Source organism: Kitasatospora sp. NPDC043950 (assembly GCF_056435345.1).
The window spans coordinates 1-52988 of record NZ_JBWKER010000053.1 but is presented as its reverse complement, the minus strand read 5'-3'; the positions used below and the strand labels follow the sequence as shown (position 1 = coordinate 52988).

The 52988-nt window shown below is 74.7% G+C and carries 49 protein-coding genes; 33 read left to right on the top strand and 16 right to left on the bottom strand.

Features of this window, described 5'->3' with window-relative positions:
- Positions 1 to 151: 151 nt before the first annotated feature.
- Positions 152 to 508: a hypothetical protein gene (locus tag AC07BF_RS29765; protein ID WP_478334161.1), complete on the bottom strand. Its 357-nt coding sequence runs from the start codon at positions 506 to 508 to the stop codon at positions 152 to 154.
- A gap of 95 nt (positions 509 to 603) precedes the next feature.
- On the opposite strand from AC07BF_RS29765, the gene AC07BF_RS29760 reads away from it, so the two are divergent.
- The 4 genes from AC07BF_RS29760 (at position 604) to AC07BF_RS29745 (ending at position 3578) form a co-directional block, all read left to right on the top strand.
- Entirely contained in the window at positions 604 to 1200 is a 597-nt protein-coding gene (locus AC07BF_RS29760; protein ID WP_063350727.1) for a helix-turn-helix domain-containing protein, read from the top strand.
- 68 nt (positions 1201 to 1268) lie between these two features.
- Positions 1269 to 2273, top strand: coding sequence for a signal peptidase I (gene lepB / locus AC07BF_RS29755; protein WP_478334160.1), 1005 nt, complete (start codon positions 1269 to 1271; stop codon positions 2271 to 2273).
- Between the two features lie 138 nt (positions 2274 to 2411).
- Complete coding sequence (locus AC07BF_RS29750) at positions 2412 to 2660, top strand: hypothetical protein (RefSeq protein ID WP_363617070.1); 249 nt, start codon at positions 2412 to 2414, stop codon at positions 2658 to 2660.
- 258 nt (positions 2661 to 2918) lie between these two features.
- Positions 2919 to 3578: a double zinc ribbon domain-containing protein gene (locus AC07BF_RS29745; RefSeq protein ID WP_363582685.1), complete on the top strand. Its 660-nt coding sequence runs from the start codon at positions 2919 to 2921 to the stop codon at positions 3576 to 3578.
- A gap of 116 nt (positions 3579 to 3694) precedes the next feature.
- On the opposite strand, the gene AC07BF_RS29740 is transcribed toward AC07BF_RS29745, so the two are convergent.
- On the bottom strand, positions 3695 to 5455 hold the full coding sequence (locus tag AC07BF_RS29740) for an LCP family protein (RefSeq protein ID WP_478334159.1): 1761 nt from the start codon (positions 5453 to 5455) through the stop codon (positions 3695 to 3697).
- 219 nt (positions 5456 to 5674) lie between these two features.
- Here AC07BF_RS29740 and AC07BF_RS29735 point away from each other — a divergent pair, with 219 nt between their 5' ends.
- The 4 genes from AC07BF_RS29735 (at position 5675) to AC07BF_RS29720 (ending at position 9872) form a co-directional block, all read left to right on the top strand.
- The gene (locus AC07BF_RS29735; protein ID WP_363582687.1) at positions 5675 to 6052 is read left to right on the top strand and encodes a hypothetical protein; all 378 of its coding nucleotides are present in this window, start codon (positions 5675 to 5677) and stop codon (positions 6050 to 6052) included.
- A 100-nt stretch (positions 6053 to 6152) separates the two neighbouring features.
- The gene (locus tag AC07BF_RS29730; protein WP_478334158.1) at positions 6153 to 7433 is read left to right on the top strand and encodes a trans-sulfuration enzyme family protein; all 1281 of its coding nucleotides are present in this window, start codon (positions 6153 to 6155) and stop codon (positions 7431 to 7433) included.
- Positions 7434 to 7557: 124 nt separating this feature from the next.
- Positions 7558 to 8409, top strand: a complete 852-nt coding sequence (locus AC07BF_RS29725; RefSeq protein WP_363582689.1) for an SDR family NAD(P)-dependent oxidoreductase — start codon at positions 7558 to 7560, stop codon at positions 8407 to 8409.
- 254 nt (positions 8410 to 8663) lie between these two features.
- Positions 8664 to 9872: an ROK family transcriptional regulator gene (locus AC07BF_RS29720; RefSeq protein ID WP_478334157.1), complete on the top strand. Its 1209-nt coding sequence runs from the start codon at positions 8664 to 8666 to the stop codon at positions 9870 to 9872.
- Positions 9873 to 9958: 86 nt separating this feature from the next.
- On the opposite strand, the gene AC07BF_RS29715 is transcribed toward AC07BF_RS29720, so the two are convergent.
- Positions 9959 to 11134 carry a S1 family peptidase gene (locus AC07BF_RS29715; RefSeq protein WP_363631313.1) on the bottom strand — a complete coding sequence of 392 codons (1176 nt, stop codon included), beginning with the start codon at positions 11132 to 11134 and terminating at the stop codon, positions 9959 to 9961.
- A gap of 272 nt (positions 11135 to 11406) precedes the next feature.
- Between AC07BF_RS29715 and AC07BF_RS29710 the strand changes: the two genes are divergently transcribed.
- The 3 genes from AC07BF_RS29710 to AC07BF_RS29700 all read left to right on the top strand — a co-directional run bounded on the left by AC07BF_RS29710 (position 11407) and on the right by AC07BF_RS29700 (position 13660).
- The gene (locus AC07BF_RS29710; protein WP_478334156.1) at positions 11407 to 11940 is read left to right on the top strand and encodes a hypothetical protein; all 534 of its coding nucleotides are present in this window, start codon (positions 11407 to 11409) and stop codon (positions 11938 to 11940) included.
- A gap of 119 nt (positions 11941 to 12059) precedes the next feature.
- Positions 12060 to 12197 (top strand): hypothetical protein, encoded by a 138-nt coding sequence (locus AC07BF_RS29705; protein WP_363582697.1) that lies wholly within the window; start codon positions 12060 to 12062, stop codon positions 12195 to 12197.
- Positions 12194 to 13660 (top strand): hypothetical protein, encoded by a 1467-nt coding sequence (locus tag AC07BF_RS29700; RefSeq protein ID WP_478334155.1) that lies wholly within the window; start codon positions 12194 to 12196, stop codon positions 13658 to 13660. Before AC07BF_RS29705 ends, AC07BF_RS29700 begins: the two co-directional genes overlap by 4 nt.
- Positions 13661 to 13792: 132 nt before the next feature.
- Here the strand turns inward: AC07BF_RS29700 and AC07BF_RS29695 are convergent, their stop codons facing one another.
- Together AC07BF_RS29695 and AC07BF_RS29690 are read right to left on the bottom strand one after the other, a co-directional pair.
- Positions 13793 to 14368: an HD domain-containing protein gene (locus tag AC07BF_RS29695; protein ID WP_363617052.1), complete on the bottom strand. Its 576-nt coding sequence runs from the start codon at positions 14366 to 14368 to the stop codon at positions 13793 to 13795.
- The gene (locus AC07BF_RS29690) at positions 14365 to 15477 is read right to left on the bottom strand and encodes a helix-turn-helix domain-containing protein (RefSeq protein ID WP_478334154.1); all 1113 of its coding nucleotides are present in this window, start codon (positions 15475 to 15477) and stop codon (positions 14365 to 14367) included. Before AC07BF_RS29690 ends, AC07BF_RS29695 begins: the two co-directional genes overlap by 4 nt.
- Positions 15478 to 15757: 280 nt before the next feature.
- Here AC07BF_RS29690 and AC07BF_RS29685 point away from each other — a divergent pair, with 280 nt between their 5' ends.
- Entirely contained in the window at positions 15758 to 16324 is a 567-nt protein-coding gene (locus AC07BF_RS29685) for a hypothetical protein (protein ID WP_478334153.1), read from the top strand.
- Here the strand turns inward: AC07BF_RS29685 and AC07BF_RS29680 are convergent.
- Positions 16321 to 16563 carry a hypothetical protein gene (locus AC07BF_RS29680; RefSeq protein WP_478334152.1) on the bottom strand — a complete coding sequence of 81 codons (243 nt, stop codon included), beginning with the start codon at positions 16561 to 16563 and terminating at the stop codon, positions 16321 to 16323. The genes AC07BF_RS29685 and AC07BF_RS29680 overlap by 4 nt on opposite strands.
- 108 nt (positions 16564 to 16671) lie before the next feature.
- Here AC07BF_RS29680 and AC07BF_RS29675 point away from each other — a divergent pair, with 108 nt between their 5' ends.
- The 6 genes from AC07BF_RS29675 to AC07BF_RS29650 all read left to right on the top strand — a co-directional run bounded on the left by AC07BF_RS29675 (position 16672) and on the right by AC07BF_RS29650 (position 19565).
- Entirely contained in the window at positions 16672 to 16929 is a 258-nt protein-coding gene (locus AC07BF_RS29675) for a hypothetical protein (protein ID WP_478334151.1), read from the top strand.
- 211 nt (positions 16930 to 17140) lie between these two features.
- On the top strand, positions 17141 to 17524 hold the full coding sequence (locus AC07BF_RS29670) for a DUF7848 domain-containing protein (protein ID WP_363631296.1): 384 nt from the start codon (positions 17141 to 17143) through the stop codon (positions 17522 to 17524).
- The gene (locus AC07BF_RS29665) at positions 17524 to 17703 is read left to right on the top strand and encodes a hypothetical protein (RefSeq protein ID WP_478334150.1); all 180 of its coding nucleotides are present in this window, start codon (positions 17524 to 17526) and stop codon (positions 17701 to 17703) included. The genes AC07BF_RS29670 and AC07BF_RS29665 overlap by 1 nt, the downstream gene beginning before the upstream one ends.
- Before the next feature lie 151 nt (positions 17704 to 17854).
- On the top strand, positions 17855 to 18016 hold the full coding sequence (locus AC07BF_RS29660) for a hypothetical protein (RefSeq protein WP_380484151.1): 162 nt from the start codon (positions 17855 to 17857) through the stop codon (positions 18014 to 18016).
- A gap of 3 nt (positions 18017 to 18019) precedes the next feature.
- Complete coding sequence (locus tag AC07BF_RS29655) at positions 18020 to 19192, top strand: methyltransferase domain-containing protein (protein ID WP_478334149.1); 1173 nt, start codon at positions 18020 to 18022, stop codon at positions 19190 to 19192.
- Between the two features lie 109 nt (positions 19193 to 19301).
- Positions 19302 to 19565, top strand: a complete 264-nt coding sequence (locus AC07BF_RS29650; RefSeq protein ID WP_363582719.1) for a hypothetical protein — start codon at positions 19302 to 19304, stop codon at positions 19563 to 19565.
- Between the two features lie 164 nt (positions 19566 to 19729).
- On the opposite strand, the gene AC07BF_RS29645 is transcribed toward AC07BF_RS29650, so the two are convergent.
- From AC07BF_RS29645 to AC07BF_RS29625, 5 genes are all read right to left on the bottom strand, one after another.
- A complete protein-coding gene (locus AC07BF_RS29645; protein WP_478334148.1) occupies positions 19730 to 20113 on the bottom strand; it encodes a hypothetical protein in 384 nt (127 codons plus the stop codon).
- A gap of 143 nt (positions 20114 to 20256) precedes the next feature.
- The gene (locus tag AC07BF_RS29640) at positions 20257 to 20658 is read right to left on the bottom strand and encodes a hypothetical protein (RefSeq protein WP_478334147.1); all 402 of its coding nucleotides are present in this window, start codon (positions 20656 to 20658) and stop codon (positions 20257 to 20259) included.
- Between the two features lie 186 nt (positions 20659 to 20844).
- On the bottom strand, positions 20845 to 21756 hold the full coding sequence (locus AC07BF_RS29635; RefSeq protein ID WP_363582725.1) for a ketopantoate reductase family protein: 912 nt from the start codon (positions 21754 to 21756) through the stop codon (positions 20845 to 20847).
- A complete protein-coding gene (locus tag AC07BF_RS29630) occupies positions 21753 to 22298 on the bottom strand; it encodes a hypothetical protein (RefSeq protein ID WP_478334146.1) in 546 nt (181 codons plus the stop codon). Before AC07BF_RS29630 ends, AC07BF_RS29635 begins: the two co-directional genes overlap by 4 nt.
- Positions 22299 to 22478: 180 nt before the next feature.
- Positions 22479 to 24614: a serine/threonine-protein kinase gene (locus AC07BF_RS29625; protein ID WP_400812176.1), complete on the bottom strand. Its 2136-nt coding sequence runs from the start codon at positions 24612 to 24614 to the stop codon at positions 22479 to 22481.
- A 336-nt stretch (positions 24615 to 24950) separates the two neighbouring features.
- Between AC07BF_RS29625 and AC07BF_RS29620 the strand changes: the two genes are divergently transcribed.
- The 3 genes from AC07BF_RS29620 to AC07BF_RS29610 all read left to right on the top strand — a co-directional run bounded on the left by AC07BF_RS29620 (position 24951) and on the right by AC07BF_RS29610 (position 28562).
- Positions 24951 to 25721, top strand: a complete 771-nt coding sequence (locus tag AC07BF_RS29620; protein ID WP_478334164.1) for an ABC transporter ATP-binding protein — start codon at positions 24951 to 24953, stop codon at positions 25719 to 25721.
- Positions 25718 to 27106 carry an FtsX-like permease family protein gene (locus AC07BF_RS29615; RefSeq protein ID WP_478334145.1) on the top strand — a complete coding sequence of 463 codons (1389 nt, stop codon included), beginning with the start codon at positions 25718 to 25720 and terminating at the stop codon, positions 27104 to 27106. Before AC07BF_RS29620 ends, AC07BF_RS29615 begins: the two co-directional genes overlap by 4 nt.
- A gap of 139 nt (positions 27107 to 27245) precedes the next feature.
- On the top strand, positions 27246 to 28562 hold the full coding sequence (locus tag AC07BF_RS29610; RefSeq protein WP_363633683.1) for a sensor histidine kinase: 1317 nt from the start codon (positions 27246 to 27248) through the stop codon (positions 28560 to 28562).
- 44 nt (positions 28563 to 28606) lie between these two features.
- On the opposite strand, the gene AC07BF_RS29605 is transcribed toward AC07BF_RS29610, so the two are convergent.
- The 3 genes from AC07BF_RS29605 to AC07BF_RS29595 all read right to left on the bottom strand — a co-directional run bounded on the left by AC07BF_RS29605 (position 28607) and on the right by AC07BF_RS29595 (position 31308).
- Complete coding sequence (locus AC07BF_RS29605; RefSeq protein WP_363633685.1) at positions 28607 to 29272, bottom strand: response regulator transcription factor; 666 nt, start codon at positions 29270 to 29272, stop codon at positions 28607 to 28609.
- Positions 29273 to 29487: 215 nt separating this feature from the next.
- Positions 29488 to 30018, bottom strand: a complete 531-nt coding sequence (locus tag AC07BF_RS29600; RefSeq protein ID WP_363582737.1) for a DUF5959 family protein — start codon at positions 30016 to 30018, stop codon at positions 29488 to 29490.
- 285 nt (positions 30019 to 30303) lie between these two features.
- Positions 30304 to 31308: a ScbA/BarX family gamma-butyrolactone biosynthesis protein gene (locus tag AC07BF_RS29595; protein ID WP_363582739.1), complete on the bottom strand. Its 1005-nt coding sequence runs from the start codon at positions 31306 to 31308 to the stop codon at positions 30304 to 30306.
- Between the two features lie 461 nt (positions 31309 to 31769).
- On the opposite strand from AC07BF_RS29595, the gene AC07BF_RS29590 reads away from it, so the two are divergent.
- Both AC07BF_RS29590 and AC07BF_RS29585 read left to right on the top strand, forming a co-directional pair.
- On the top strand, positions 31770 to 32423 hold the full coding sequence (locus AC07BF_RS29590) for a ScbR family autoregulator-binding transcription factor (RefSeq protein WP_363582741.1): 654 nt from the start codon (positions 31770 to 31772) through the stop codon (positions 32421 to 32423).
- 236 nt (positions 32424 to 32659) lie between these two features.
- Entirely contained in the window at positions 32660 to 33523 is an 864-nt protein-coding gene (locus AC07BF_RS29585; protein WP_363582743.1) for an AfsR/SARP family transcriptional regulator, read from the top strand.
- 33 nt (positions 33524 to 33556) lie between these two features.
- On the opposite strand, the gene AC07BF_RS29580 is transcribed toward AC07BF_RS29585, so the two are convergent.
- Entirely contained in the window at positions 33557 to 34354 is a 798-nt protein-coding gene (locus AC07BF_RS29580; protein ID WP_363582782.1) for a TioE family transcriptional regulator, read from the bottom strand.
- Between the two features lie 90 nt (positions 34355 to 34444).
- Between AC07BF_RS29580 and AC07BF_RS29575 the strand changes: the two genes are divergently transcribed.
- On the top strand, positions 34445 to 35590 hold the full coding sequence (locus AC07BF_RS29575; RefSeq protein ID WP_363582745.1) for an erythromycin esterase family protein: 1146 nt from the start codon (positions 34445 to 34447) through the stop codon (positions 35588 to 35590).
- A gap of 33 nt (positions 35591 to 35623) precedes the next feature.
- Here the strand turns inward: AC07BF_RS29575 and AC07BF_RS29570 are convergent, their stop codons facing one another.
- Positions 35624 to 36586, bottom strand: a complete 963-nt coding sequence (locus tag AC07BF_RS29570; protein WP_363582747.1) for a LysR family transcriptional regulator — start codon at positions 36584 to 36586, stop codon at positions 35624 to 35626.
- Between the two features lie 71 nt (positions 36587 to 36657).
- Between AC07BF_RS29570 and AC07BF_RS29565 the strand changes: the two genes are divergently transcribed.
- The 9 genes from AC07BF_RS29565 (at position 36658) to AC07BF_RS29525 (ending at position 52877) form a co-directional block, all read left to right on the top strand.
- On the top strand, positions 36658 to 37311 hold the full coding sequence (locus tag AC07BF_RS29565) for a maleylpyruvate isomerase family mycothiol-dependent enzyme (protein ID WP_363582749.1): 654 nt from the start codon (positions 36658 to 36660) through the stop codon (positions 37309 to 37311).
- Positions 37312 to 37539: 228 nt separating this feature from the next.
- On the top strand, positions 37540 to 38628 hold the full coding sequence (locus AC07BF_RS29560; RefSeq protein ID WP_478334144.1) for a PP2C family protein-serine/threonine phosphatase: 1089 nt from the start codon (positions 37540 to 37542) through the stop codon (positions 38626 to 38628).
- 389 nt (positions 38629 to 39017) lie between these two features.
- Positions 39018 to 40310, top strand: a complete 1293-nt coding sequence (locus tag AC07BF_RS29555) for an MFS transporter (protein ID WP_363582753.1) — start codon at positions 39018 to 39020, stop codon at positions 40308 to 40310.
- 74 nt (positions 40311 to 40384) lie between these two features.
- Positions 40385 to 41659: a non-ribosomal peptide synthetase gene (locus AC07BF_RS29550; protein WP_363633539.1), complete on the top strand. Its 1275-nt coding sequence runs from the start codon at positions 40385 to 40387 to the stop codon at positions 41657 to 41659.
- Between the two features lie 320 nt (positions 41660 to 41979).
- Entirely contained in the window at positions 41980 to 45090 is a 3111-nt protein-coding gene (locus AC07BF_RS29545; protein ID WP_478334143.1) for a non-ribosomal peptide synthetase, read from the top strand.
- A complete protein-coding gene (locus AC07BF_RS29540; RefSeq protein WP_363582759.1) occupies positions 45087 to 46262 on the top strand; it encodes an acyl-CoA dehydrogenase family protein in 1176 nt (391 codons plus the stop codon). Before AC07BF_RS29545 ends, AC07BF_RS29540 begins: the two co-directional genes overlap by 4 nt.
- Positions 46263 to 46309: 47 nt before the next feature.
- Complete coding sequence (locus AC07BF_RS29535; protein ID WP_363582761.1) at positions 46310 to 48103, top strand: AMP-binding protein; 1794 nt, start codon at positions 46310 to 46312, stop codon at positions 48101 to 48103.
- A gap of 74 nt (positions 48104 to 48177) precedes the next feature.
- Complete coding sequence (locus AC07BF_RS29530; protein ID WP_363633533.1) at positions 48178 to 49995, top strand: non-ribosomal peptide synthetase; 1818 nt, start codon at positions 48178 to 48180, stop codon at positions 49993 to 49995.
- Positions 49992 to 52877, top strand: a complete 2886-nt coding sequence (locus AC07BF_RS29525; protein ID WP_478334142.1) for a condensation domain-containing protein — start codon at positions 49992 to 49994, stop codon at positions 52875 to 52877. Before AC07BF_RS29530 ends, AC07BF_RS29525 begins: the two co-directional genes overlap by 4 nt.
- Positions 52878 to 52988 lie beyond the last annotated feature (111 nt).

Here is a 52988-nt window from a genome sequence, read left to right as displayed (position 1 = left end):
TCCCCTCTGGCCAGCTCCCCTCCCCGCACCACCCGACCCTGGGCCCGGCCCCCCCCCCCCCCCCCCCCCCCCCCCCCCCCCCCCCCCGGGGCAGCCGGTCATGCCCCGGGCGGGCGTCGGCGGAGCCCCGGCGGGCTCCGGTGCCCCGGTCTCAGCCGGCGGCGAGCCGGTCGTACTCGGCGTCCGGGTCCAGCTGGCGCCGGTACTCGGCGTGCAGCCGGACGTCGCCCTCCGGCCCGGCCAGACGGGCGAGCGGGCCCCGGACGCCCGGGAGCGGCCGGGCGCGCGGCCACTGCTGGGCGAGTACGGCGAGCGGGGTGCCGTCGCCGGAGCGCAGGATCCAGCTGGCGCGGCCGCCGCCGATCAGGGGCAGGTACGGCCGGGGGAGTCCGAGGGCGGCGAGCGCCTCCGGCAGGTCGAGGTCGTCGGGTAGGGCGAGCGCCGCGGCGTGCGGGGCGTCGGCGTCGTCGCCGGCCGCGACGCTGTCCCGGGTGAGGTGGATGCGCATGGCCGGACAGCATAGGGCGCGCCGACGCGCCCGCGCGCCCGTGCACCGGTGTGCCGGTTTGACAAACACCCTTGCCGTCCCGGCGAATGGCAGGCATGGCCGACGAAGACTTCGAGAACGTCCTCACCACGGTGGGCCCCCGGCTGCGCGCCCTGCGACGCGAGCGCGGCACCACCCTCGCCAAACTGGCCGCCGCCACCGGGATCTCGCTCAGCACGCTGTCCCGGCTGGAGTCCGGGCAGCGCAAGCCGACCCTGGAACTGCTGCTGCCGCTGGCCCGGGAGTACCGGGTGCCGCTGGACGAACTGGTCGGCGCCCCGGCCACCGGCGACCCCCGGGTCCATCCCCGCCCGGTGACCAGGAACGGCCAGACCATCATCCCGCTCACCCGCCACCTCGGCGGTCTGCACGCCTTCAAGCAGATCATGCCGCCCGGCCGGGGCACCGAGCCCGAGTTGGAGCTGAAGGTGCACGAGGGCCACGAATGGCTGTACGTCCTGTCCGGCCGGCTGCGGCTGGTGCTCGGTTCGCACGACCTGGTGCTGACGGCCGGTGAGGCCGCCGAGTTCGACACCCGGACCCCGCACGCCTTCGGCAACGCCGGGCCGCAGCCGGTGGAGTTCCTCAGTCTGTTCGGTCCTCAGGGTGAGCGGATCCATGTCAGGGCGCGCCCGGGAACCTCCGTTCGGTAGGTTCGTTCCCTGACAGCGGGGGTTTTCCGTTCCGGTCTCCCGCCAGGCCGTCGGGAGGGGCCGAGAAGATGAGTGTCCAGCAGAGCACGGAGTCCGGCGAGAGCGGTGGAACCGGGGAGCGCGGTGCGGTGGGTGCGCCCGAAGTCCCGGGCGCGGCGGGGGCCTTCGGGGCCTCCGGCGGCGGATCCGGCCGGGCCGGCGGTGGTTCCGGCGGCGGCGACGGCAGCGGCGGCAGCGGTCCGACCGGTGGGGCCGACGGGACCGGCGGTGCGGAGCCGGACGCCAAGAGCGGGCGGAAGAAGCGCCCGTTCTGGCAGGAGCTCCCGATTCTGCTGGTGATCGCCCTGCTGCTCTCGCTCGGCATCAAGACCTTCTTCGTCCAGGCCTTCTCGATCCCCTCCGGTTCGATGGAGCAGACCCTGGCGATCGGCGACCGGGTGCTGGTCGACAAGTTGACGCCGTGGTTCGGTGCCGAGCCCGAGCGTGGCGAGGTGGTGGTCTTCCGTGATCCGGGCGGCTGGCTGGAGAGCGTGCCGACGCACGCGGACGGCTCGGTCATGAGCTCGGTCCAGAAGGTGCTGAGCACCGTCGGCCTGATGCCTTCGGCGGACGAGAAGGACCTGATCAAGCGGGTGATCGCGGTCGGCGGGGACACCGTCGAGTGCAAGGCGGGAAGCCCGCTGAAGGTGAACGGCGTCGCGCTGGACGAGCCGTACCTGTTCCCCGGCTCGGCGCCCTGCGACCAGGACCCGGTGGGCACCGTCACCGTCCCCAAGGGCAAGCTCTGGGTGATGGGCGACCACCGCAACAACTCGCGGGACTCCCGCCCGCACCACAACGAGACCGGTGACGGCTTCGTGCCGGTGGGGAACGTGATCGGCCGGGCGTTCGTCGTCGCGTGGCCGCTCACGGACTGGTCCACCCTGCCCGTCCCGGACACCTTCGGCAAGGTGCCGGCGGGCGCGGCCGCGCCGGTGCAGGCGCCGTCGGCGCCGGACGCGCTCGGGCTGGCCGCCGTCGTGCCGTTCGCCCTGTGGCGCCGCCGCCGTAGCGCGCGCCGGAGCCGCCACTGAGCCGGGTGAGGGCTTCGGCGGAACTCCTCCCGTCCTTCTCTACACGCCTGTAGAGTTTCCGGGGTGAGCTGCACGCCTGGTCGCGTGGCCGCCCGACCGGGGAGGCCGCGCGCCGGGGTCGGGTCGGGAGGCGGAACCGTGGTGGAGAGTCGGCGCAGTCCTGTGGCCGTCGGGGAACCGGCGGACCCGGACGTCCAGTGGGTGTACCAGCCGGTCGAGGTGGACCTCGGCGACGGCACCTGGGCGTCCGGGCGGATCAGCGGCTGGTGGCAGGACTCCGCCGGGCAGCGGTGGTGCCGGTTGCGGGTGAGTCGCAGCGGGCGGCCGGCGGGCTGGGAGCGGTTCGATCCGGCGCGGGTCCTGCTGCTGCCGGTCGCCGGGCTCTGAAGAGACGTCGGCCGGTTTCGACGAGACCGGTTCCGATCGGACCGGAACCGGCCTGATCGGTACCGGCATGATCGGAACCGGACCGGTGGGCCCGGACGTCCCTCGGTGCGGCGATCACGAGGCGTTGTCCATAAGAGATTCACAAAATATGACGGCATGTGCGATTCTGTGCAGCGCCCCCGTGACCCGCCCCATCCGTGTCGGCACCTTGGGGGGCCCGGGGACCGCCGACATGCCACTTCATCGACCGGGGACGACGTGAGTTCCGAGATCTACTTCAGCAGCAACTACCGCGACCTGTGCGAGCAGCACGGCACCGGCGCGGGCTTCCAGTTCGAATTCTCCTGCTACCGCTGCTCCGACACCTGGCGCTCGTCGTTCGAGGCGTTCACCACCGGTCAGGTGGCGGGCTGGATCGGCAAGGGCGTCAGCGCCGCCTGGAACCTCATCGGCGGCAACGCCAACACCATCAGCAACGCCGCCGACGGCCTGGCCGGCCACACCTGGGGCAACGCGCGCGACGCCGCCTTCCAGCGCGCGATCACCAACGCCCAGGTGCACTTCAACCGCTGCGCCCGCTGCACCCACTACGTCTGCGGCCGCTGCTTCGACCCGGGCCAGGGCCTGTGCCACAACTGCGCCCCGGACACGGCGGCCGAGGCGATGGCGGCGCAGCGGCGCGGCCTCAACGACATGGTGTCCGACCGCTCCTACCAGCAGGGCCAGCAGTCCGGCGCCGAGTTCGACGTGCGGACGCCGCGCCAGCTCGTCTGCCCGCAGTGCTCGGCGGAGACGCACGGCACGCCGTTCTGCCCGGGCTGCGGCCACCGGCTCGCCCAGCCGACCCAGTGCGGCCAGTGCCACCAGGACATCCCGGAGGGCGCCGCGTTCTGCCCGTCCTGCGGCACCAGGCGCTGACCCCGCAGGCCTCGTAGACCTCGCAGGCCCAGCACGCCCCGCGCACCTCGCGACGGCGGGGCGCCTCCGGATCGGGATCCGCAGGCGCCCCGCCGTCGTCGTGCGTCCCGTCCGGGTCAGCCGTACGACACGTTGGCGCACGGGTCGTCGTCGGCCGACCGGGCGGCGTTGGCGACGCTGCTGGGCACCGGGGCCGGAGCGGCCGGGGCGCCGGCCGACGCGGAGGCGGCCGGGTCGGCGGCACCGGCCGGATTGGCGGCGGCGAAGTCGTGGCCGAGCACCACGCTGACACCCTTGCCGCCGGCCTGGACGGTGGCACCCGGGAACAGCTTCGCGACCGCGTCGGCCGCGGCGCGCTCGCCCGCGCCGTACTCGACGACCGTGGTGGAGCGCGGCTTGCCGGTCGCGTTGCCGACGCTGGTCACGGTGTAGCCGGCGCCCTTGACAGCCTCCGCGGCCTTGCCGCCGAGCCCGGTCGCGCCGGTGCCGTTGAGCACGGCGACCTTCACGTCGGCGGGCTTGGCCTCGCCGCCCTTGGCGTCCGGCACGGGGGTGGTGGCGGTGGGGCTGGGGGTGGCCTCGGCGGCGGGGGTACCCGGCGCGGCGGAGTCCGCGGCGGTGGCGCTGGCGTCCTGGCCGTCCAGGGTGCGGTCGGCCTTGAGCGCGGCCCAGAGCTGGTCCGCGTCGGGGTGGACGAGGGCGACTCGCGGGCCCTCGTAACGCCACGGCGCCGTCACGAACTTGACGTCGTGCAGGTTGACGTCCTTGAGCGACATGGCGAAGGAGAGCAGCTTGGCCGCCGAGCCGAGGTCGGGGTCGACGGTGAGCGACTTGGTCGCGGCGTCGGCGAGCGGCAGGAGGGTGGTCGGGTCCATGCCGCGGGACTTGACCTCCTTGATGAGAGAGGAGAGGAAGGCCTGCTGACGCTTGGTGCGGCCGATGTCGGAGCCGTCGCCGATGCCGTGCCGCACTCGGACGAAGTCGAGCGCGGACTGGCCCTCCACCTTCTGCTTGCCCTTGGGGAAGACCAGCTTGCCCTTCTTGCCCAGGTTCGGGTTCAGATCGCCCTCGTGGATGTCGTTCGGCAGGCAGACCTCGACGCCGCCGACCGCCTTGGTCATCGAGGCGAAGCCGTTGAAGTCCACCACGATGGTGTGGTCGACCCGCAGGTTGGTGAGCTTCTCGACGGCGTTCTGGGTGCAGGCCGGGTTGCCCTGGTCGCTGTCGCCCACCGAGAAGGCGCTGTTGAACATCACATTGGTCTGCTCCTTGGTCCACTTGCCGTTCGGGAGCTTGCACGGCGGGATGGTGACCAGGGAGTCGCGGGGGATGGAGATGCCGACGGCGTGCTTGTGGTCGGCGTAGACGTGCAGCAGGATCGCGGTGTCCGAGCGGGCGCCGCCGTCCCCGCCGCCGCCCAGGTCGCTGTTGCCGTTGCCGCGGCTGTCCGAGCCGATCAGCAGGACGTTGACCGGGGAGCGGCCCTGGGCGTCCGGGGCCGCGGCGGCCGGCCGGTCCTTGCTGAGGGCATCGCCGTCGAAGGTGGTGAGGTTGCTGTTCAGGCGGTAGTAGACGGCGCAGCCGCCGAGGACGAGGAGGGCGGTGCAGCCGGCCGTCACCCAGAGCACCTTCTCCTTGGTGCTGCGCTTGGCCTTCGGCTTCGCCCGGCTCGTGCGGCCCGCCTGGCCGGCCCCGCCTGCCTGGCCGGCCCCGCCCGCCTGACCGGTCCTGCGTGCCTGACCGGTCCGGCCGGCCTGGCCGCCGTCCGCCGGGCGGCCCTCCGCGGTGCGGCCGTCGGGTATGCGGCCCTCCGGCGAGCCGCCGGTTGCCCGGCGCGGCGATTTTCCGGCTCCGGGGGAACCCCTGCGACCAGACACGTCGTCATCCTCCACAGTTGCCACGAAACCCCCGTCGAACCGGCGGGCGTGCGTGACCGGGGCCGGAGCCGATCCGGGCAGGCCCGTCGCTAAACTTTTACACCGCTGTAGAAACTCAGTGGAGCATACTAGGCGCAGATGAGAAAACCACCTGGTCAGACCAGCGGATCCGGTCGGCCAGGCTCCTCCGCGCTGCTCAGAACCCGTACGAGGAGCACGATGACTCACCGGATCGCATGTTCGATAGCCGGCGCCCTGGTGGCACTGCTGGCCGCCGTCGGCCTCACCGCCGCGGCGTCGAGCGCGACGGCGACGGCCGCACCCCGGCCCGTCGCGGCCGCCGCCACCACCGTTTCCGTCACCGGCTCCGGCCCGGCCGCCCCGGCGGCGGGCCCGGCCGTCTCCGTCAGCACCCGGAGCGGTCAGACCGCGCCGGCCGCCCACCTCGCGGCCAAGGACGAGAAGAAGAAGTCGGGCTTCTTCGCCAAGCTCGGCAAGTTCCTGATCGTCGTGGTCATCCTGATCATCCTGTTCTTCGTGCTGCTGATCGTCGGCATCGTCTACGCCGCGAAGCGGATCTTCGGCCGCCGCAAGTGAGCCGCGGTGGCCCGCCCCGGCGCCGCAGCGGCACCGGGGCGGGCCACCCGGGCGCGATTGGCCCTGGGCGCGGCGTGCGACCGGCCCGACGATGGGCGGCATGAGCGACTACCTCGGCCACCGGGCCCCCGACGGACAGCAGGCTTCTGGCGGACAGCAGACCCCCGACGGACACCGGGCTCCGGACGGACACCGGGCCCCCGGCGCGCTGCGCCCCGAGAGCCGGATCGTCCACCCGCCCCTCGCGGACACCACCGGCAGCCGCCCGATGGGCGTGCCACTGCACCAGAGCCACCTCTTCGCCTTCGACACCAGCGACGCGCTCACCCAGGCCTTCGGCGGCCCGGGCGGGGCCTTCTTCTACAACCGCTACGGCAACCCGACCGTCCGCTCGCTGGAGACGGCGGTGGCCGACCTCGAAGGCGGCGCCGGTGCGATCGCCACCGCCTCCGGCATGGGCGCGATCAACACCGTCCTGCTCGCCCTGCTGCGCTCCGGCGACCACGTGATCGCCCAGCGAAGCCTGTACGGCGGTACCTTCGCCGTGCTCGCCGACCTCGCCGAGCGCTGGGGGGTGGAGGTCACCCACGTCGGGGGCGACGACCCGGCCGAGGTCGAGGCGGCCCTGCGGCCCACCACCCGGCTGCTGCACCTGGAGACCATCTCCAACCCCACCACCAGGGTCACCGACCTGCCCGGGCTGATCGGCGTCGCCAAGCGGGCCGGGGTGGTCAGCGTCGTGGACAACACCTTCGCGACGCCGCTGCTCTGCCGGCCGATCGAGTACGGCGCGGACGTCGTCATCCACTCGGCCACCAAGTACCTCGGCGGCCACTCGGACGTCCTGGCCGGCGTCGCCGTTCTCGCGGACGCCGAACTGCACCGCAAGGTCTGGCACTACGCCATCGAACTCGGCGCCGCCGTCGACCCGTTCGCCGCCTGGCTGACCCTGCGCGGCCTCCAGACCCTCGCCCTGCGGGTCCGCCGGCACTGTGAGAGCGCCCTCGACCTGGCCGGTCGCCTCGCCGCCCACCCCGCGGTCGGGGCCGTCCACTACCCGGGCCTGCCCGGGCACCCCGACCACGACCTCGCCCGCCGGCTCCTGCCCGACGGCCACGGCGGCGTCCTGGCCTTCGACCTCGTCGGCGGCCGCGAGGCGGCCCGCACCTTCACCGAGTCCGTCCGCCTGGCCGCCCTCGCCCCCTCCCTCGGCGGCGTGCACACCCTCGTGCTCCACCCGGCCAGCACCTCCCACCGCCAGCTCGACGACGCCGAGTTGGCCGCCGCCGGGATCGGCCCGGGGACGGTGCGGGTGTCGGTGGGCATCGAGCACCCCGAGGACCTGTGGGCGGACGTGGAGGGTGCGCTGGCGAAGGTGTGACGGCCGCCCGACCGGCGCCGCCGGGCTGTCGACCGGTTGCGTGCGCGTGCACCTAAATGTATGGTGCGTGCGCACGCACACACTTTTCCCCGGAGAAGCCGGGGAGATCCGAGGAGAGACTTCCATGGACACCGACGCCGCCCCGATCGTCCTCATCACCGGCACCTCCTCCGGGATCGGCCTCGCCGCCGCCGTGGCCGCCGCCCGCGCCGGGTACGGCGTCGTCGCCACCATGCGCGACACCGGACGGGCCGAGGCCCTGCGGCGCACCGCCGCCGAGGCGGGCGTCGACGGGCGGATCGACGTCGAGCAGCTGGACGTCACCGATCCGGCCTCCGTCACCGCCTGCCTGGAGGCCGTCCTCGCCCGGCACGGCCGGCTCGACGCGGTGGTCAACAACGCGGGCGCCGGCCACGTCGGCACGATCGAGCAGGACGGGACGGCGCCGGTGCGGGCCGCCATGGAGGTGAACTTCTTCGGTGTGGTCGAGGTCACCCGGGCCGCACTGCCGCACCTGCGGGCCTCCGGCGGCCGGGTCGTCACCGTGACCAGCGTCGGTGGTGTGGTCGGGCAGCCCTTCAACGAGGCGTACTGCGCCGCCAAGTTCGCCGTCGAGGGCTTCATGGAGTCGCTGGCGCCGGTCGCCGCCACCGTCGGCGTGCACGTCACCGTCGTCGAACCGGGCGCCGTCGCCAGCGAGTTCATCGGCAACCAGGCCATCGACCTGCCCGCGCTGACCGCCGCGGCCGGCCCGTACGCCCCCGCCCTGCGGGCCTATGTCGACCGCACGCAGAAGGCCTTCGCCCAGGCCCAGACCCCGGAGCAGGCGGCCGCCCCGATCGTCGCGGCCCTTACCGCCGAGCGGCCGCCGCTGCGGGTGCAGACCTCCGAGGCGGCCCGGGCCTTCGCCGGCACCAAGCTGGCCGACCTGGACGGCTCGGCGGTGCGGCGGATGACGGGCGGCTGGGTGGTCTGACGAGTCCGGCCCGGGTCTGACACGCCCGACGGGCCCGACAGGTCCGACAGGTCCGACGGGCCTGGTGGTCCTGACGGGCCCGAGGATCGCGCTGGGGGCGGCTCGGGGCGGCGCGGGGCCGGCAGCCGGGGTGGGAACGGAATGATCACCGGTCATACTTGGGCGGCGGCACCCGACACCGGACGCCGCGGGCCGTGCCGGCACCACCCGGCGCAGCCCGCCCGCCAGCCTTCCCGCCCAGACCGGAGGAACCGATGAGCAGCCACCTGCCGACCCACCGCCCGGCGGCCGGGGCCCCGGCAGTGCCGTGGAACCGGCAGCGGCTGCGCAGCAACAACGAATGGCTGCTGCTCGAACTGCTGCGCACCGGCGGCGGCTCCTCGCGCGCCCAACTCGCCCGGGACACCGGCCTGTCCAAGCCCACCGTGTCCGCCGCCCTGGCCGCCCTGGAGCAGGCCGGGCTGGTCCGCGAGGCCGGTCGGCTGGCCCCCGAGCGCGGCCGCACCGCGGTGCTGTACGAGGTCGACCCGGCCGCCGGGCACGTGCTCGGCGTGGACATCGGGCGGGCCAGGCTGCGGGTCGCCGTCGCGGACCTCGCCGGGACGGTCGTCGCCCGCCGCGACGTGGCCAACCGGGGCCGCTCGGCGAACGCCGTCGCCGACGCCGTGGTCGCCGCCGCCCACGAGGCCATCGACGAGGCGGGCCTGGCCGCCGACGACATCGTGCACGCGGTGATCGGCACCCCGGGCGTGTGGGACGAGCAGCGGCGCGGCGTGCGCTACGCCACCAGCCTGCCCGGCTGGGGCCGATCCGGTCTGTTCGACCGGATCGGGGAGGGCCTGGGCGTGGCCGTCACCGTCGCCAACGACGCCAACCTGGCCGCGCTCGGCGAGTACACCCTCGGCGCCGGCCGGGGCAGCCGGATGTTCGCCTACCTGCTGGTCGGCACCGGCCTGGGCGTCGGCGTGGTCAAGGACGGCGAACTGCTGCTCGGCGCACACGGCGCGCTGGGCGAGATCGGCCTGGTGCCGCTGCCCGCCCGCCCCGGTGAGCCTCCGGCGACCATCGAGCAGGAGGCCGCCGCGGACGCCGTGGTGCGCACCGCCCAGGACCTCGGGCTGGGCGGCGCGCCCACGGCCAAGCAGGTCTTCGAACGGGCCCGGGCCGGCGACCCGGCGGCGGTCCGGGCCGTCGGCCATGAGGCCGGCCAACTCGCCTACGCCGTCGCCGTGTTGTCCGCCGTACTGGACCCGGACCTGGTGGTCCTCGGCGGCGGCATAGGCAACAGCGCGGACCTGCTCCTGGAACCGCTGGAGCAGGCCCTGCACCGGATCGCCCCGATGCGTCCGACGCTCGCGCCGAGCCTGCTGGGGGAGGAGGCGGTCCTCCTCGGTGCGGTCGCCACCGCCCTGGAGACCGCGCGCCCCGAGGTGTTCGAGCGCCGGACGGCGGGGCTGCCTTAGGTCCTGTCCTCACGGTGGCCCGTGGCTCGGTGGGCGGTTCGGCCGATGGCTCGCCCGGGTGCGCGGCTGCTCGGCCGGTCAGCCGGTCAGCCGGTGGCCAGGGTGAGGCCGTAGGCGCTCAGGATCGGGTTGACGGGCTGGAAGTAGGTCTCGCCGCCCGAGGTGCAGTCGCCGGAGCCGCCGGAGGTGACGCCCTGCGCCTGGTTGCCGGAGATGAACGACCCGCCCGAGTCGCCGGGTTCGGCGCACACGCTGGTGCGGGTGACGCCGTAGACGCTGCCCTCCTGGTAGGTGACGGTGGCGTTGACCTCCTCGACGGTGCCGCAGTGCCAGCCCGTCGTGGAGCCGGAGCGGCAGACCGAGGACCCGACGGGCTGCTCGGTCGAGCCGGCGACCGTCACCGCGCCGCCCGCGTAGTCGTTCACCTGCGGCTGCGCCGTCCAGCCCGGGCCGGCCTGCACCCAGGAGTAGTCGTTGCCGGGGAAGGTCGAGCCCTGGAAGGTGCCGATCGAACTGCCGTCGGAGGCCGTCGCGTTGGAACCGGGCTGCCCGCAGTGTCCGGCGCTGACGAAGCCGGGCCGGCCGTTCTGGGTGACGGGGAATCCGATCGAACACCGGGCGGCGTTGTCGATGTAGTACGCGTCGCCGCCGTGCAGGTCGGCCAGCGGCCGGGGCGTGGCGGTGGCCCGCTCGACCCGGACCAGCGCGCGGTCCACCCCGGAGCGGCGCAGGAAGTCCTCGGTCCGGGCGGCGTCGGAGGACCGGACCACGACGGCGTTGGTGCGGACGTCCACGGACCAGAACGGCGTGGCGGTGGGTGTGGCGGCCCGGGCCGCCCGGTCGAGCGCGGCCTTCGCCCGGTCGAGGGCGGCCAGGGCGTTGCGGACGACGGTGGCCCGGCCGCCGTGCGCGGTGATCGTCCGGGCGACGGAGGCGTCCGTGGTGGCGACCACCAGGGCGGCGTCCGGCCCCTCGACCCAGGCCCCGGCCCAGCGGGAGCCCAGGGCGGCGGCGAGCGCGGTCCGAACCCGGGCGGCCCGGCTCTCCCCGGCCAGCCGGTCGGCGGCGGCTTGCGGGGAGAGTCCGAGGTCGCGCTGGAGCGCGGGGAGCAGCGCGGACGGGGCCGGGGCGGTCCGGGCCGCGGGGGAAGCGAGGGCGGCGACTGTGGACGGGTCGTCAGCGGGCGCGCTGACGGCGGGGGCGGCGGTCAGGGCGACGCCCGCGAGCGCGGTGGCGACCGCGAGCACACGGATGCGGAGCATGGGGGATCTCCTCGTTCGGCGTGGGGGTTGCCGGAACGGTAGCGATCCGCTGGCCATGTCAGGAACATGCCGAATTCCCCTGCGCTCCGGCGCTATACCCCTGTTGGGGCGGTCGGCGGTTCGGCGCAGCGTGACGGCGGACCGGAGGGCGGCGACGCTCGGTAGCCGGCAGATCTCGATCTGCCAACGAGTGGGAGATCCGTGCGCGGATCGTGTGCGAGCTCTGCTTGAATCGCACACCTCATCCAAACGGAACGGAGCGTTCTCCACCCATGCCTTCACGCATACGCGGGCGTCGGTGCGCCGGCCTGGCCGGCTTCGCCGGACTCGTCCTCACCGTCGGTCTGGCGCTGACCGGTTGCGACCCGTCGGCCGCCGACGGCGGAGCCAAGGCCTCGCCCCCGGTGACCGCCCCGGCGGGCGCCACCACCCAGTCGACCCCGCCGGCCGCACCGCCTGCGGCGCCGCCCGCCGCGTCCCCGGCCGGCACGCCGCCGCCGGCGTCGGACCCCGCGCCGAGCACGCCGACCGCCCCCGCAGCGGCGGCCCCCAGCACCCACGCGCCGTCGCCCACCCCGAAGGCGCCGCAGCCGAAGACCACCACGGCCCAGCCGCCGACCGCCCCGGAGCCGCAGCACACCGCGGCGGCCGGCGGTGCGGAGTGCGAGCTCCGCTCGAACGCGGGGAACTGCTACGCGGCCGGGCAGTTCTGCCGCAACGCCGATCTCGGCAAGAGCACCCATGACGCCAACGGGGGAATGATCTACTGCCGGATGGTCAGCGGCAAGCCGCACTGGCAGGCCTGAGCGAGGCCGACCGGGTGCGGGGGATGAACGCCTCGGCCCCCCCGCGCCCGGTCGGCCCGTCGGCGTGACCCGGGAGACCCCGGACCCTAGTCGAGCTGTCCGAGAGCGTCCCAGAACAGGTGCTCGTACGCCTGGAGCAGTCGGCCGTACTCGCGGGCCACGGCCAGGGTCGGCCCGTCCAGCGGATCCGGCCCGAGGGCGTCGGCGGCCTGCTGTTCGAGCGCGGGAGCGGGCTGGGCGAAGAAGTACCCCAGTGACCACCCCCACCCGCGCCCCCTGGATACCCGGAGGCGGCAGCGCCCTGGGGTGGGGTCTGCGTAACCCCTGCCCGGTCGGCGTCGGGCCCGCCGGAACCGACCGGGTGCAGTGGTGGGTGGTCTGGTGCCTTCAGTGCGGTGACCGGTACGCCGGGCGCCCCGCCCAGGTCGGCGACGACCACGGCCACCGTGACGACGCCCGCCACGCCGCCCGCCTCCATGCCGACGACCACGAAGCCGACTTCAGCCGGGTCGTCGCCGCCGAGCGGACCCGGGAGGCCCGCGAGCAGTCCGGGTGGACCAGCAGGGTGTACAGCCTCGTCGCGGCGGCCACCCTGCACCCCAGCGAAGGCGGCGTGTGGTGGGACGGCACTGGCTACCGCCTCGTCCCCGCCGGGGCCCGGCTCGACGCCAAGGGCCGCCGGGTACGGCGGAAGGTGGTCGAGCTGGTCATCGCCGCCGGGTTTCTCCAGCAGGAGGAGAACGGCGACGTCGTCGCCACAGCGGACGGCCGCGCCATGCTCACCATCTGGCGGCACCACCGCACCGACCTCGCCGAGCCCTGGCCAGCCCGCGCGGAGCCCCAGGCCCTACCCCCGCTGCCCGGCGGCCACGAAGCCGCCCGCCGCCGGGAAGCCGCCCGCCAGCGCCTCGCGGAGCTGGAACGCCAGGCCGCCCAGAGCCGGGCCGAGTTCCTGCGGCGTCGTGAGGAGGCCGAGCAGCAGCACCAGGCCGAGCTGGAGGCCGCCCGCCATCGCAGCGCCGACGAGCAGGCCGAGCGCGAGCGCGCGGAGCGGGCCCGCACCGGAGCAGACATCCACCTGACGTGGTCCGCGGTGGCCGCCGGCCGCTGGAGCGTCACCGGGGCCGGCCACGACCGCCGCCTGGACGTCAGCCTCAACACCACCGACTTCGCGGCCGACATGTACGAGATCCGGGAGAACGGGCACTACATCTCCCGCCACCCCTACGAGCACCAGGCCGACGCTACCGTCCGGCAGCTGCTCGCCGACGGCGTCGAGATCGGGGAGCGGACACCAGAGCCCACCCCCGCCTCGCCCACCCAACGGGCCGTCGATACCCCCGCCGGCCGATGGCACCAGGCCCCACCCCCACCCACCCGAACGGAAGGCACTACCCCTGAGCATTCACCCCGACAACGTCCTGGCCGAGGGCCGATGGAATCCGCAGTGCTTCGAACTCGACTACGAGGGCCGCAGAGGCCACTACCGGGTCGTACGGGGCCTCGGCGAACAGATCGGCACCGTGGAGAAGCACGGGGGTGTCTGGATGCCCAAGGACGCATCCGGGGCGTGGGTGGCAGCCGCCGCCGGCCGACGCGGCTACCTCACCCGCCGGGTCGCGGCCATCGAGCTGTCCATCGCCGTCCCGCTCCCGCCGCCGGAGGAAGCGGAAAAGTACCGAGTGGGCCCAGGGCCCGCCCCCTCCTCGTGAGCACGTGACGAGGCCTCGAAATGCGAACACCCCCGCCTCCGAGGGAAGCGGGGGTGGGGGAGGCGAGCTAGTGAACCAGGTAGTGGTAGGTCAGGATGCCTTGGGGGCGGTGGCGGACTCGAAGACGGATACCACCAGTCTCACGTAAGGTAGATCTTCTGCCACTCCAAGGACGTCATGGTCAGTGCGGCCTCGGCGAGAGTGCGGGCCGACTCGGTCTTGAGGCTGCCGAGGCTGCTGTCAATCCACGGCTGGACGTTCTGGTACCCCTGCTCGCGGTACTCCACGGCCTGAATCAGGCACTCCAGCTTGTCCGCGTCATGGGCGACGGTGACTTCCAGGCTCTCGGCGTTTTCATACTCCTCCACGAGGGCCTGAACCCCGGCAACGACGGCCGGGTGAGCGGCGCTGACCTGGTCTGCGGTCACGCGTTCGTTCGAGGCGGCGGTGAGGTAGCGCCGACTGACGTGCGGGATATCGCTGACCCGGGTCTCCTGGGTGTCGTGGAAGAGACACAGCAGGGCGACCTTGGCCGGGTCGGCACCCTCCATCATCGCGAGCACCGCGCCGACGACGCCCGTACGGAACGAGTGCTCCGCGACAGACTCGGGGTCTTTGACCCCAGCGATCCACCAGCCCTGGCGCTTCGCCCGCTTGAGCATGCCCGCCTCGAACAGGTAGCTCGCGGTGCCCTTCGCCTGCTTGTCGTCCGTCATAGCTGTCCTTCGCTGTTGGATCGGTAGTTGCTGGACCCACCTACCCGCAGACCGTAGTGCACAGACTCCAGCTCTCGTCGGGACTGCCGTGAAAGGCCATCACCATCAAGCAGCGTGCGCACTCGTGTGGCTAGGTCGCGGGCTGTACGGGGGTCCGCATCGGCCAGGCCGCGTCGGGTGAGCATGAGTGCCCAGATCGAATGGACGTACAGGTCGGTGTACTCACCCGCGCGGTCCAGCCGGATGGCGAACTGTCGCAGCAGTGAGGAGGCGTCCCACGCCGGGCGTTCCTGTTCGGTCATGAAGTCGTCGCTGGTCTGGGGACGTGAGTCGAGCCCGAGCCAGTGAGCCCAATAGTTCAAGTTCGCGGTCTCGAAATCGTCGTTGTCGGTGATCGAGCGGGCGATGAAGTCTCGGAGTAGCTCAGGGTCCCCTTGTCGCGCCAGTGCTGCCGCGACCGACCGCGCCTCAGCCCAGCGGGGTGACCACCCAGAACCGGCCGAGGGAATCCGGCCTCGCCGCTGCATCCCGCCAAACCACTCGCCCACATCGCGAGCCCGGTCGTAGGAGGACAGGTACCAGACCTGTCTCCGGAGTAGGGCGGTCTCCTCACCGCCGGCCTCCACCAGGTCGGCGGTATGCCGAAGGTTGTCGAAGAATCGCGAGCGCACGTCCTGCCCGAGGAGCGGTGCAGTGGAGACCGGCCCGCGCCGAGCGGCAGGAATGCTCAACTCGGTGGCCACGGCGCCGGGCAGAACCCCGCTGACGGCCCAGCCGATCATGTGCGTGGTGTCCCGGGTAAGCACCCACCCGGCCAACGGATGCTCCAGAACCTCGGCCTTCGTGGGCCGGGACCGCAGTATCTCGCCGAGGACGAAGTCCGCGTCCAATGCGAGGCTGATCAGGTCCACCAGCCCGGTCGGCGCGCCGAGCAGAATCAGCTTCCGGCGCAGTACCACCAGGTTCCCGGCCCTGGTGGAGGAGAGCGGCCGACGGCCGGACTCCCAGCCCTGGACGGTGCTCTTGTCGATCCCCAGTTCCACGGCCAACTCGTCCTGAGTCTTCGGGATCTGTTCCCGGATGACCTTGAAAAGGAAGCCGGAAATCACCCCTTCAGGGACTCGCACAGGCTTGGACTGACTGTCAGTCAGTGTTTCGGTGAGCCTCGGTGGTGTCCGAGCAGCCATTCCGGGCCCCCTTGGCCTCGATCGTCCGGGTAACTCGTACTGGCAGTCCGTCGAACCCTGGAATCACCGGCCGTAACTTCATGACTACGGCATCGCCGGTGGCAGCGGAAGCCTAGTGCGAACTCGGTCTTCTGCGAACAGCGATGCTGCCCTGCCGCAGAGCCCCGTGCGGCAGCCTCAACCACCCAGCAGGAGGACCAGAATGTCCACCAGCACCATGCCGGCCGCCGACAAGGTCGGCGAGCGCGCCCGTGAGATCCTGACCGCCATCACCGCGGACCCCGAGTTCCCGGCGTTCGAGGCGGCGACCCTGGAGTACAGCAGCGACTGGCAGTGCTTCACCGGGTTCCCGACCATCAGCGAGTGGAACCTCGACACCGACAAGGCCCCGCTGTTCTCCGAGGGCCTGCGCGCCATCGCCCTCAAGGCGGCGGCGTTCGAGCTGACCGGCAGCGAGACCGACGCCGAGCTGGCCCTGCCCGTCCCCGTGGACGAGATGACGCACGCGATGATCGCGCAGCCGCAACTCCTCGCCCGCATCGCCGACCGGACTGGCTTCACGCTGATCCACCAGACCGACCAGGAACACACCGACTACACCGGCGGCGAGTACACCCACGCCGCGTACGTGGTCGCCTGGGGCACCGAGCCGCCCGCCCGCTACTGGCTCGACAAGGCCGAGGTCGACCGCCGCCTGGGCATCCTCGCCGAGAAGTACGACTCCATCGGCTTCGCCCGCAGCGGGCGCGAGCACGCCATCCCCTTCTAGCCCTCGGGCAACGCCTTGCCGGCACTCGCGTACCGGCCGGGAGGCAGCCCGATGCGGTCTCCGTGCACACAGGCCGGGATTCCCTCCCGGTTGTACCGGAAGCCATCGTCCGGGTTGAACGGGTAGTCCCCGTTGGGGCGTTCGAGCACATCGAACGCCCCAACGGGGAGCCGAAGACTCGGGCAGATCCAGCACGCGTCGTGATCGTCTTCGTCGTTGATGAACGGCTTGGCGGGCATGAACGCAGAGTAGCGATCAAGACACCGAGCCGCGCAAGCCCCCAGGTGTCGCAGGAATTCCGAGGGCAGACCTCCCCACGGCCGCCCTCAGCGAAGGAGGACAGACCGATGGCGCGACGCGCCCCCAAGCGTGAGTACCGGGAGGTCGTGACCGGGCCCTCGAAGTCCGAGTTGCAGCGGCCCCCCGCTGGCTGGAGCCCGCTGGACGAGTACCGGGAGACGCTGGTCTGCGCGGGCACCTCGCTCCAGGCCCCCGGTGACCCCCAGAGCACCTGCCACCCGATCTGCAACGACTGCATCAGCCGCGCCCGGACGCCCCACCGCCGTGCCGCGCTGCGGGCCGCGCTCGACAAGCGCCCGGCGTAGGTCCCGTGTCGAGCCGCCCGGAGGAGAACGCCGAGGACGACGGACAGGCGGTGGCCGACCTGCCTGCCCTACCCGAGGCAGCCGACGAGTCCGAAAAGTCGGCAGCCCTTGTGCCTGCCGAGTCGGACAGCATGCGCCTCCTTCGGGAGCGCACACGGGAGTTGTAGCACCGCCACGCCACGTGGCACTGGATCTTCGAGTGAGGAACACCATGGCTGACACCTCTGCGGGCCCGCCGCTCGCGCACACGTCCTGTCCCCCGGCGAGGCAGGACGCGGCCGACCTGCCCACCCCGCGCGAGGCCGCCCCGGCCCCCCGACTGCGCACGGTCTTCCGGTTCACGGACTGGACGCTGAGCCAGGCTGCCGACGAGCCCGACATGCCGCCGGCCCTGCACCAGTTCCGGTGCCGTGCGGAGGACGAGGACGGCACCGTGTGCGGGGCCGAGGGCCCCGAGTTGCAGTCGTTCAACCTCGCCCAGAGCTGGCCGTTCGTCCACGTCAAGGAGGACCCGGAGCACCGGTCCTACGAACACCTGGCGCGGGTGCCGTGGACGATCGGTCCGAAAGTCGAGCCCGGCACGGTGATCTCGTGATGGGGTACGTCCTGATCCTCGCCGCCATGGTCCTGCTGGTCGTCGGCGGTCTCGACTTCGACAGGGAGGAACGGGAGCCGGGCTGCCTGTGGTGGGTACGCGTGCTGCCCCACCGCACGATCGAGATCCGGCGACGCGGACGCTTCGGCCTGGACGTCGGGATCTACGACCAGCGCTAGCCACGCCGAACAGCCGTCGAACCCCAAGTAGCACCCACGGACCCCCGTCCCGGCCACCCTGGGGAAGAACGGCCGGGACGGGCCAGTAAGACGCACGACGGGCCAGGGGGCATCAGTCCCCGGCCTGACCGACCGAGAAGGGAACACCTGTATGCCCAGCTTTGGCGACAGCGGCAAGCACGGCGGCGGCTCCGGCCCCGGCACCGGGGGCGGCCAGCAGGACGACAGCAACAGCGGCAACAAGCACGGCGGCGGCGGCTCGGACGAGGGCGGCAACAGCAGTGACGGCCAGCGCCCGGCGGGCGGCAAGTAGCCAGTGAGCGCCAAGCACGAAGCGGAGGCCGGTCGGACCCGGCTGGCCTCCGCGCTCATCGACAACGGGTCTCTCACCTCGGACTGGCTGGGACCGTACAACGCCGTGCCCCGCCACCAGTTCATCCCCGACACCATCTGGCCGGGCCAGGCCGACGGGATCTGCCAGGGCCAGGCCGTCCACCGCTACACCGACCCGGCGCGGTGGTGGCACGCGGTCTACTCCGACGTCCCGCTCACCACGCAGTGGGACGACGGAACCCACGAGGGCGACGAACGGGGAACCATGCCCACGTCGTCCAACTCCATGCCCACGATGGTGTTCTCCATGCTCTCCGCGCTCAACGTGGAGGACGGGAACCGGGTGATGGAGATCGGCACCGGCACCGGATGGAACTCCGCCCTGCTGTCCCAGCGCCTCGGGTCCGGCAGCGTCGTCACCATCGAGGTGGACGAGGCCAACGCCGCCGCCGCCCAACGCCGCCTCGCGCGGGCCGGGTACTTCCCGACGTCCGTGGTCGGCGACGGAGCCGATGGCCATCCGGACGGCGCGCCGTTCGATCGCGTCATCGCCACCTGTTCCGTCGGACGGATCCCACACGCCTGGGTATCCCAGACCGGGCCCGGCGGGGTGATCGTCGCCCCGTGGGGGCCCCAGTACGGCGGGGAAGCCGTGGTACGGCTCACCGTCGGCGACGACGGGACGGCCAGCGGCCACTTCGTCGGGTCCTCGGCGTTCATGCGCCTGCGCCAGCAGCGAACGCCTCGCCCGAGCAGCCTGGAGTACCTGTCCGGGCCGTGGCCGGCCGACGGAGCGAAGTCCCAGACCGACCTGTCACCGCAGGAGTTGGGCGACTGGCTGGCCATGTTCGCCGTCGGCGTGCAAGTGCCCGAAGCGTTCCCGCTCACCGAGCGGTACGACGACGGCACGTACACGCTGTGGCTGCACGACACGGCCGTCACCTCGTGGGCCACCGCCGACTGGGAACCGGGCCGCACCGCCTACGAGGTCGTCCAGTCCGGCCCCCGCAACCTCTGGGACGAGGTGGAGGCCGCCTACCACTGGTGGGACGACCAGGGCCGCCCCGGCTTCGACCGCTTCGGCCTCACCGTCACCCCCGACAGCCACACCGTGTGGTTGGACAGCCCCGACAACCCCGTCCCCACCCGGGACTGACACCTCGCACCCCCGCCGCCCTCAACCCCCAGCGGCGGGCCCACCTCCGCCCTGCGGCTGCCCCCGCTGCCGCAGGGCGGAGGACTCTCCACCCTCCTCAGGAGTAGCCATGTGGGCCACCACCGAACAAGACCGGCAGGCCATGCTCAGGGCACTCGTGATCGCCGCGCTGCCGGCCATCGCCCTCCGGTACGCCTCCGGCGTCGGCGTCAGAAGGCTCGCGACGGTTTACGGGTGCGATTCCAACTGGCTCCAGGCCCAGATGATCAAGGCCGGGTACCGCGTCCGGCCGCTTGAGGAAGCAACCGGTCTGCGCCCCGCCCCCTGGCCGTGGATGCCTATCAGCATGCCAGGGCGGAAGACGATGCCCTGATTGGGCGCCCCGCTCAAACCGGAGCCTCCAAGCTCACGCGACGAGCGCGTAGCTGGTGAGCTGTGCGTGTTTCCGCAGGCCAGGGGTTAAGTCTACGTCTGTATACTTACTCCAGGCCGCGAAGTTGGCGACCAGCGCGGCGGCCGCGGCGGCGGGCTCGCCGTTCAGTGCGAGCCAGGCGAGGTAGGCGAGCCAGGCGAGGTAGGCCGGGTAGGCCTGGCAGCCGGCCAGTGGTGGCCGGGTGGCGAGTTCGTCCGGGCCGAGGCCGCAGGCGGCGGCGAGGCCGGGCAGGGTGCGCAGCGCGGCGCTCTCGCCCCGGCGAGGGCGGCGAACCAGGCGCTCACCGGAAGGTCGGCGCTGCGGGTGGCGAGCAGCAGCAGGCTGCGCCGGTCGGAGGCGATGATCCGGTGCTGCTGGGCGGCGAGTTCGGCCAGGGCCGGGCGGGGCGCCGTGCCGTCGGCGAGCGCCGTGACGAGTGCCGGGGCGGCGTCGCCGGGCGCCAACTCGGCGCGCAGGTCGCGGATCTGGTCGAGGATCGGGTGGTTCACCGGTGCCTCCGTGGTGCGGTTCGGTCCCGGTGCCATTCCTACCGCCTGGCGGGGCCCGGTCGGTGGCGACAGGCCGGGGCGGGCCCCGGGTTGCTCCCGGCCCCGCGGGTGCGGGGCCGGGAGCGGGCGGTGCGGTCGGTGGCTCAGGACCCGGCGCAGGCGCTGGTCACGTCGCCGGCGGCGTCGGTGATCGCCCCGATGTCGGGCATCTTGCCCTTGGAGACGTTGTCCTGGGCGCTGGAGACGGCCTTGTTCAGCTTGTCGGTGGCCTTGTCGAGCTTGTCCCCACTGTTGTGGTCGCGGAGCTTCTTGATGTCGTCGCCGACCTTCTTCAGGGCGTCGGAGGTGTGTTTGCGGCGATCCTGGTCGGTGAGTTGGCCGACGTTGATGGCCGATGAGGCGAGGTCCTGGATGTCGCCGGTGATGCTGACGGCCTGTTTGCCGCAGTCGAGTGCCTGGTCGACGTCCTTGCATGCGCTGAGCAGTGGAGCGGTGGCGAGCAGCGCGAGTGCGGCGGTGGCCAGTCGGTACGGTTTCCTTGTCATGTCTGTATCCCTCCCGCCGGCAACAACGCCTGATCGCCCGCTCGTGGTTCCGCCCGATCGGGTGAATCATGGGTGAACCTTTACTGTCGGCCAGGAAAGGGAGTTGATGGAACATCAGATTCCGGACTCGACTTCGCCGACTTCACGTCAGGGGTGCTGCCCATGACGTGAAGTCGGCCGGGACTGCTACCGGTTGGCCGGTCCGGAGAGGTCGCGCACCAGTCCGGCGAGGGTCGGGGTGTCGACCCCGTGTGCGGCGGCGGCCCGCAGGACGGCGCCGCCGATGGCGTCCAGTTCGATCGGACGGCCTGCCTCCACGTCGCGCTGCATCGAGGACTTCATCGACCCGGGCACCCGGTCGAAGGCGGCGAGCAGTGCCTGTGCGTCCGCCGGGGCGCCCGCCGCGCCGGAGACGGCCGCGATCTCGTCGAGGACGGTGAGCAGTTCGGACCGGTGCTCGGTGCGTACGACGCCGACCTCGCTGCGGTGGCGGGTGGTGAGCAGCGCGAACGGGGCGAGGAAGGAGAGCTTGCTCCAGAGCATCGCGGTCTCGTCCTCGCGAAGCGTGACATCGAGGCCGGTGCGCCGCAGCTGCTCGGCCAAGTCCGCTGCCGTTCCGGCCAGTTCGAGCACGGTGAAGGGGCTGGTGTGCTCGATCCGCCCGGGCGCGGTCCGAGTGGCCTCGACCCGGATCGTGCCGGCCGCGACCTGCCCGGCCGGGTAGCGCTCGCGCAGCGCCGCGACGTGGTCGAGTCCGTTGAGCAGCGGCACCACGACGGCGGAGCCGAGGGCCTGCGGCGGCATCCGGTCGAGTGCGTCGGCCAGCGCCGTCTCCTTGACGGTCACGAACGCGGCGTCGACCGGCTCGCGCAGTTCGGTGGCGGCTTCGACCCGGGCGGTGAACTCGCCGAACTGCCCGCTGCGGACGTGCAGTCCGTCCCGGTTGAGGACGGCGGTGGTCTCCTCGCCGGCCAGGCAGATCACCCGGTGCCCGGCGCGCGCGAGCAGTCCGCCGATCAGGCCGCCGACGCCGCCCGGCCCGAGGACGGCGATGGTCAAGGGGGTGGTCGCGGAGGTGGACGCGGGGGTGGTGGTCATGTCGACTCCTGGTGAAGGGGTGAGGGGTGGGCTTCCGGGGAGGAGAGGGAGACGAGGCCGAAGGTGAACGGCGGTTCGTGGCGCGGCTTCCGCCCGCCGGCCGGGGTCCAGCGCACGGGGGTGTTTCGGCTGAGGCGCAGCGTGTCGTACCGGACGTTGCCGTGGGCGGGATCGGGGACGGGCAGGCCCCCGGCGCGCAGCGCCTCGACCACCTCGTGGGCCGGCCGGCCGAAGACGTCGACGCCGTGGAGGCCGACCGGGCAGGCGGCCGCACCCTCCAGCGGTTCCACCGGGCGGCGCGAGAGGAAGACGGCCCGGAGGCGCTCGCCCGAGCCCGAGCAGAGGGTGACGCCGACCCCGGGCAGGGTGAAGTGCAGAGCCCAGCTGGAGCCGCAGACGAAGATGGGGCGCACACCGCCCGGGAGCGCCTCGTGGTGCGGGGCCAGCAGGCGGCGGACCGTCGCCTCGGTGAGGCCGAAGCGCAGTCCGGGCAGCGGCGCGGGCAGGCGGACGCCGTGGCCGGGCAGCAGGTCGATGGTCACCCGTTCATGATCCCTCGTCGGATGGGCGGCGCGGGGCCCGGGGGCGGGCGAGGCTCAGCTCGCGGGCGTACCGAGGCGGTGGCCCGAACCGCGTCCTGCCGTCGGGCGTCGCGGTCGGTGAGCGGCGGCACCGACTCTCCGGGCGGGAGGGGGCGGCGGTCCGGGCGCCCACCGTGCCGGTCAGCCGGCCGTCAGACCGTTCAGCGCGTCGGTGACCTGACGGGCGAGGGCGGGCGGCAGTGCGGCGTAGCCCAGCTGCGTCGCGGCCGGCTGGCCGGCGGCGCTCACCGCGTGGGAGAGCAGACCGGCCAGTGCCTGGGTCGGGCGGTTGCCGCGGTTGTCCGGTGCGTTGGTGTCGCAGAACACCGCGTAGCCGACCTGGACGAGCGGGTACGCGCCGGAGCCGGGGTTCGCGTAGTCGACGTCGACCGTCAGGCCGGCGCCCGTGCCGGTGACCTTGGCGCCGACCAGGGCGGCGGTGGCGGCCTCGGTGGTGGCGGCCACCGGGCCGGAGCCGGCGGACAGTTTCGCGGTCCGCAGCCCGTCGGCGTCCTTGAGCGGGAGGAAGGCGATCGCGCCGGACTTGCCGGTCACCGTCTGGCGGACGGCGCCGAGATCGCCGACCGCCAGACCGCCCGTCGCCTGGGCGGGCCAGGAGCGGGCGGCCGTCGGGTACGGCCAGGCGGCGGACGCGGCCTTGGCGAGGTAGCGGGTGAAGCCGAGCGTGATCGGCGATTCGGCCGACGGGTGGACCGCGGTGATGGCCGAGTCGGGCAGCACCCGGCCGGGGTTGAGCGTCGCGATCGCGGGATCCCGCCAGCTGGTGATCTGGCCGTTGAAGATCCGGGCCACCGTCGGGGCGTCCAGTACCAGCGAGTCGAGCCCGGGGACGTTGTAGACGACCGCGATCGGCAGGGCGGCGAGCGGGAGTTGGGCGGGCCGGGCGGCCGTGCACCGCTTGCCGAGGCCGTCACCCTCGTCGCCCAGGGGCGCGTCGTCGAGGGTGACGGCGTCGACCTGGCCGGCGACGAACTGCTGGTCGGCGGTGCCGCCCAGGTCGGCGGTGGCCACGTTCGCGGTGGGGCACGCCTGGTGGTAGTCGGCCGTCCAACGGCTCATGACGGTCTTCAACGGCCCGTCTCCGCCCACGACGGCGCGGGCCGAGGGGCAGTCGGGCGGGCCGGACCGGCCTGACTGACCGGGAGTGGACGGAGCCGAGGCGGCCGGGGGCAGGGCACCGGCACCGCCGCTGTCCTTCTCCTGCTGCCGCAGCAGGACGGCCGCGCCGCCGGCCGCGGCCAGCGCGACGGCGACCGCGACGACGAGCGCGGCCGTCCGGCGGCGTGGCCTGGGGACGACGGGGTCGGTCGGCGCCGGTATGACGGCGGGCCCGGCGGGCGGGGGGAGGGCGGGTGCGAGGGGTGCCGAGCGGACGTCCGGCTCGGTCGGTACGGGCGGCACGGCGGGCCGCTCCCACACGGTCGCGGGCCGGGTGTCGGGCGCGGCCGGGGGAGGCTCCACGCCCGCGACGGACCACGTCAGCAACGTCTCCAGGGTGGGCCGTCGGGTCGGCTCCTTGGCGAGGCAGGCCGCGACCATGGGGAGCAGCTCCGCCGCCAGCCCGGCGAGGTCCGGCTCCTCGTAGACGACCCGGAAGCCCACCGCGTGCGAGGAGTCCGCGCCGAACGGACCGCGCCCGGTGCCCGCGAAGGCCAGCACCGAACCGAGCGCGAACACGTCGGTGGCCGGGCTGGTGTCGCCGCGCCGGAACTGCTCCGGTGCCATGAACGGCGGTGTGCCGACGGCGACGCCGGTGCTGGTGAGCTGGGTGCCGTCCAGGGCGCGGGCGATGCCGAAGTCGATCACGCGGGGGCCGTCCTCCGCGAGCAGGACGTTGCCGGGCTTGAGGTCCCGGTGCACCAGCCCGGCGCGATGGATGTCCCGCAGCGCCTCCGCGAGGCCCGCCGCCAGCCGCCGTACCTCCGGCGGGCTCAACGGGCCCTGCCGGGCGACCCGTTCGGCCAGCGAAGGGCCCGGGACGTACAGGGTGGCCAGCCAGGGCGACGGGGCGTCGGGGTCCGCGTCGACGACGGGTGCGGTGAACGCCCCGCTCACCCGGCGGGCGGCCTCGACCTCGTGTCGGAACCGGGCCCGGAACTCTTCGTCCCCGGCGAGCTCGGGGCGGATCACCTTGAGTGCCACCTGCCGCCCGGACAGCGACCGCGCGCGGTACACGACGCCCATCCCGCCCGCGCCGATCCGGCCCTCCAGCCGGTACCCGCCGATCTCGCGCGGATCGTTCTCCAGCAAGGTCACGTGACCCCCGTCCTCAGACACCCGTCCCCCGTCCCCCGGTCAAACGGGAGCCAGCCTAGTACCGCACCGTCGGGCGCCGTGACGGTGGCTCGGGTCGGTCGGTCGACCTCGACCTCGACGGCGCCGGGATGGGACCGGACCGCGACGGCGCCGGGATGGGACCGGACCGCGACGGTGCCGGGGTGGGACGGGACCGCGATGGCCTCGACCCGACGTACGCGTCCTGGGTCCGGAGGTAGGGCCACCTGCGGGGTTCGGTTTTCCGAACCCCGAATTGGGGGGCCAGCCCAATCGATCGTGCGGCCGTTCATGCCCAGGATGGAGGGCATGAACGGGATGACGACAGCCGCCGCGGCGGCGAGCGGTGAGGTGGCGGGCGCGGCCCTGACCGGGGACGGGCTGCACCGGGAGTACGGGCGGGGCACGGCCGCCGTCCGGGCGTTGCGGGGGGTGTCCGTGGCCTTCGCGCCGGGGACGTTCACGGCGGTGATGGGGCCCTCGGGTTCCGGCAAGACGACGCTGCTGCACTGCCTCGCCTGGATGGACCGCCCCACCCGGGGCACCGTCCGCTGGGGCGGGACGGAGGTGTCCCGGCTGCCCGAGCGGCGGCTCGCGCAGCTGCGCCGTACCAGGGTGGGGTTCGTGTTCCAGGCGTTCAACCTGATGCCCGCGATGACCGTCGCGCAGAACGTCGAACTTCCCGGGCGGCTCGCGGGGGCGCGGCCGGACGGGGCGCAGGTGTGGGAGGCGCTCGCCAGGGTCGGCCTGTCCGGGCGGGAGCGGCACCGGCCCGGGCAGCTGTCCGGCGGCCAGCAGCAGCGGGTGGCGATCGCCCGGGCGCTGGTCGCGCGGCCGGCCGTGCTGTCCGCGGACGAGCCGACCGGCGCGCTCGACCGGGAGACCGGGCACGACGTCCTCGACCTGCTGCGTTCCGGTGTGGACGTGGACGGGCGGACGTGTGTGATGGTCACCCACGACCCGGTGGCCGCCGGCTACGCGGACCGGGTGCTGCTGCTGGCCGACGGGCTGCTGGTGGACGAGCTCGACCGGCCGACCGCCGCACAGGTCGGCGAGCGGTTGAGCCGGCTGGGCGGGGGAGCGCGATGAGCCCCGTCCTCTCCCTGGCGGCCGGTCAGATCCGGCGCCGACCGGCCGCCTTCGCCGGGCTGGCGGTGGCGCTGTTCCTGGCGGTGGCGACGGTGACGCTGTTCGGCTCGCTGGTCGCCGCCCAGGCCACGGCCCCCGCCGCGGTGGCCCGCCGGGCGGTGGCCGGGCCGGGCCTGCTGCTGATCGCGGGGGCGTTCGGTGAGATCGCCGTCCTGGTCGCGCTGTTCGTCGTGGTCAACGCGCTCGGCTTCACCCTCCGCCAGCAGCACCGCGACCTCGCCCTGCTGCGGACGGTCGCCGCGACACCCCGTCAGGTGCGTCGGCTGGTGCGGGCCCAGGTCGCGGCGACCGTCCTGCTGATGGCCGTGCCCGGCGGCGCGGCGGGCACCCTCGCCGCCCGGGGCTTCCTCGCCGCGCTCCGACGGCGCGGGCTGGCCGCGCCCGGCCTGCGGATCCCCGGGACGCCGGTGCCGATGCTGGTCGCACTGGCGGTGGCGCTGCTGGTCGGCCTGGCCGCCACCGCCCTCGCCGCCCGACGGATCACCCGGCTCACCCCGGCCGCCGCGCTGACCGCCGACACCTCGGGCCAGCGGCGCACGGGCGTGCTGCGGGTGCTGGCCGGGCTGGCCGTCCTGGCGGGCGGGGTGCTGCTGCTGCGGCTCGCCGCCACCAGAGGGGCCGGTGAACTGGACAAGGCGGGGCAGGCGGCGATGCTCGGCTCGCTGGTGCTGCTGGTCGCCCTCGCCCTGCTCGGGCCGCTCGCCGCACGGGCCGTGGCCGCCGTGCTCGGCGCGCCGGTACGGGTGCTGGCCCCCGGGGCGGGCTGGCTCGCCGACGCCAACCTGCGCGGCTACGCGGCCCGGCTCTCCTCGGCCGTGGTGCCGGTCGCGCTCCTGGTCGGGCTGTCGGGCACCATGTTGATCATGACGAGCACCGCCGAGCACGTGGTCCGTACGACCGGCGCCGCGACCAGCGTCACCAAGGTGACGGACGTCTGGCTCCGCGAGGCGGAACTGGGGATGCTGGTCTGCTTCGCGGCCGTCTCCACCGTCAACACGCTGGTCGCCCTGACGGCCGACCGGTGGCGCGAGTTCGCGCTACTGCGCCTGGTCGGCGCGACCAGGCGGCAACTGCTGCGGATGCTGTCCGTCGAGGCGGCCCTCACCACGGCGGTCGGCGTGCTGCTGGGTGCGGCGGTGGCGGCCGTCGCCACGGGGGCGTTCGCCCGGGCGGTGACGGGGTCGGTGCTGCCGGTGGTGCCGGGCGTTGCGTGCGGCTGGGTGGTGGCGGGCGCGGCGGGGCTGACGGTACCGGGAATCCTGGGCGCCGGCCTGCGGGCGATCCGGGGGCGCGCGGTCGAGGCGGTCGGCGGTGAGCGGGGGTGAGCGGGGGTGAGCGGGGGTGGCCGGGCCCTTCGCCAGGTGCGGTGGGGCCGGGTCGAAGCCGCCTGGGTGTGTCGTCGAAGCGGTGAGTGGTGAGTGGTGAGTGCGGTGAGCGTGGTGAGTGGGAGTGGTGAGGTGGACGGTGGCTGAGCGTCGGCGGTATCTGTCGGTGCGCGGCGGCGAGTTGGCCTTCGCGCTGCTCGGGCTGCCGATCGGGGTGCTCGGCGGGGTCTACGCCGTGGCCGTGCTCTACGCCGGGGCGTTGCTCTCGCTCACCGTGCTCGGGCTGCCGTTCGTGGTGGCCGCCCTGGCCGGGGCGCGCGGGCTGGGCGGGCTGCACCGGCGACTGGTCGGGCGGCTGCTCGGCGAGCGGGTGTCGGCCCCGGGCGCGCTGCCCCGGCCGTCCGGGGCGATCGCCCGGGGCCGGGCGGTGCTGACCGACCCGGTGGCCTGGCGGGCGCTGCTCTACCTGCTGCTGAGGCTGCCACTGGGGGTGCTCGGCTTCCTGGTCGCGGTCGGACTGCCGCTCAGCTGCGTCTGGTTGGTGGGCTTCCCGCTGTGGGTGCGGCTGCTGGAGCCGGGGCCCAGACCGGTCGGCTGGCTGGACGTGGCCGGGGCCCCGGCCGGGCTCGCCGTACTGGCGGCGGTGCCGGCGGTGCTGCGGGCGGTGAGCGCGGCCAATCGGAGCCTCGCCCGGCTGCTGCTCGGCCCGGTGCGGTCGCAGGAGCGGGTGCGCGAGCTGGAGACCGCCCGGGCCACCTTGCTCGCCGAGAACACCGACCGGTTGCGCCGCCTCGAACGCGATCTGCACGACGGGACGCAGGCGCAACTGGTCGCGCTCGCCATCACCCTCTCGTTGGCCGACGACGCCCTCGGTGCGGTCACCGGTGAGGCCGTTGGTGAGGCCGTTGGCGACGCCCAGCCCGGGCTGACCAGGCTGCCCGGCCCGCCCGGCGCTCCGGACACCGAGCGCCTGCGCACCCTGGTCGACCGGGCCCGTCGGCAGACCGACGACACCATCGCGGAACTGCGCCGGCTCACCCGGGGCATCCACCCGGTGGCGCTGGACGGCGGCCTCGCCCAGGCGCTGCCCGGGCTCACCGCCACCGCGCCGGTGCCGGTCACGGTACGGCTGGACCTGAGGGAGCGGCCGGACGCGGCGATCGAGCAGGCCGTCTACTTCTGCGCGGCCGAGTTGCTGACCAACGTCGCCAAGCACAGCGGCGCGGCGGCGGCGGAGCTCGCGGCGAGCGCAGCCGACGGGCGGGTGCGGCTGACGGTGCGCGACGACGGCCGCGGGGGCGCCGCCCCGGGCGGGGGCTCCGGCTCGGGCTCCGGTTCGGGTTCGGGCCTGGCGGGCCTGGCCGAACGGCTCGTGGCGGTGGACGGGGTGCTGCGGGTGGACAGCCCGCCGGGCGGGCCGACGACGGTCACCGCCGAACTGCCGAGCCGCCTGTGACGGGTGGCCGCGGCGCGGCCGTCCACGGAACCGCTGCTCCCGGCTCAGCCGCCGGTTTCGGCGAGGTAGGTGAGGACGGCTTTGACGCGCCGGTTGTCGGTTTCGGTCGCCGACAGGTCGAACTTGGCGAAGACGGCGGCGACGTGCTTCTCCACCGCCCGCTCCGAGACCACGAGCAGCCCGGCGATCGAACGGTTGGAGTGGCCCTGCGCCATCAGCTCCAGTACCTCCCGTTCGCGCGGGGTGAGCGCGTCGACACGGTTTCGCCGCCCGCCGTGCATCAGGCCGTTGACGATCTCCGGGTCGAGCGCCGTGCCGCCGGCCGCCACCCGGTGCAGCGCGTCCACGAACTCCGAGGTGCGGGCGACGCGTTCCTTGAGCAGATAGCCGACGCCGGCGGCGCCACCTGCGAGCAGCCGGGCCGCCCAGGCGGTCTCGGCGTGCTGGGAGAAGACCAGGATGCCGACCCCGGGCGAGGTGGAGCGGAGCTCGACGGCGGCGCGGATGCCCTCGTCGGTGTGGCTGGGCGGCATCCGGATGTCGACCACGGCCACATCGGGCCGGTGCTCGTCGACGGCGGCGATCAGTTCGGGGGCCGTCCCGGCGGTGGCGACCACGGTGCACCCGCGCGCGGTGAGGAGTTCGACCATGCCGTCCCGGAGGATCACCGAGTCCTCGGCGAGGACGACGCGGAGCTGCTTCTCGATCATGTCGCCATTATCGGCGGTGGCCGGTCCGCCGCCGGTCGGCGCCCGGCCGCCCGGGGCCGGCTGTCGGCCGGCTCCGCCGTCCAACTCGCCGCCCGTGCCGTGCGGCTCCGCCGTCCAACTCGCCGCCCGTGCCGTGCGGCTCCTCCTCCTCGCCCTGCCCGACGGCTCGCTGCGCGGGGCGTCGGCCCCTTCGTCAGAATGGTATTGACGGTGCGTCAGTGTTCGTCCCCCTGCTGTGCGCGCCAGGCGTGGACGCCGGGGGCGACCTCGACCACCTCGAACGGGTAGGCGTCCCGGACGAGTTTGAGCAGGGCGCGCTGCTCGTCCAGCCAGCCGGGGGCGGGGGACAGGACGACCCGGAGGGTGACGCCGGAGTCCTCGGCGTCGGAGACGGTCACCCAGAGGCCGCCGGGTCGCCCCGGCTCGATCCGCAGCTCCGGGCCGTGCTCCTCGTCCAGCCAGCGCACCGCCTCGCGTCGCGCCAGACGTTCCAGGGCGGCTTCCCACTGCTGGAGTTGACGTCCAGTCACCAGTGTGACGAACTGCCCGCGGGCCGAGTCGGCGGTGACGGTGATCTCGCAGTCCAGCCAGTCGTGGCCGAGCAGGGAGCCCGGTGCGTGCCGCCCCAGCACCCGCACCCGTACGCTCCGCCCGCCGGTGCGCCCCTCGTGCCCGGTGGCGTCGTCGGTGCCGGGGCGGTCCGTCAGTCTGATCAACTCGTTCTGGTGCGAAGCGACTTCACGCACTGTGTACTCCCGGTCACTGCGAATCCAAGGGCTGACATCCTCGCGCAGGTGTTCGTCCGGTGCCAGTCCGTGGGAGGGGTTCGTCTCCGGCGCGCCGACGGCCCGCCCGACCGTGGAGGTCGGACGGGCCGGGTGGGGCGGTGGCCGGCTGGCGGTCAGAGCTGTTCAGGGCTGGTCCGCCCTGGTCGGGACCGGCCGGGACTGGTCGGGACTGGTCGGGGCCGGCGCGGGTCGACGGGAGTCCGTCGGCGCCCGTCAGTGCCCGTCAGTGTCCGGCGGCGCCGGTCACCGCTGGTCGGCGTGGCCGGTCAGGACGGTGGTGAAGATCGGCTCGCCGTTCTGGTGGCCGGTGACGGTGGTGGTGAGGGCGTCCGGGTCGTCACCGGGGGTGTGCCGGGCGGTGATCGTGGTGGCGGCGTCGTGCTCGGCGTACCGGTGGTAGGTGGTCGCGGCGGAGGCGGGGATGACGGTGGCCGGTGAGACGAGCGCGTTGGTGGCCTGGCGGGCGGCCTCCAGTAGGACCATGCCGGGAATGTGGTCGTTGGCGTGGTCGAAGAGGATCGGGTGCCAGAGGTCGGGGGTGAGGTGCCAGGTCCCGGGTGCGTCGGCCGGGGTCAGGACGACGTCGCAGGGGCGGATCCGGCCCACTCGGCCCGGGGCCAGCGGCTCGCCGGAGACGGCGGGCGCCGGGTCGGCCTCGCGGCGTGCCCCGCGCAGCCGCCGGTAGGTGGAGTCCGGCACGGTGGTGAACCGGGCGTGTCCGGTGGCGGCGAGGTGGGCGCCGCGTCGGATGACGGTGCTGAGGGTGAAGTCGATGGTGGTGCCGGCCCGGCGCGGCTGTGGGACGAGTCTGGCCTCGATGGTGAGGTCGGTGGGCGCCGCGCCGATGAGCAGTTGGCGGGGGCGGGTGGTGTAGTCGAGGTTCCACATCATGAACTTGTGGTCGAGCGGGACGCCGAACCGGGTGTGCGCGAGGTAGAGCCCGGCTTGGCGGATCGTTTCAGCGGCCTGGATCGGGTCGTGCCGGGTTCCGTCGGGGGTGGTGAAGAAGGTGTGGGCGCGCGGCCACTGCGCGGTGACGGCGAAGGTCGTCTCGTTCAGCTGCTCGCTGCCGGTGAGGAAGACCTCGGCGTGACAGGCCCGGTGGACGTACTCCTTGGCAACGGTGCTGGTCAGGCGCGGTGCCGGTCCGGTCGGCACGGCCGGTCCGGCGGTGCGGCCGGGGGTGGTGCCGTGGTCCGCGCCGGCGACGCGGGAGATGGCGGGGGCGCGGTAGGCAAGCAGGGTCATGGGAGCGCTCCGGAAGGCCGTGGCGGGCGGGGTGGGCTGCTCAGGGCTCGTAAGATACGTACCTTCCGGTTTGGTTTTCAAGGAGCCCGAACGAAGGTTCGTTGGCGGCCGAGCGTGGTCGGGTGGTCGCTCCAGGTGCCGCGCGATGGCCGTCCGGGTGGCCTGAACCTGGGGCGGATGCCGCCTGGCCTGCAAAGGAATCCCCAAAAGTGGGGTGACAGGTGCATTATCACGGCGGGCCGTTTTCGGTGGGATGCGGCCGGAAGTGGGGAGCCGGATTCCGGCTCTGTCGGCCGGGGGAGGGGTGGCGGTCGCTTTCCCGCCCTGTAGCGTCCACGCGGTTTTCCTTCACTCGAAGGCGGGTGCATGCGACCTGGGGGCGAGGGATCGCCGGTTGACCGGCGGGTAAGATACAGGGTGTTTGGTTTTGTTTGCCGAGCGTTTCGGGCGGGGTGGTTGCGGTGGTGCGGCAGGAGCGGGCGATCCGGACGCGTCGGCTGATCCTGGAGGCGGCGGCCTCGGTCTTCGACGAGCACGGGTACGAGGGGGCGACGATCGGTGAGGTGGTCGCCCGTGCGGGTGTGACCCGGGGTGCGGTGTACTTCCACTTCGCGTCGAAGCGGGAGCTCGCGCAGGGCGTCGTGGAGGAGCAGTTCGGTCGGGACGAGATCCCCGAACGGCATTGCAAGCTCCAGGAGTTCGTCGACCTGGGGATGGTCGTCGCCCATCTCATGCCGGGTGACCCGCTGTTGAGCGCGGGCGCGCGGCTCTCGCTCGGCCAGGACGTGTTCGGCGACCTCAGTGGCGGTGCCACGCCCGGGTGGATCGCCCGGCTGGAGGCGGTGCTGACGGCAGCCGGTGAGCGGGGTGAGCTGCTGCCGCACGTGCTGCCGGCCGAGACGGCGTGGCTGATGACGGGCGCCTGGACGGGCGTGCAGATCCAGTCCCAGAAGATGTCCGGCCGGGCGGATCTGGAGCGCCGGGTGGCCGTGTTGTACCGGCACGTGATGCCGAGCATCGCGGTCCCCGGGGTGCTGGCCGCGCTGGATCTGGGCGCGGACCGTGGTGGGCGGGTGGTGGCCGAGCTGGCGGCGGCCCGTGCTGGTGGCGCCTGACGGCTTGCGCCCGGGGCTGACGCGGCGGCACTTGCGGCGGCGGGTCGGTCCGGTCGGTCGCCGCGGTCCGGAGCTCGATGGTCCGTTCAAAAACAAACAGCTCGTTCGGTTTTGTATTGACAAACCGTCCGTCCTGTTTTTGGATGAGCACCTGGTGCTCGGCTGTGCGGTAGCCGCAGTACCGGCCGGCCGGTGGCCGTCGGGGTCGCCGATCCGTCTGGATTGGGGTGGACGTCATGGAGATCCGGGTGTTGGGGGCCTTGGGGGTCCAGGTGTGCGGGGTGTCGGTGGTGCCCTCGGCGCCGAAACCACGGCAAGTGCTCGCCCTGCTGGCCCTGCGCGCCGACCAGGTCATCTCGGCGGGCGTCCTCGCGGAGGAACTGTGGTCCGGCCATCCGCCACGCAGCGCGCGCACCACCGTCCAGACCTACGTCCTCCAACTGCGCGACCTCATCGACCGGGCGCTCGCCCACCGCGATGACGCCGGAGGAGCGTGCGGAGCCAAGGACGTCCTGGTGACCTCGCCCGGCGGCTACCGGCTCGACAGCGGCGGCGGACTGGTCGACCTCCAGGAGTTCGACCGCCTCGCGGGCCTCGGCTACCGGGCCATGGACGGCGGCGACTTCCCGCTCGCCGCCCGCCAGTTGGGCGAGGCGCTCGGCCTGTGGCGCGGTCCGGCGTTCGCCGACGTCCCGCTCGGCGGTCAACTCGCCGTCGAGGCCAAGCGGTTGGAGGAGACCCGGCTCTGCGCGCTGGATCAGCGGATCGAGGCCGACCTGCGGCTGGGCCGCCACCGCGTCCTGCTCGCCGAACTCACCGTCCTGGTCGACCGCTACCGCACCCACGAGAGCCTGCACGGCCAGTACATGATCGCCCTGCACCGCTCCGGCCGACGGGGCGAGGCCCTGGAGGCCTACCAGCGCCTGCGCAACACCCTGGTACGGGAGTTGGGCATGGAACCCTCGGCCGGACTGCGACGGCTCCAGCGCTCCATCCTGCTCGCCAACCCCGATCGCCCCGAGCCCGACCGTGCCGCCGGCCCCGCCACCCCCGCCGACCAGACCCCTCCTCGCACCACCCGGCTCACCCGCGTCGGCTGAGCCCGCCACGGAGGCGGCCCGCCGAATCGCTGACTAAGACCCCAGGTCCGGCCACGGGTGGCCGGTCAGGCCCAGGTAGTGGCCGAGCCGGGCGGCCGCGTCGAGCATGGCCAGGCCCTGGGCGGTGAGCCTGCGTTGCCAGCTGTCGAGGGCGTCGGCCAGGGAGGCCGTGCCGCCGGCCGTCCGCACCTGTCGGACCACGGTGGCGATGTGGTCCAGCGGGTAGCCGCCGCGCCGGAGCAGGTGGGCGAGTTCGGCGTCGCGGATGTCGTCGGCGCGGAAGGCGCGGTGCCCGGTGGCCTGGTCCCGGGCGGGGGTGAGGATGCCCGCGCCCTCCCAGTTGCGCACGGTCGCCGGGGTGACGCCGAGCCGGTGGGCGAGTTCGCCGATGCTCAGGACGGCGCCGTCCACCGCGGGCTCCGCCGATGGGCCAGCCTCAAGATCCGCCGCAAGATCCGTCTCAAGGTCCGCTGCAAGGTCCGCCGAGAGATCCCGCGCCGCGTCGGGTCGCGCCGTCAGGTGGTGCACGGCCTCCCGCACCGCGTCCAGGGTGTCCCGGTCGCGGAGCAGTTGGCCGTGGCCGCGGTCGATGGCCGTCAGGGCGTCGTCGAGCCCGCCCCGGTGGAGTGCGGTCATGATCCGGCCGCCGGTCGCGTGGCCGTACGCCGCGACCAGGGAGCGGTAGGCGTCGAGCGCGGCCGCGTGCACCTCGGTGTAGATGCGGTAGCCGCTGGCGGTGCGTTCGGCGGGCGGGAGGAAGCCGTCCCGCTCGTAGTTGCGCACGGCCTGGGTCGAGAGGCCGTGCCCGCGGGCGAGGTCGGAGGGGCGCATGGTGGTCACCGGTTTGAGACTTCAGCGGAGGATCGGGCGGTCGGAGCAGGAAAAGTCTCAACCGTTCTTTCAAGGATACGCTTGAGGGTCATGAGTCAGGACTTGCGAGACCTCGTCCCTCCGTCATGCGCACTGCTGGCGCTCGGTGAACCCACCCACCGGGAACCGGCCTTCGCGCGGATCCGCAACGAGCTGTTCGCCCAACTGGTCGACCGGGGATTCCGGTCGATCGCCCTCGAAACCGACCGGGTGGCCGCGCTCACCGTGAACGACTTCGTCCAGGAGGGGGTGGGCACCCTCGACTCGGTGATGGGCGAGGGCTTCTCCCACGGCTTCGGAGAGCTGGACGGCAACCGGCGGCTGGTCGCCTGGATGCGCGACTACAACCGGAGCCGGCCGCCGGCGGACCGTCTGGCCTTCCACGGCTTCGACGCGCAGACGGAGAACACCAGCGCACCCAGCCCGCGGCGCTACCTCGAACACGCCCGCGACTACCTCGGGCTCGACCTCGACCTCGCCGGCCTGGTCGGCGAGGACCAGCGCTGGAGCCGCCCCGAGGCGGTCCTGGACCCGGAGATGTCGCCCGGCGCCTCCGCCGAGGCGGAGAAGCTGCGGACGGTCGCCGACGACCTGCTCACCCTGCTGTACGCGCGGGCCCCGGAACTGGTCGCGGCGACCTCGCGCGCCGAGTGGCTCAGGGCCAGGACGCACCTCACCGCCGGCCTCGGTCTGCTCCGCTACCACCGGCAGTCGGCCGAGCGCCTGGAGCCGGGCGCCCGGCTGTCCGGCCTCCTCGGCACCCGGGACGTGCTCATGGCCCAGAACCTCCTCGACATCCGCGGCGGCGAGGCCCGCCGAGGGGGGACCCTCGTCTTCGCCCACAACCTCCACCTGCAGCGGCAGCCGAGCGCCATGCGGCTGGCGGACCTGGACCTGACCTGGAGCGGCGTCGGCGCGATCCTGAACTCCCTGGACGAGCCGTACACCTTCGTCCCCGGCAGCCTGGGCCGCAGCGAGGCCGTCGGGCTCCAGGAGCCCGAGCCGGACACCCACGAGGGCGCGCTCCAGCGCGGGGCCGCCACCTGGGGACTGGTCGAGCCCGGTGCGGCCGCCGGTGGCCGGACGCGCACCGACACCACGCCGGAGCAGGGCTACTTCCCGCTCGACCGGGCGGTCCTCGACGGGGCCGACGCGATCCTGCACATCGGCGACGGGACCGCCGCCGCCGCGCTCTGACGGCGGCCTGCGGAGGACGGACCCCCGGCAGCGTCAGGTGCGGGCCCCCGGGCCCGGATAGGACGTCCGCAAGTGGCCCAGGAGCGCGGCCGTGGGCGGCGCGGTGGGGCGGCCGGTCGGCCAGGCCAGCGCGATCCGCACCAGCGGGACGGGGTCGGTGAGCGGCCGGATCCGCAGCCCGGCGGCGGGCGGCGGATCCGGCAGCACGGCCACGCCCAGCCCGTGCGCGGCGAGTTCGGCCAGCTGCGGCGGGGCGGACGCCTCGACCGCGACCGTGGGGCGTGCCCCGGCCGCGGCCAGGGCCTGCTCCAGTGCCGTCCGCAGGCCGGTGCCGCGCGGGGTGCTCACCAGGGCGTGCCCGGCCAGTGCGGCGACCGGCAGGGGGCCGTCCGGTCCGCCGGCCAGCGGGTGGTGCCCGGTGAAGGCGGCGACCAGCGGGGCTTCCAGCACGGTGTGCAGGGCGAGCCCGGCCAGCGTCCGCCAGCCGTCGTCGTCGTCCCGTCCGCTCGCGGTGGTGGGCAGGCCGATCACGGCGAGGTCCAACCGCCCCTCGCGCAGGGCGCCGAGCATCCGCGCGGTACCGTCCTCGGCCAGCGAGAGGTCGATGCCCGGGTGGTCGCGGCGGAACGCGGCGAGCGTGGTGGCGAGTCCGGGAAGGCCGTCCGCCCCGGCCGGCGGGACAGGACCCAGGGCTGCCCCGGAGACCAGCCCGAGCCGGACGTGCCCGCGCCGCAGTCCGCCGAAGTCCTGCGCCGTCTGCCGCGCCGCCGCGGCGGAGGCGAGCGCCGCCCGCGCGTGCGGGAGCACCGCCTCGCCGACCGGGGTGAGCCGGACGCCGCGCCCGCCGCGGTCCAGCAGCCGGTGGCCCAATTCCTTCTCCAGCTGCCGGATCTGGGCGCTGACCCCGGGCTGGGTGAGGTGCAGCAGTTCGGCGGCGCGGGTGAAGCTGCCCTGCTGGGCCACGGTGACGAAGTACTGGAGCTGCCGGAGTTCCATAACTTCTGATGATAGGTGGAAGAACTCCCCGGTCTTGGACGTCCGGAGGGTCCCGGCCGCAGGCTGGAGGCATGGGAACCGTGCAGCACGACCAGGCCGTCGACTGGGTCCGCGAGCAGATCGCGGCCGAACGCCGGGAACTCGCCGAGGTGTTCACCACCTTCTCCCCGGACCAGTGGAACTCCCCTTCGCTGTGCGCAGGTTGGCGCGTTCGCGAGGTCGCCGCCCACATGAGCACCGGCTTCCGCCACTCCACCGCCCGCAGTCTCGCGGACCTCATGCGGGCCGGCGGCTCCCTCCACCGGATGACCGACCGGGTGGCGCGCCGCGACGCCGCCGCCCTCACCGACCGCCAACTCGCCGCCGCTCTCGCCGACCACGCCGAACACCCCTGGCGCCCCCCGGTCGGCGGCCGGATCGCCGCCCTCGCCCACGACGTCGTGCACGGCCTCGACATCACCACCGCGCTCGGCCTGCCCTCGCGCCTACCGCTGCCTCGGGTCACCGCCCTGCTCGCCACCGTCTCCCGGCGCAGCCTGCGCTTCTTCGGCGCCCGACTCGACGGTGTCCACCTGCGGGCCACCGACACCGCCTGGGCGTACGGCGAGGGCCCGGCCGTGGTGGAGGGCCGGGCCGAACACCTCCTGCTGCTCACCTACGGGCGCCGGCTGCCGCCCGGCCTCCTCACCGGCCCGGGCGCGGGGCGGTTCACCCTGGACGGGTAGCGGGCGCGTCCGCTCTCGCGTGCCCGGCCGTCGGCGGGAGCGCCGTGCGGGTGCCGGAGCAGATCACCGGGCTGACCCACGGTCCCGCCCCGGCCCCGGTGGCCGAGGGGCGCCACCGCGCGGTTCGCTCCCCGCGGCGCAGTCGGGCGCGCGCGGGGGCGCGCAGGGGTGGCTAGGATCGGAATCGCCCATTCCGGATAGGCGGTGAGACGGGAAGCAAGGTCTCCGATGGCCCCGAGGTCCGAGCAGTGGCCGCCGTACGTGCGGTTCGCGCCGTGGTTGCTGATCGTCGCCGGGCTCGTCTGGAACTCCCTGGATCCCGCCGATTACTGGGGCGACCCGCTCCTCGCGGCCGCCGCCGTCCTGACCGGCGCCCTGCTGACCTTGCGGGACACCCTCGCGGTGGGCGTCGCCAATGTGACCGGCATCCTCGTGCTGGCCGTGCGGGACGGCTCGATCGGCACCCAGGACGGCTACCTGGAGCTGGTGAACACGGCCTTCGCCGCGCTGCTCGGCGTCTGGGTCAACCGCGTCGTCGCCCGGCACGGGGAGCGGCTGGCGCAGGTGCGGTCGGTGGCCGAGGCCGCCCAGCGGGCGGTGCTGCCCGAGCCGCCCGCGCGAGTGGGCCGACTGTCGGTCGCCGCCTGCTACCGGGCGGCGCAGACCGAGGCGCTGATCGGCGGCGACGCGTACGCGCTGCAGGCGACCCCGTACGGCGTACGGGTGCTGATCGCGGACGTGCGGGGCAAGGGGCTGCAGGCGGTCGGCGCGGTGTCGGTGCTGCTCGGCGCGTTCCGGGAGGACGCCCACCGGGCGCCGGACCTCGCGGCGCTGGCCGACGGGCTGGAGCGGGCGCTGACCCGGGAGAGCACGCTGCTGGCCGAGGAGGTGCGGCTGGAGGGGTTCATCACGGCGCTGCTGGTCGAGTTCCCGCAGGGTGAGGACGTCGTGCGCACGCTCGACTGCGGGCACCCGGGACCGTACCTGCTGGGCGGGCCGGAGGCGGTGCGCCGGCTGGATGCCGCCGACCCGGGGCTGCCGCTCGGGATGGGCTCGCTGGGCGTGGCCCGGCCGGCGCCGGAGACCCGGCCGTTCCCGCCGGGGTGCACGCTGCTGCTGGTGACCGACGGGGTGACGGAGGCCCGGGACGCGGCCGGGGAGTTCTACGATCCGCTGCTCGCCCTCGGCCCGCTCGGCCCGTTCGACGGTCCCCAGGAGGCCGTCGACGCGCTGGTGGCGGACGTGGAGCGGTGGACGGGCGGGCCGCGGGACGACGACATGGCGGTGCTGGCGGTGACCTGCCGGGAGGCGGACTGAGCGGCGGGGCCCGGTCCGGCCCGTTCGGCGGCGCGGGTGCTTCTTCCCACGGCCTCCCGCGACGCGGCCGATATCACGATCAGATGACGGACAGTCAGTGTTTCGCATGATCCAGCCAAGTTGAGTGACGGCGTCCGGTGGCCGGAATGCGAATGCCCGCATAGCGGACGGCGAATTGGACGTGCGGGGCCCGCGGTGCGCCGGGTGGCCGTGCGAGTGGTCCGCCCCAGGTCGGCGGCCTGCGCGGACGTCCCGGCGGGAGCGTGCTCGGTCGTATGGGGTCCGTAAGGGCGGGTCGCGGGAGTGGCGCGATCCGGCCGACCCGTGGTTCGTCCGGAAACGGACGCGATGCTTGCCCAGTAGCGAAGTGGTGACCGAAAGTCGCACTGATGAACGAGACGCCAAGCCCCCGCCGCGACCGCCTGCTCGGCCACCGCGACTTCCGACTCCTGCTCACCGGAGCCGCGACGGCCCAGACGGGCAGCCAGGTGACCCTGGTCGCGCTCCCGTTGGTGGCGGTGATGGTGCTCGACGCCACACCCTTCGAGGTCGGCCTGCTGACCGCCGCCGAGACCGCCGCGTTCCTACTGGTCGGCCTGCCGGCCGGCGCCTGGCTGGACCGGATGCGCAAGCTCCCGGTGCTGATCCGCGCCGACGTGGTGCGCTGCCTCGCCGTCGGGTCGATCCCGCCGGCCGCCGCGCTCGGCGTGCTGACCATGGCCCAGCTCTACCTGGTGGCGCTGGTCACCGGGGTGGCGACGGTCTTCTTCGACGTCGCCCACCAGTCCTTCCTGCCGTCCGTCCTGCCGCGCGAGCAACTGGTCGGGGGCAACGGCGCGATCGAGACGGTCCGCTCCTCGGCGCAGATCGTCGGGCCCGGGCTCGGCGGCGGCCTGGTCCAACTGCTCGGCGCGTCGCTCGCCATCGTGGCCGACGCCGTCGGCTACCTCGCCTCCGCCCTGCTGCTCGCCCGGATCCGGGTCGAGGAGCCCCGACCGGAGCCGGCGCCCGGACGGTCGCTGCGTGCCGAGGTCGCCGAGGGCGTGCGCTTCGTGCTCGGGCACCCGCTGCTGCGCGCGATCGCCGCCGCGACCGCCGTGTCCAACCTGTTCGCCGCCGTGCTGGCGGCCGTGCAGACGGTGTTCTGGGTGCGGGTGCTCGACCTCGCGCCGGGCGCCATCGGTCTGCTGCTGTCGGCCTCCGCCGTCGGCGGCCTGGCCGGGGCGCTGTGCGCGGGGCGGCTGGCGGCGTGGCTCGGCCAGGCCCGGCTGATCTGGCTCGCCACCGTGGTGACGGCGCCGTTCGCGCTGCTGTGGCCGCTGTCCGGCCGGGGCGCGGGCGTGGTGCTGTTCGGAATCGCCTCGGCGGTGGTGCTGTTCGGCGCGGTGGCCTACAACGTCGCCCAGGTGAGCTTCCGGCAGAGCCTGTGCCCGCCGGAGCTGCTCGGCCGGATGAACGCCACCATGCGCTTCCTGGTCTGGGGCACGCTGCCGATCGGCGCGCTCGTCGGCGGCACCGTCGCCGACGCGGCCGGACCGCGCGCCGCGCTGTGGCTGTGCGCGGCGGGCTTCCTGCTCGTCCCGGTGCCGCTGCTGCTGTCGCCGCTGCGCCGGCTGCGGGACCTCCCGGCGGACACCGCCGCCACGGCCGGGGAGGAGCCCGTCGCGAGCCCCGCCGCCTGACGCACCCGGCCGCCCGACGAGCCCCGCCGCCTGACGTCCGAACCGAACCGAAACCGGAAACCGGAGACCGTTCCGTGCACGCCAGCATCACCGCCGCCTACCTCGCCCGGTACCGTTCCGCCGCCGCCGACTCCCCGATGGACCTGCTCCCGCTCACCGGCGCCCAGCGGCGCTTCCTGATCACCCGCAGGCTCGCGCCGCAGGGCCGGCCCGATGTCGTCCCGCTGTTCCACGCCTACCCGGGCGGCACCCTCGACCTGCCCCGGCTGGCCCGCGCCGCCGCCGCCACCGCCGCCCGGCACCCGGCGCTGTGCGGCGGCTTCGGGACGGTGCGCGGCACGCCCGTCCTGCGGGTCGGCGCCCCCTCGGCCGAGGCCGCCCGGATCGCCGTCCCGCCCGGCGGCACCGCCCGCTCCGCCCTGCGCGAGGCACTGCTGGACTGGCCCGCCGACGGGCCCGCGCTGCGCCTGCTGGTGGCCCGGGAGCCGGACGGCGAGGAGGAACTGCTCGCCCTCGCGGTGGACCACGCCGCCTGCGACGAGCAGTCGCTCGGCATCCTCACCGCCGACCTCACCGACGCCTACGCCCGGGACGACCACGCCCAGGAGGCCGTCGCCGCCCCCGACCAGGACGCCCTGGCGGCCTACCGGGAGGCCGTCGAACGGCAACTGGCCGCCGAGGACGCCGCCGGCGGCCCCGCCGCACAGGCCCACTGGGGCCGCAGGCTCGGCGGCGTCACCGGGACGGGCGGGGGAGCGGCCGGCTCCACCGGCATGCTCAGCCACCGGCTGCCCGCCGCCGAGGGGGCCGCTCGCACCGCTATCTTCCCCGCCCTGCTGGACGCCACCGCGGCCGCCGCCCACCGGCTGCACCGGACCGACGGGCAGCTCGCCCTCGGCTACCCGTGGGGCGGCCGCCCGCCGGGTGCGCCCGCCGCGCTCGGCTGTTTCCTCAACACCCTGGTGCACCCCGCCGCACCCGGCGCGGCCGCCGCCCTGGAGGACCTCGCCGACGCCTGGTGGGACGACCTCGACCACGCCGACACCCCGTTCGACGAGGTGGTCCGGGCCGCCCGCACCGCCGGCGCCCCGTGGACGGGCGCCCTGGACGGCATGCTCACCCTGGAGGACCTGCACCGCCGCCCGCCGCTGGTGTTCGGCGGCGTGCCCGGCCGGGAGACCCACCTGGCCGGGCGGCCGCTCGCCGCGCCGTTCGCGGTCGCCGCCTCGCACGGCGACGACCTGCTGGTGCGCCTCGCCTGGGACCGCGAGCGGTTCCCCGAGGACGCCGCCACCGCCGCCTTCGACGACCTGCTCGCCACGCTGCGCCGCCACCTGCGGGCGGCCTGACCCGCCCCGGCCTGACCCCGCCCCCCGGCCTGACCTCGCGTCGGACGCCTGATCCGCACGCCCGCTCCGGACGCCTGATCCGCACCCGACCCGAAGCCGCCCCGGACCCGACCCGAAGCCGTACCGGACCTGCACCGGACGTCCGCATCAGGACGCCCGCCCCGGACGCCTGACCCGCCCCGGACCGAAGCCGCCACCGAGCCCCCACACCGACCGCCGGGCCGCGCCACCACCCCGGCGTGCCCGGAACCAGGGCCGGGCCATCCACGCCCGCCCCGCCACCACAGGGCCAACACGCCCACCACACAAGGGAGTCACCGATGTTTGCGCTCTCCTCCTCGCAGGAGATCGTCTGGCTGCACGAGCAGATGCTGCCCGGCAGTCGTGCGTACAACTTCACCGCCGTGCTCGACCTCTGGGGCACCCTCGACGAGGACGCGTTGCACGCCGGACTGGCCGCCGTCCTCGCACACCACCCGGGCCTGCGCCTGGAACTGGTCGCCCGCCCGGAGGGCCTGCCCGGCCAGCGGGTCGCCGAGCACTGCGAACCGACGCTGCGCCGCAGCGACTTCGCCGCCGAGGCCGACCCGGAGGCCACCTTCCGCGAGCTGCTGGCCGCCGAGGCCGAGGAGCCGGTGGACACCGAGAAGGCGCCGGTGCTGCGCTGGCACCTGGTGCGCCTCGGCACGGACCACCACCGGCTGATCCACGTCGAGCACCACCTCGTCCACGACGGCCACTCCTTCGCGATCCTGCTGCGTGACCTGTTCACCGTCTACCGCGCCCACGTCCTCGGCGAGCCCTACCAACTGCCCGAGGCGCCCTCGTACGAGCAGCACGCCCGCACGGCCGTCGACCCGGACGCCCGTGAGCGCGCGCTCGCCTTCTGGCTGCGGGAGCTGGCCGACGCCCCGCGCGAGGTCACCCTCCCCGGGCTGGCCAACCCCGGCGCGGTGCGCCGCCACCGCGGCGGCCAGATGCGCCAGGCGATCGGCGCCGACCTCGCCGAGCGGCTGCGCAGCCGCAGCAAGGAGGACGGGCACACCCCGTTCAGCACCCTGCTCACGCTCTTCGCCGAACTGCTGCGCCGGCACTCCGGGCACCGCGAACTCGTCGTCGGCACCGCCGTCGGCAACCGCCCGGAGGGCTTCGAGGGCACCGTCGGCATGTTCGTGAACACCGTGCCGCTGCACCTGCGGCTGGACCCGGCCGCCCCCGGCACCGAGGCCGTCGACGAGGTGACCGACGTCCTGCTGCGTGCGCTGCCGTACCAGGACCTGCCGGTCCAGGAGCTGACCCGCCGGCTCGGCCTGCACACCGGCGGCGCCGACAACCCGCTGTTCAACGTGATGTTCAGCGCGCACGACGCCGCGCTGCCGGACGTCCAGGCGCCCGGTCTCGAAGTCTCGCTGTACGAGGGCTTCAACACCGGCACCACCCGCTTCGACCTCGACCTGGTGCTGCTGCCCGACGACCGCCGGGTGGTCGGCGAGAAGCACGGCGGCGCCGGGATGACCCTGGTCTGGGACTACGACGCCGACCTGTTCGGCGAGGCCGAGGCCACCCTGCTGGCCGACCGCCTGCTCCAGCTGCTGCGCTGCTACCTCGACCGGCCCGAGGCCACGCTCGCCGCGCTCGACCCCGCCCCGGCCGCCGAACCCGCCATCGCCGTCGCCCGGGCCGGTCTCGACCCGGCCGCCGCCCACGACCCCACGGCCATCGCGATGATCGCCGGCACCGAGCGCCTCAGCTACGGCGAGCTCGACCGCCGCGTCACCCAGCTGGCCGAACGCCTGCGCGCCGCCGGCGTCACCCCCGGCCAGCCGGTCGCCGCCGTGCTGCCGCGCGGCGTGGACAGCGTCGTCGCCCTGCTCGCCTGCCTGCGGTACGGCGCCGTGTACGCGCCGCTGTCCGCCGAGGACCCGGCCACCCGGCTCGGCCTGCTGCTGGACCGGCTGGCCCCGGCCCTGGTGCTGGCCACCCGGCAGAGCGCGCTCGCCCTGCCCGCCGAGGGCGTCACCCCCGCGCTGCTGGACGGCCCGGCCTTCCCCAAGGCCGAGCCCGCCGCCGTGCTGGACGGCGCCGCCTACCTGATCCACACCTCCGGCTCCACCGGCGTGCCCAAGCCCGTCCTGGTCGGCCGCGACGCGCTCGCCGGGTACGTCGCCGCGATCGCCGCCCGCTACGAACTGACCACCGCCGACCGGGTGCTGCTGTTCGCCCGCCCGTCCTTCGACGTGGCGCTGGAGGAGGTGCTGCCCGCGCTGGCCGCCGGCGCCGCCCTGGTCGTGCCGCAGCGCGAGGTGCCCACCGGGCCCGAGCTCGTCGCCGTGCTCGCCGCCCGCGGCGTCACCGTCGCCAACCTGCCGACCAGCTACCTGCTCGCCGTCCGCGAGGACCTGCGCGAAGCGCTGCGCGACGGCCGCTGGACGCCCCGGCTGCTCGTCCTCGGCGGCGAGCGCCTGCCCGCCCGCGCGCTGGCCGGCCTGACCGAGGCGACCACCGTGCTGAACGCCTACGGCGTCACCGAGGCCACCGTCACCTCCACCGTGTACGAGGTCACCGCCGCCGACGTGGCCGAGGACGGCGAGATCCCGCTCGGCGCGGAACTGGACGGCGTGCGCCTGCACGTCCTGGACGAGGCGCTGCGCCCGCTCCCGGCCGGCTGTGTCGGCGAACTCGCCGTCAGCGGAGACCTGTTGGCCGATGGCTACCTCGGCCTGCCGGAGCCGACCGCGGCCCGCTTCGTCACCGTGCCCGCCCTCGGCGGCGAGCGCGTCTACCGCACCGGCGACCGCGGCTACCGCGACCTGCGCGGCCGGCTGTGCTTCCTCGGCCGCGCCGACAACCAGGTCAAGCTCCGCGGCCACCGGATCGAACTGGAGGAGATCGAGGCCGCGGCCTCCGCCGAACTCGGCGGGCGCTCCTGCGCGGTGGTGCTGCACACCGACCCGCAGGCCGGCCCGCGCCTGATCGGCTTCCTGGAGGGCGCCGACCGCCCCGACCAGGCCGCCCTGCACGCGGCGCTCGCCCAGCGGCTGCCCGGCGGGCTCGTCCCCGCGACCTGGACGGCCGTCGAGACGATGCCCACCCTGCCCGGCGGCAAGCCCGACCGCGCCGCCCTCGCCCGGCTCGCCGACGAGGCCCCCGCCCAGGAGGCCGCCCCGGCCGCCGAGAGCGCCTTCGCCGACCCCGGCCAGGAACTGATCGCCGCCGCCTGGCGCGAGGTGCTCGGCCACGACCGCTTCACCGCCGAGTCCCACTTCTTCGAGGTCGGCGGCCACTCGCTGCTCGCCGCCCAGCTCGCCGCCTGGCTGGAGCCGCACCTCGGCAGCCGCCCGCCGCTGCGCACCCTGTTCCGCCACGCCGTCCTGGCCGACCAGGCCAGCGCGCTCACCGGCCAGCACCCCGGAAAGGCAGACCGCGCATGACCGCCCCCTCCGCCGTCCTCGAAGACGGCCACCGCGAACTCGTCGACGCGTTCGAGAGCTTCGTCCGCCGCGAGCTCGTCCCGCTGGCCGCCGAACTGCCCGAGACCGCCGACGAGGTGCCCGCCGAACTGCGCGCCTACGTCCGCAAGCGTTCCGCCGCGCTCGGCTTCTACGCCGGCGACTACCCCGAGGAACTCGGCGGCGCCGACATGCCGTTCACCGCCGTCGTCCTGCTGCACCACGCCGCCGGGCGCAGCGGCTGCCCGCTCGCGCCGTACGCCCTGGCCGGCTCCGACGGCCCCAGCCCGCTGCTGCGGCACGGCACCCCCGAGCAGATCGAGCGCCACCTCGTGCCGCTGGTGCGCGGCGAGCAGACCCGCTGCCTCGCCCTCACCGAGCCGCACGCCGGCTCCGACGCGTTCCGCCTCACCACCACCGCCGTGCGCACCGCCGACGGCTGGGTGCTGAACGGCCGCAAGACCTTCGTCAGCAACGCCGACCGGGCCGGCCTGGTGCTCGTCGTCACCGCCACCGACCTCGGCGAGGGAGCCGGGCCCACCGCCGGCGCCACCGCCTTCGTCCTCCCGATCGACCAGCCCGGCCTGCGGATCGGCCAGCGCTACGAGGGCATGTCCGGCGAACCGCTGTTCGAGCTGCTGCTCGACCAGGTCACCGTCTCCACCGACGCCGTGATCGGCGGCGAGGAGGGCGTCGGCGCGGCCACCGCCCTCGCCATGGACAGCCTCTCCCGGGGCCGCCTGGTCGTCGCCGCGATGTGCAACGGCATCGCCGAGTACGCGCTGCGCATGGGCGTCGAGTACGCCCGCGAGCGGCGCGCCTTCGGCAAGGTCATCGGCGAGTACCAGCACGTCCAGGAACACCTGGTGGCCACCCGGGCCGAGGTGGAGTGCTCCAAGCTGCTCACCCTCGCCTGCGCCCGGCTGGTCGACGACGGCACCGAGGCGCCGGAGAACGCGGCGCTCGCCAAGCTCACCGCCTCCGAGACCGCCGTGCGCGCGGTGGACCGCTCGCTCCAGGTGCACGGCGCCACCGGCTGGGTGCGCGGCCACCCGCTGGAGTTCCTGTACCGCTACGTGCGGATGACCACGATCATCGAGGGGACCTCCGAGGTCCAGAAGGTGATCATCGCCCGCTCCATGGGCCTGAACTGACAGTCCGTCAACGGCCTGTCAACGGCCTGAACCACCTGGAGACGATGATGGAAACCCTGAGCATCGAATACGGTCGCCCGCACCAGGACGGCGCGGTCCTCGACCTGTTCGCCACCTGGGTGCACCGGACCCCGGACGCGCCCGCCCTGATCGACGGCGCCCGCACCTACAGCTACGCCGAACTCGACCGCCTCGCCGACACGGTGGCCGCGGCGCTGCGCGACCGGATCCGCCCCGGCGACCTGGTCGGCGTCTGCCTCGGCCACTCCGCCGCCCTGGCCGCCGTCACCCTCGCCACCGCCAAGCTCGGCGCCGTCCACCTGCCGCTCGGCCCGCGCCCCGGCGAGCGCCGGCTCCAGGCCGTCGCCGAGCAGCTGCGGCCCGCCTGCCTGGTCGGCGACCCGGCCCGACTGCCGCATGGCGGCGAGCAGTTGGCGCTCGACCTGGACCCGGCCAGCGACGTGGTCGCCGCGTTCGTCCCCGGCGAGCAGGTCCACGTGCCCGCCGGCACCCACTACGCGGTGCTCACCTCCGGCTCGACCGGCACCCCCAAGGCCGTCGCCGTCGGCGAACCCGCCCTCGGCGCGCTGCTCCACTGGTACCGCGAGCTGACCGGCCTCGGCCCCGGCGAGCGGCACAGCCTGCTGATCGGCGTGTCCTTCGACCCGCACGTCCTGGAGCTGTGGGCCACCCTCACCTCCGGCGCCGCGCTCACCCTCGCCCCCGAGGCCGTCCGCTGGGACCCGGGCGCGCTCACCGACTGGTGGCGCGAGGCCGGCGTCACCGTCAGCATCCTGCCCACCCCGCTCGCCGAACCGATCCTGGCGCGCGGGTGGCCGGACGGGCTGGCACTGCGCCACCTCACCATCGGCGGCGACCGGCTGCGCCGCGCCCCCGGCCCGGACGTCACCGCGGCCGTCCACAACGCCTACGGTCCCGCCGAGGCCACCGTCACCACCACCGTGCACACCATGGCGCCCGGCCTCGACCACGGCGCCGGCGCACCGCCGATCGGGCTGCCCGTCCCGGGCGCGGTCGTCCTGGTCACCGACGAGGAGGGCCGGCCGGTGCCGCGCGGCCAGGCCGGCGAACTGCGCATCGGCGGCCGGGGCCTGGCCGCCGGCTACCTCGACCCCGAGCTGACCGCCCGGCGCTTCGTCGGCGTGCCGCCCGGCGTGGACGGCATCGACCGGGTCTACCGCAGCGGCGACCGGGTGGTGATGCGCGCCGACGGCGTGCTGGAGTTCCACGGCCGGCTCGACGACCAGGTCAAGGTCAGCGGCGTCCGGGTCGAACCCGCCGAGGTCGAGGCCGCGTTCGAGCGCGACCCGCGGGTGCGCCGGGCCGTGGTGGCCGCGGCCCCGGCGCCCACCGGCGGCGTCCGGCTGCTCGCCTTCGTCCAGACCGTCGAGGGGTCCTCGGCGGCCGACGCCGACGAGCTGCTGGCGGCGGTCCGGCCGTGGCTGCCCGAGCAGGCCGTCCCGTCGGCCGTCCGCCTGGTCGACACCTTCCCGCTGGACGCCAACGGCAAGGTCGACCGCGCCGCCCTGCTCCTCGCCCCGACGGCGGACGAGCCGGTCGCGGCGGAGGAGGGCGCCACGCCCACCGAGCGCACCGTGCTGCGCCTGTGCCGCGACCTGCTCGGCCGCGCGGACCTCGGGCCCGGCGACAACTTCCTCGCCTCGGGCGGCAACTCGCTCGCCGCCGCACGGCTGCTGGAGGCCCTGGAGGAGGAGTGCGGGGTGCGGCTGCGCGCGCCCCTGGTGCTGCGCCAGCCCGACCTGCGGGCCGTCGCCCGGCTGGTGGCGGAACGGCAGCCGACCGCCGCCGCCGCCGTCTGACCGCCCGCCCGCCCGTACGACCTGCGCAGGGCGCCCCGGCCGTTCGCGGCCGGGGCGCCCGGAAGGGACCCACCATGCCCACCGCGACCCTCCCGGACCTGATCGCCCGGCACGCCCAGGAGCGCCCCGACGCCCTCGCCGTGACCGACGGCTCCACCGTTCTGACGTACCGTCAACTCGTCGACTCCTCGGCCCGGCTGGCCGCGACCCTGACCGCCCGGGGAATCGGCGCCGGCAGCGCCGTCGGCCTGCTCTGCGCCCGTTCCACCCGCCTGGTCGTCGCCCAGCTCGCGATCTGGCGGACCGGCGCCCACGTCGTCCCGATCGACCCGGCCTACCCGCGCCAGCGCATCGCCGAGATGACCGGGGACGCCGGAGTCCGGCTCGTCCTCGGCGACAAGACGCTGCTCGCCGAGGCCGGACTCGCCGAGGAGCAGACCCTCGCGCTGACCTCGACCCTCGTCCTGGCCGAGCCCGCCGCCCCGGCCGGGAACGGCCCCGACGCCATCGGTGCGGCCGCCCCCGACGCCGCCGAGCCGGCCGCGCCCGCCCTGCTCTTCTACACCTCGGGCTCCACCGGCCGGCCCAAGGGCGTCATCGTCCCGCACAGCGCCGTCGCCGACCTGGTCACCGCCCAGGACGCGTTCACGCTCGGCCCCCGCGACCGGGTCCTGTTCCACTCCACGATCAGCTTCGACGCCTCCACCTTCGAACTGTGGGCCCCGCTGGCGCGCGGCGCCGCCGTCGCCGTCTCGCCGTCCGACCGGCCCACCGCCGAGGAACTCGTCCGCGACATCGAGCGGTTCGGCGTCACCACCGTGTTCATCACCACCGCCCTGTTCCACCACCTGGCCGCCCGGCAGTCCCGGATCTTCGGTGTGCTGCGCACCCTGGCCGTCGGCGGCGAAGCCCTGTCGCCCGAGTACGCGGGGGCGGTGCTGCGCGCCTTCCCCTGGCTCGAACTCTTCAACGTCTACGGGCCGACCGAGGCCACCACCTTCACCACCCTGCACCGGATCACCCCGGCCGACTGCACCACCGGCCCGGTCCCGATCGGCCGGCCCTTCGGCGGCGCCCGCACCCTCGTCCTCGACCAGGAGCTCGCACCGGTGCCGCCCGGCACCGTCGGCGAACTGTGGATCGCCGGCGGCCGGCTCGCCCAGGGCTACCTGGACCGGCCGGAGCTGACCGCCGAGCGCTTCCGCGACCTGCCCGGCACCGGCCGCGCCTACCGCAGCGGCGACCTCGTCCGCCAACGCCCCGACGGCGCACTGGAGTTCCACGGCCGCACCGACGACCAGGTGAAGGTCCGCGGCTTCCGGATCGAACCCGGCGAGGTCGAGCACGCGCTGCTGCAGTTCCCCGAGGTCGCCGAGGCGGCCGTCGTGGTCCGACGGCCCGGCCACACCGACGCCGCGCTCACCGCCTGCCTGGTCCTCGCCGACGGCAGCCGACCGGCCGTCGAGACCCTCCGTGCCCGGCTCGCCGACCGGCTGCCCGCCCACCTGGTGCCCACTGCCTGGACCGTACTCGCCGCCCTGCCGCTGACCGGTACCGGCAAGATCGACCGCCGCGCCCTCGCCGCCGCCGACGAGACGGCCGCCGACGGACCCGGCACCGCCGCCGCCCTCACCCCGATCCAGCAGGCCGTCGCCACCGCCTGGACCCGCGCCCTGGAACGCCCGATCACCGACCCGGCCGCCGACTTCCTCGCCGAGGGCGGCCACTCGCTGCTCGCCATGTGGGTCGTCGACGACCTCCGCGAGGACCTCGGCGTCGAACTCTCGCTCGCCGACTTCCTCGGCCACCCCACCGTCGCCGGCCAGGCCGACCTGCTCGAACGAGCCCTGCGCGCCGCGCACGACGACACCCCGCAAGGAGCCACCCGATGACCGCCGAGCACCCGGCCGTCGACCAGACCGCCGACCAGGCCGACCTGCTGCGCCGCGCCCGCCGCAACCGCCCCGCCGCGGGCGGGCGCCCGGCGGCCCCGCAGAGCGCGCCGACCGGCCAGGGCGACGGCCCGGCCGGCCCCGCCCCGCTCTCGCACGCCCAGCAGCGGATGTGGCTGATGGACCACCTCGGCCAGGGCGGCGCCCTCTACAACGTCCCGCTCGCCACCCGCCTGCGCGGACCGCTCGACCCCGCCGCCCTCGCCACCGCCCTCACCGGCCTCACCGAGCGCCACGCCGTCCTGCGCACCCGCTACGGCCGCCAGGGCGACCAGCCCCACCAGCAGACCGACCCGGTCACCCCGGTGCCGCTGCGCACGGTGGACGCCACCTGGGAGAACGGCGCCGGGAACAACGCCCCCGCCCTGCTCGCCGCCGAGGCCGCCCGCCCCTTCGACCTCGCCACCGGCCCGGTCCTGCGCGCCCTGCTGCTGCGGCACGGCCCGCAGGACCACACCCTGCTCCTGAACATCCACCACATCGCCGTCGACGGCGGCTCGCTGCCCGTCCTCGCCGCCGACCTGGCCGCCCTCTACGCCGCCGCCCGCGACGGCGTGGCGCCCCAACTCCCGCCGCCCGGACCGTCGTACGCCGAGTACGCCCGCGAGGAGCGCACCCGCGACGCCGAACTCACCAGCGCCGCCGACGCCCGCGCCCGACACCTGGCCGGCGCCCGCCCGCTGGCGCTGCTGCGGCCCACCCCGCCCGGGGCACGCGAGCGCCGGGCCACCCTGCACGCCGCCCCGCTCGCCCCCGCCACCGTGGAGGGCCTGCGCCGGCTCGGCGCCCGGCACGGCGCCACCCTGTTCGCCGTCGTCCTGGCCGCCGCCTTCGCCACCCTGCGCACCGCCGCCGACCAGGCCGACCTCACCCTCGGCTGCGCCAGCGGCCAGCGCCTGCGGCCCGAGCTGCGCCGTACCGTCGGCCTCGGCGTCAACACCCTCGCGGTGCGCGCCGACCTGGCCGGCGATCCCACCTTCACCGAGGTGCTCGGACGGGCCCGGACCGCGCTGCTGGACGCGCAGCAGCACCACGAGATCCCGTTCGACCTGATCGTCGAGCGGCTCGGCGCGGCGGCCCGCGGCGCCGACGGCACCCCGCTGCTGTCCGTCAGCTGCGACCTCGTCCACCCCGCCGAGCCGCTCACGCTGCCCGGCCTCACCGCCGAGGACGTCGAACTCGACCTGGGCCTGGCCAAGTTCGGCCTCGCCCTGCTGGTCGAGGACGGCCCGCAGCCGCGCTGCCTGGTCCAGCACGACCGGGACGCCCTCGACGAGACCACCGCCGAGCAACTGCTCACCGCCTTCGCGGACCTGCTCGCCGCCGTCGCCGCCGACCCCGACCAGTCCCTCTCCGCGCTCCCCGGCACCCGCCTGGCCACCGCCCAGCACCCGGCCCTCGCCGCACTGTCGGCCGACTCCCGGGTGGTCGAGGCGGCCGTCGTCGAGACCGCCGACGGCCCGCCGCTCGCCTATGCCGTGGTGCGCGGCCCGGTCGCCCCGACCGGCGTCGAACTGCGCGCCGCACTGCGCCGCCACCTCGCCCCCGCCCACCTGCCGTCCGCCGTCACCCTGCTGGACCGGCTGCCCCGGCACGCCGACGGAACCCCGGACCGCGGCCGGCTGCCCGGCGCGGCCCCGACCGCCCCCGAGCGGTCCGGCCCGCTCGACACCGTCCGGACGGCCTTCGGCGAACTGCTCGGCACCACCCCGCCCGCCGACGGCGACTTCTTCGCCCTCGGCGGCCACTCCCTGGTCGCCGTCCAGCTCGCCGAACGCCTGCGCACCCGCACCGGCCTGCCGCTCACCGGCCTGGACGTGCTGGAGCAGCGCACCCCGCGCGCCCTCGCCGCCCTGCTCGCCACCCGCGAGGACGAGCGCCGCGCCGCCCCCGCCCGCACCGGCTCCCGCCCGGGTACCCGCACCCGCGCGGGCACCGTGCTGCTCACCGGCGCCACCGGCGGTGTCGGCGCGGCCGTCCTCCAGGAACTGATGGCCCAGGGCCGCCCGGTCCGGACCCTGGTCCGGCCCGAGTCCGCCCACCTGCCCGCCCTGCACGGCGCCGAACTGGCCGAGGGCGACCTCGCCGACCTCGACAGCCTGCGCCGCGCGGTCGAGGGTGTCGACGCCGTCATCCACGCCGCCTGCACCTTCACCGAGCACGCCGTCGACCTCGCCGCGATGCGCGCCCTGGTCGAGGGCTGGCGCGGCGGCCCGTTCGTCTTCGTCAGCAGCATCGACGCCTACGGCCGCCCGTCCGGCACCGACATCCCCGAAGGCGGCCCGACCGGCGAACCGGTCAGCCCCTACGGACAGGCCAAGCTGGACTGCGAGCGCATCCTGTTCGAGGCGGCCGCCACCGGCCGGGGCCCGGCCACCGTGGTCCGCGCCCCGATCGTCTGGGGCCCGCACCAGCGCCTGCGCGACCAGCTCCGCTGGGGCTCCACCGGCGACCTCTACCAGGCCGCCTTGGCCGGCCGCCCGATCGCCCTGCCCGCCCCCGCCCCCGGCGACCGCTCCGCCTGGTACGGCGCCGCCTGGGTGCACTCCGCCGCCCTGGCCCGCGCGCTCGCCGCCTGCGTCGCCGACGGCAACCCGGCGGCCGGCCGGATCGTCAACGCCGTCAACGGGCACGTCTCCTGGGCGGACTTCACCGGCGAGCTCGTGCGCCTGCTCGACTCCGGCAGCCCGCTGGACCTGCGCCCCGACGCCGATCCCGAACTCCGCCGCTCCTGGCACTACCGCGCCGAGACCCTCGCCGCCCCGCTGAGCCCCGAGCCGGGCGAGGACTGGCGCACCGTCCTGGCGGCGATGGTCGGCTGACCTGCACCGCTCCGCGTCGTGGGGGGGGGGGGGGGGGGGGGGGGGGGGGGGGGGGGGGGGGGGGGGGGGGGGGGGGGGGGGGGGGGGGGGGGGGGGGGGGGGGGGGGGGGG

What these genes read in the sequence shown, in the direction of transcription:
- AC07BF_RS29620 (WP_478334164.1), top strand. Translation starts at nt 24,951, where the DNA reads ATGACGACAGCCGCCGCGGCGGCGAGCGGTGAGGTGGCGGGCGCGGCC.
- AC07BF_RS29640 (WP_478334147.1), bottom strand. Translation starts at nt 20,658, where the DNA reads ATGACAAGGAAACCGTACCGACTGGCCACCGCCGCACTCGCGCTGCTC.
- AC07BF_RS29595 (WP_363582739.1), bottom strand. Translation starts at nt 31,308, where the DNA reads ATGACCCTGCTTGCCTACCGCGCCCCCGCCATCTCCCGCGTCGCCGGC.
- AC07BF_RS29555 (WP_363582753.1), top strand. Translation starts at nt 39,018, where the DNA reads ATGAACGAGACGCCAAGCCCCCGCCGCGACCGCCTGCTCGGCCACCGC.
- lepB (WP_478334160.1), top strand. Translation starts at nt 1,269, where the DNA reads ATGAGTGTCCAGCAGAGCACGGAGTCCGGCGAGAGCGGTGGAACCGGG.
- AC07BF_RS29560 (WP_478334144.1), top strand. Translation starts at nt 37,540, where the DNA reads ATGGCCCCGAGGTCCGAGCAGTGGCCGCCGTACGTGCGGTTCGCGCCG.
- AC07BF_RS29650 (WP_363582719.1), top strand. Translation starts at nt 19,302, where the DNA reads ATGTGGGCCACCACCGAACAAGACCGGCAGGCCATGCTCAGGGCACTC.
- AC07BF_RS29585 (WP_363582743.1), top strand. Translation starts at nt 32,660, where the DNA reads ATGGAGATCCGGGTGTTGGGGGCCTTGGGGGTCCAGGTGTGCGGGGTG.
- AC07BF_RS29675 (WP_478334151.1), top strand. Translation starts at nt 16,672, where the DNA reads ATGGCGCGACGCGCCCCCAAGCGTGAGTACCGGGAGGTCGTGACCGGG.
- AC07BF_RS29525 (WP_478334142.1), top strand. Translation starts at nt 49,992, where the DNA reads ATGACCGCCGAGCACCCGGCCGTCGACCAGACCGCCGACCAGGCCGAC.
- AC07BF_RS29720 (WP_478334157.1), top strand. Translation starts at nt 8,664, where the DNA reads ATGAGCAGCCACCTGCCGACCCACCGCCCGGCGGCCGGGGCCCCGGCA.
- AC07BF_RS29530 (WP_363633533.1), top strand. Translation starts at nt 48,178, where the DNA reads ATGCCCACCGCGACCCTCCCGGACCTGATCGCCCGGCACGCCCAGGAG.
- AC07BF_RS29710 (WP_478334156.1), top strand. Translation starts at nt 11,407, where the DNA reads ATGCCTTCACGCATACGCGGGCGTCGGTGCGCCGGCCTGGCCGGCTTC.
- AC07BF_RS29535 (WP_363582761.1), top strand. Translation starts at nt 46,310, where the DNA reads ATGGAAACCCTGAGCATCGAATACGGTCGCCCGCACCAGGACGGCGCG.
- AC07BF_RS29725 (WP_363582689.1), top strand. Translation starts at nt 7,558, where the DNA reads ATGGACACCGACGCCGCCCCGATCGTCCTCATCACCGGCACCTCCTCC.
- AC07BF_RS29660 (WP_380484151.1), top strand. Translation starts at nt 17,855, where the DNA reads ATGCCCAGCTTTGGCGACAGCGGCAAGCACGGCGGCGGCTCCGGCCCC.
- AC07BF_RS29735 (WP_363582687.1), top strand. Translation starts at nt 5,675, where the DNA reads ATGACTCACCGGATCGCATGTTCGATAGCCGGCGCCCTGGTGGCACTG.
- AC07BF_RS29665 (WP_478334150.1), top strand. Translation starts at nt 17,524, where the DNA reads ATGGGGTACGTCCTGATCCTCGCCGCCATGGTCCTGCTGGTCGTCGGC.
- AC07BF_RS29715 (WP_363631313.1), bottom strand. Translation starts at nt 11,134, where the DNA reads ATGCTCCGCATCCGTGTGCTCGCGGTCGCCACCGCGCTCGCGGGCGTC.
- AC07BF_RS29765 (WP_478334161.1), bottom strand. Translation starts at nt 508, where the DNA reads ATGCGCATCCACCTCACCCGGGACAGCGTCGCGGCCGGCGACGACGCC.
- AC07BF_RS29685 (WP_478334153.1), top strand. Translation starts at nt 15,758, where the DNA reads ATGTCCACCAGCACCATGCCGGCCGCCGACAAGGTCGGCGAGCGCGCC.
- AC07BF_RS29635 (WP_363582725.1), bottom strand. Translation starts at nt 21,756, where the DNA reads ATGACCACCACCCCCGCGTCCACCTCCGCGACCACCCCCTTGACCATC.
- AC07BF_RS29730 (WP_478334158.1), top strand. Translation starts at nt 6,153, where the DNA reads ATGAGCGACTACCTCGGCCACCGGGCCCCCGACGGACAGCAGGCTTCT.
- AC07BF_RS29670 (WP_363631296.1), top strand. Translation starts at nt 17,141, where the DNA reads ATGGCTGACACCTCTGCGGGCCCGCCGCTCGCGCACACGTCCTGTCCC.
- AC07BF_RS29615 (WP_478334145.1), top strand. Translation starts at nt 25,718, where the DNA reads ATGAGCCCCGTCCTCTCCCTGGCGGCCGGTCAGATCCGGCGCCGACCG.
- AC07BF_RS29605 (WP_363633685.1), bottom strand. Translation starts at nt 29,272, where the DNA reads ATGATCGAGAAGCAGCTCCGCGTCGTCCTCGCCGAGGACTCGGTGATC.
- AC07BF_RS29760 (WP_063350727.1), top strand. Translation starts at nt 604, where the DNA reads ATGGCCGACGAAGACTTCGAGAACGTCCTCACCACGGTGGGCCCCCGG.
- AC07BF_RS29680 (WP_478334152.1), bottom strand. Translation starts at nt 16,563, where the DNA reads ATGCCCGCCAAGCCGTTCATCAACGACGAAGACGATCACGACGCGTGC.
- AC07BF_RS29540 (WP_363582759.1), top strand. Translation starts at nt 45,087, where the DNA reads ATGACCGCCCCCTCCGCCGTCCTCGAAGACGGCCACCGCGAACTCGTC.
- AC07BF_RS29565 (WP_363582749.1), top strand. Translation starts at nt 36,658, where the DNA reads ATGGGAACCGTGCAGCACGACCAGGCCGTCGACTGGGTCCGCGAGCAG.
- AC07BF_RS29575 (WP_363582745.1), top strand. Translation starts at nt 34,445, where the DNA reads ATGAGTCAGGACTTGCGAGACCTCGTCCCTCCGTCATGCGCACTGCTG.
- AC07BF_RS29545 (WP_478334143.1), top strand. Translation starts at nt 41,980, where the DNA reads ATGTTTGCGCTCTCCTCCTCGCAGGAGATCGTCTGGCTGCACGAGCAG.
- AC07BF_RS29580 (WP_363582782.1), bottom strand. Translation starts at nt 34,354, where the DNA reads ATGCGCCCCTCCGACCTCGCCCGCGGGCACGGCCTCTCGACCCAGGCC.
- AC07BF_RS29695 (WP_363617052.1), bottom strand. Translation starts at nt 14,368, where the DNA reads ATGACGGACGACAAGCAGGCGAAGGGCACCGCGAGCTACCTGTTCGAG.
- AC07BF_RS29570 (WP_363582747.1), bottom strand. Translation starts at nt 36,586, where the DNA reads ATGGAACTCCGGCAGCTCCAGTACTTCGTCACCGTGGCCCAGCAGGGC.